The sequence below is a fragment of the Streptomyces sp. NPDC004542 genome (assembly GCF_040610035.1).
GTDB lineage: Bacteria > Actinomycetota > Actinomycetes > Streptomycetales > Streptomycetaceae > Streptomyces.
In genome coordinates, this window is sequence record NZ_JBEXLP010000016.1 from 1 (window position 1) to 55,771 (window position 55,771).

51 protein-coding genes and 6 pseudogenes (1 of these 57 cut by a window edge) are annotated in these 55,771 nt (G+C 72.8%); 31 read left to right on the top strand and 26 right to left on the bottom strand.

Translation table 11 applies throughout. The annotated features are described in order from the left end of the window. Positions 1 to 443: 443 nt before the first annotated feature. Positions 444 to 1,649 (bottom strand): hypothetical protein, encoded by a 1,206-nt coding sequence (locus tag ABZX30_RS12090; RefSeq protein ID WP_355932089.1) that lies wholly within the window; start codon positions 1,647 to 1,649, stop codon positions 444 to 446. A 676-nt stretch (positions 1,650 to 2,325) separates the two neighbouring features. Between ABZX30_RS12090 and ABZX30_RS12095 the strand changes: the two genes are divergently transcribed. The 5 genes from ABZX30_RS12095 to ABZX30_RS12115 all read left to right on the top strand — a co-directional run bounded on the left by ABZX30_RS12095 (position 2,326) and on the right by ABZX30_RS12115 (position 9,014). Then, positions 2,326 to 3,273 carry a zinc-binding dehydrogenase gene (locus tag ABZX30_RS12095; RefSeq protein WP_355932091.1) on the top strand — a complete coding sequence of 316 codons (948 nt, stop codon included), beginning with the start codon at positions 2,326 to 2,328 and terminating at the stop codon, positions 3,271 to 3,273. Between the two features lie 93 nt (positions 3,274 to 3,366). Then, positions 3,367 to 4,170 (top strand): IclR family transcriptional regulator C-terminal domain-containing protein, encoded by an 804-nt coding sequence (locus ABZX30_RS12100; RefSeq protein ID WP_355932094.1) that lies wholly within the window; start codon positions 3,367 to 3,369, stop codon positions 4,168 to 4,170. 46 nt (positions 4,171 to 4,216) lie between these two features. Then, positions 4,217 to 5,182: a D-2-hydroxyacid dehydrogenase family protein gene (locus ABZX30_RS12105; protein WP_355932097.1), complete on the top strand. Its 966-nt coding sequence runs from the start codon at positions 4,217 to 4,219 to the stop codon at positions 5,180 to 5,182. 118 nt (positions 5,183 to 5,300) lie between these two features. After that, a complete protein-coding gene (locus ABZX30_RS12110) occupies positions 5,301 to 6,353 on the top strand; it encodes an NAD(+)/NADH kinase (RefSeq protein WP_355932100.1) in 1,053 nt (350 codons plus the stop codon). A gap of 114 nt (positions 6,354 to 6,467) precedes the next feature. Further along, positions 6,468 to 9,014, top strand: a complete 2,547-nt coding sequence (locus ABZX30_RS12115) for a SpoIIE family protein phosphatase (protein WP_355932102.1) — start codon at positions 6,468 to 6,470, stop codon at positions 9,012 to 9,014. On the opposite strand, the pseudogene ABZX30_RS12120 reads toward ABZX30_RS12115, so the two are convergent. Next, a pseudogene (locus ABZX30_RS12120) lies at positions 8,981 to 9,686 on the bottom strand (SDR family NAD(P)-dependent oxidoreductase). The gene ABZX30_RS12115 and the pseudogene ABZX30_RS12120 sit on opposite strands and share 34 nt — an antisense overlap. Positions 9,687 to 9,766: 80 nt before the next feature. Then, entirely contained in the window at positions 9,767 to 10,426 is a 660-nt protein-coding gene (locus tag ABZX30_RS12125; RefSeq protein ID WP_355932104.1) for a YceI family protein, read from the bottom strand. Between the two features lie 417 nt (positions 10,427 to 10,843). Here ABZX30_RS12125 and bla point away from each other — a divergent pair, with 417 nt between their 5' ends. Next, a complete protein-coding gene (gene bla / locus ABZX30_RS12130) occupies positions 10,844 to 11,764 on the top strand; it encodes a class A beta-lactamase (RefSeq protein WP_355932106.1) in 921 nt (306 codons plus the stop codon). Positions 11,765 to 11,828: 64 nt separating this feature from the next. Here bla and ABZX30_RS12135 read toward each other — a convergent pair whose 3' ends face one another. Next, the gene (locus tag ABZX30_RS12135) at positions 11,829 to 12,020 is read right to left on the bottom strand and encodes a DUF2795 domain-containing protein (RefSeq protein WP_355932109.1); all 192 of its coding nucleotides are present in this window, start codon (positions 12,018 to 12,020) and stop codon (positions 11,829 to 11,831) included. Between the two features lie 187 nt (positions 12,021 to 12,207). Here ABZX30_RS12135 and ABZX30_RS12140 point away from each other — a divergent pair, with 187 nt between their 5' ends. The 4 genes from ABZX30_RS12140 to ABZX30_RS12155 all read left to right on the top strand — a co-directional run bounded on the left by ABZX30_RS12140 (position 12,208) and on the right by ABZX30_RS12155 (position 15,092). Beyond that, on the top strand, positions 12,208 to 12,753 hold the full coding sequence (locus ABZX30_RS12140) for a hypothetical protein (RefSeq protein WP_355932112.1): 546 nt from the start codon (positions 12,208 to 12,210) through the stop codon (positions 12,751 to 12,753). 129 nt (positions 12,754 to 12,882) lie between these two features. Beyond that, complete coding sequence (locus ABZX30_RS12145; RefSeq protein WP_355932115.1) at positions 12,883 to 13,359, top strand: SRPBCC family protein; 477 nt, start codon at positions 12,883 to 12,885, stop codon at positions 13,357 to 13,359. Positions 13,360 to 13,514: 155 nt separating this feature from the next. Continuing rightward, the gene (locus tag ABZX30_RS12150) at positions 13,515 to 14,483 is read left to right on the top strand and encodes a pyridoxal-phosphate dependent enzyme (protein WP_355932118.1); all 969 of its coding nucleotides are present in this window, start codon (positions 13,515 to 13,517) and stop codon (positions 14,481 to 14,483) included. Between the two features lie 201 nt (positions 14,484 to 14,684). Next, positions 14,685 to 15,092 carry an SseB family protein gene (locus ABZX30_RS12155; protein ID WP_355932120.1) on the top strand — a complete coding sequence of 136 codons (408 nt, stop codon included), beginning with the start codon at positions 14,685 to 14,687 and terminating at the stop codon, positions 15,090 to 15,092. Between the two features lie 123 nt (positions 15,093 to 15,215). On the opposite strand, the gene ABZX30_RS12160 is transcribed toward ABZX30_RS12155, so the two are convergent. The 7 genes from ABZX30_RS12160 to ABZX30_RS12190 all read right to left on the bottom strand — a co-directional run bounded on the left by ABZX30_RS12160 (position 15,216) and on the right by ABZX30_RS12190 (position 21,438). Continuing rightward, positions 15,216 to 15,614: a MarR family transcriptional regulator gene (locus ABZX30_RS12160; protein ID WP_355932123.1), complete on the bottom strand. Its 399-nt coding sequence runs from the start codon at positions 15,612 to 15,614 to the stop codon at positions 15,216 to 15,218. A gap of 73 nt (positions 15,615 to 15,687) precedes the next feature. After that, a complete protein-coding gene (locus tag ABZX30_RS12165) occupies positions 15,688 to 16,038 on the bottom strand; it encodes a VOC family protein (RefSeq protein ID WP_355932125.1) in 351 nt (116 codons plus the stop codon). Positions 16,039 to 16,152: 114 nt separating this feature from the next. After that, positions 16,153 to 17,172: an FtsX-like permease family protein gene (locus ABZX30_RS12170; RefSeq protein WP_355932128.1), complete on the bottom strand. Its 1,020-nt coding sequence runs from the start codon at positions 17,170 to 17,172 to the stop codon at positions 16,153 to 16,155. 96 nt (positions 17,173 to 17,268) lie between these two features. Beyond that, complete coding sequence (locus ABZX30_RS12175) at positions 17,269 to 18,303, bottom strand: LacI family DNA-binding transcriptional regulator (RefSeq protein WP_355932131.1); 1,035 nt, start codon at positions 18,301 to 18,303, stop codon at positions 17,269 to 17,271. Further along, positions 18,300 to 19,205, bottom strand: a complete 906-nt coding sequence (locus ABZX30_RS12180) for a carbohydrate ABC transporter permease (protein WP_355932134.1) — start codon at positions 19,203 to 19,205, stop codon at positions 18,300 to 18,302. The genes ABZX30_RS12175 and ABZX30_RS12180 overlap by 4 nt, the downstream gene beginning before the upstream one ends. After that, on the bottom strand, positions 19,202 to 20,125 hold the full coding sequence (locus tag ABZX30_RS12185) for a sugar ABC transporter permease (protein WP_355932137.1): 924 nt from the start codon (positions 20,123 to 20,125) through the stop codon (positions 19,202 to 19,204). Before ABZX30_RS12185 ends, ABZX30_RS12180 begins: the two co-directional genes overlap by 4 nt. Further along, positions 20,122 to 21,438, bottom strand: coding sequence for a sugar ABC transporter substrate-binding protein (locus tag ABZX30_RS12190; RefSeq protein ID WP_355932138.1), 1,317 nt, complete (start codon positions 21,436 to 21,438; stop codon positions 20,122 to 20,124). Before ABZX30_RS12190 ends, ABZX30_RS12185 begins: the two co-directional genes overlap by 4 nt. A gap of 230 nt (positions 21,439 to 21,668) precedes the next feature. On the opposite strand from ABZX30_RS12190, the gene ABZX30_RS12195 reads away from it, so the two are divergent. The 11 genes and pseudogenes from ABZX30_RS12195 (at position 21,669) to ABZX30_RS12245 (ending at position 33,970) form a co-directional block, all read left to right on the top strand. Then, entirely contained in the window at positions 21,669 to 23,696 is a 2,028-nt protein-coding gene (locus tag ABZX30_RS12195) for a beta-galactosidase (protein WP_355932141.1), read from the top strand. Positions 23,697 to 23,980: 284 nt separating this feature from the next. Then, on the top strand, positions 23,981 to 25,540 hold the full coding sequence (locus tag ABZX30_RS12200; RefSeq protein ID WP_355932144.1) for a glycosyl hydrolase 53 family protein: 1,560 nt from the start codon (positions 23,981 to 23,983) through the stop codon (positions 25,538 to 25,540). Between the two features lie 540 nt (positions 25,541 to 26,080). After that, the gene (locus ABZX30_RS12205; protein WP_355932147.1) at positions 26,081 to 26,917 is read left to right on the top strand and encodes an undecaprenyl-diphosphate phosphatase; all 837 of its coding nucleotides are present in this window, start codon (positions 26,081 to 26,083) and stop codon (positions 26,915 to 26,917) included. A gap of 115 nt (positions 26,918 to 27,032) precedes the next feature. After that, entirely contained in the window at positions 27,033 to 27,764 is a 732-nt protein-coding gene (locus ABZX30_RS12210) for a FadR/GntR family transcriptional regulator (protein WP_355932150.1), read from the top strand. Further along, positions 27,761 to 27,859, top strand: a pseudogene (locus ABZX30_RS12215) (hypothetical protein); the annotation flags it as partial. The gene ABZX30_RS12210 and the pseudogene ABZX30_RS12215, both read left to right, overlap by 4 nt. A gap of 63 nt (positions 27,860 to 27,922) precedes the next feature. Continuing rightward, positions 27,923 to 28,270, top strand: a pseudogene (locus ABZX30_RS12220) (L-asparagine permease); the annotation flags it as partial. 44 nt (positions 28,271 to 28,314) lie between these two features. Then, positions 28,315 to 29,331 (top strand): asparaginase, encoded by a 1,017-nt coding sequence (locus ABZX30_RS12225; protein ID WP_355932153.1) that lies wholly within the window; start codon positions 28,315 to 28,317, stop codon positions 29,329 to 29,331. Between the two features lie 90 nt (positions 29,332 to 29,421). After that, positions 29,422 to 30,096: pseudogene (locus tag ABZX30_RS12230) on the top strand (lyase family protein); the annotation flags it as partial. A 50-nt stretch (positions 30,097 to 30,146) separates the two neighbouring features. After that, on the top strand, positions 30,147 to 31,085 hold the full coding sequence (locus ABZX30_RS12235) for a glutaminase (RefSeq protein WP_355932325.1): 939 nt from the start codon (positions 30,147 to 30,149) through the stop codon (positions 31,083 to 31,085). Between the two features lie 126 nt (positions 31,086 to 31,211). Further along, positions 31,212 to 32,606 carry a polyprenol phosphomannose-dependent alpha 1,6 mannosyltransferase MptB gene (mptB, locus tag ABZX30_RS12240; RefSeq protein ID WP_355932328.1) on the top strand — a complete coding sequence of 465 codons (1,395 nt, stop codon included), beginning with the start codon at positions 31,212 to 31,214 and terminating at the stop codon, positions 32,604 to 32,606. Further along, the gene (locus tag ABZX30_RS12245) at positions 32,603 to 33,970 is read left to right on the top strand and encodes a glycosyltransferase 87 family protein (protein WP_355932156.1); all 1,368 of its coding nucleotides are present in this window, start codon (positions 32,603 to 32,605) and stop codon (positions 33,968 to 33,970) included. The genes mptB and ABZX30_RS12245 overlap by 4 nt, the downstream gene beginning before the upstream one ends. Positions 33,971 to 34,029: 59 nt before the next feature. Here the strand turns inward: ABZX30_RS12245 and ABZX30_RS12250 are convergent. Then, positions 34,030 to 34,848, bottom strand: a pseudogene (locus ABZX30_RS12250) (serine hydrolase); the annotation flags it as partial. Between the two features lie 85 nt (positions 34,849 to 34,933). Beyond that, entirely contained in the window at positions 34,934 to 36,094 is a 1,161-nt protein-coding gene (gene rho, locus ABZX30_RS12255) for a transcription termination factor Rho (RefSeq protein WP_355932159.1), read from the bottom strand. 337 nt (positions 36,095 to 36,431) lie between these two features. Here rho and ABZX30_RS12260 point away from each other — a divergent pair, with 337 nt between their 5' ends. Together ABZX30_RS12260 and ABZX30_RS12265 are read left to right on the top strand one after the other, a co-directional pair. Then, the gene (locus tag ABZX30_RS12260) at positions 36,432 to 37,124 is read left to right on the top strand and encodes a hypothetical protein (RefSeq protein ID WP_355932162.1); all 693 of its coding nucleotides are present in this window, start codon (positions 36,432 to 36,434) and stop codon (positions 37,122 to 37,124) included. Between the two features lie 5 nt (positions 37,125 to 37,129). Then, positions 37,130 to 37,873, top strand: a complete 744-nt coding sequence (locus tag ABZX30_RS12265) for a class I SAM-dependent methyltransferase (protein WP_355932165.1) — start codon at positions 37,130 to 37,132, stop codon at positions 37,871 to 37,873. A 120-nt stretch (positions 37,874 to 37,993) separates the two neighbouring features. Here ABZX30_RS12265 and ABZX30_RS12270 read toward each other — a convergent pair whose 3' ends face one another. From ABZX30_RS12270 to ABZX30_RS12290, 5 genes are all read right to left on the bottom strand, one after another. After that, positions 37,994 to 38,398 carry a nuclear transport factor 2 family protein gene (locus ABZX30_RS12270; RefSeq protein WP_355932168.1) on the bottom strand — a complete coding sequence of 135 codons (405 nt, stop codon included), beginning with the start codon at positions 38,396 to 38,398 and terminating at the stop codon, positions 37,994 to 37,996. 10 nt (positions 38,399 to 38,408) lie between these two features. Beyond that, a complete protein-coding gene (locus tag ABZX30_RS12275; protein ID WP_355932171.1) occupies positions 38,409 to 39,377 on the bottom strand; it encodes an acetylxylan esterase in 969 nt (322 codons plus the stop codon). A gap of 138 nt (positions 39,378 to 39,515) precedes the next feature. Then, the gene (locus ABZX30_RS12280) at positions 39,516 to 40,094 is read right to left on the bottom strand and encodes a hypothetical protein (RefSeq protein ID WP_355932173.1); all 579 of its coding nucleotides are present in this window, start codon (positions 40,092 to 40,094) and stop codon (positions 39,516 to 39,518) included. A 226-nt stretch (positions 40,095 to 40,320) separates the two neighbouring features. Next, positions 40,321 to 41,100, bottom strand: a complete 780-nt coding sequence (locus ABZX30_RS12285; RefSeq protein ID WP_355932331.1) for a ferredoxin reductase — start codon at positions 41,098 to 41,100, stop codon at positions 40,321 to 40,323. A gap of 1 nt (position 41,101) precedes the next feature. Continuing rightward, positions 41,102 to 41,707 (bottom strand): sulfite oxidase-like oxidoreductase, encoded by a 606-nt coding sequence (locus tag ABZX30_RS12290; RefSeq protein WP_355932176.1) that lies wholly within the window; start codon positions 41,705 to 41,707, stop codon positions 41,102 to 41,104. Between the two features lie 184 nt (positions 41,708 to 41,891). On the opposite strand from ABZX30_RS12290, the pseudogene ABZX30_RS12295 reads away from it, so the two are divergent. Further along, positions 41,892 to 41,984 (top strand): annotated as a pseudogene (locus tag ABZX30_RS12295) (NADP-dependent oxidoreductase); the annotation flags it as partial. A gap of 74 nt (positions 41,985 to 42,058) precedes the next feature. After that, on the top strand, positions 42,059 to 42,784 hold the full coding sequence (locus tag ABZX30_RS12300) for a GNAT family N-acetyltransferase (protein WP_355932179.1): 726 nt from the start codon (positions 42,059 to 42,061) through the stop codon (positions 42,782 to 42,784). Positions 42,785 to 42,797: 13 nt separating this feature from the next. Here ABZX30_RS12300 and ABZX30_RS12305 read toward each other — a convergent pair whose 3' ends face one another. Next, positions 42,798 to 43,199, bottom strand: coding sequence for a MarR family winged helix-turn-helix transcriptional regulator (locus tag ABZX30_RS12305; RefSeq protein WP_355932333.1), 402 nt, complete (start codon positions 43,197 to 43,199; stop codon positions 42,798 to 42,800). Between the two features lie 312 nt (positions 43,200 to 43,511). Between ABZX30_RS12305 and ABZX30_RS12310 the strand changes: the two genes are divergently transcribed. Further along, a complete protein-coding gene (locus tag ABZX30_RS12310; RefSeq protein ID WP_355932182.1) occupies positions 43,512 to 44,348 on the top strand; it encodes a putative protein N(5)-glutamine methyltransferase in 837 nt (278 codons plus the stop codon). On the opposite strand, the gene ABZX30_RS12315 is transcribed toward ABZX30_RS12310, so the two are convergent. Continuing rightward, positions 44,345 to 46,423 (bottom strand): SpoIIE family protein phosphatase, encoded by a 2,079-nt coding sequence (locus ABZX30_RS12315; RefSeq protein ID WP_355932185.1) that lies wholly within the window; start codon positions 46,421 to 46,423, stop codon positions 44,345 to 44,347. The genes ABZX30_RS12310 and ABZX30_RS12315 overlap by 4 nt on opposite strands. A 209-nt stretch (positions 46,424 to 46,632) precedes the next feature. Here ABZX30_RS12315 and ABZX30_RS12320 point away from each other — a divergent pair, with 209 nt between their 5' ends. From ABZX30_RS12320 to ABZX30_RS12335, 4 genes are all read left to right on the top strand, one after another. Beyond that, positions 46,633 to 47,514, top strand: a complete 882-nt coding sequence (locus ABZX30_RS12320; protein ID WP_355932336.1) for a hypothetical protein — start codon at positions 46,633 to 46,635, stop codon at positions 47,512 to 47,514. A 121-nt stretch (positions 47,515 to 47,635) separates the two neighbouring features. Beyond that, entirely contained in the window at positions 47,636 to 48,007 is a 372-nt protein-coding gene (locus ABZX30_RS12325; protein ID WP_355932187.1) for a hypothetical protein, read from the top strand. 222 nt (positions 48,008 to 48,229) lie between these two features. Continuing rightward, a complete protein-coding gene (locus ABZX30_RS12330) occupies positions 48,230 to 50,245 on the top strand; it encodes an NADPH-dependent 2,4-dienoyl-CoA reductase (protein ID WP_355932190.1) in 2,016 nt (671 codons plus the stop codon). Between the two features lie 31 nt (positions 50,246 to 50,276). Continuing rightward, on the top strand, positions 50,277 to 50,840 hold the full coding sequence (locus tag ABZX30_RS12335) for a PadR family transcriptional regulator (RefSeq protein ID WP_355932192.1): 564 nt from the start codon (positions 50,277 to 50,279) through the stop codon (positions 50,838 to 50,840). An 11-nt stretch (positions 50,841 to 50,851) separates the two neighbouring features. Here ABZX30_RS12335 and ABZX30_RS12340 read toward each other — a convergent pair whose 3' ends face one another. Continuing rightward, positions 50,852 to 51,391: a hypothetical protein gene (locus ABZX30_RS12340; RefSeq protein WP_355932194.1), complete on the bottom strand. Its 540-nt coding sequence runs from the start codon at positions 51,389 to 51,391 to the stop codon at positions 50,852 to 50,854. 80 nt (positions 51,392 to 51,471) lie between these two features. Continuing rightward, positions 51,472 to 51,912 carry a hypothetical protein gene (locus ABZX30_RS12345; RefSeq protein ID WP_355932197.1) on the bottom strand — a complete coding sequence of 147 codons (441 nt, stop codon included), beginning with the start codon at positions 51,910 to 51,912 and terminating at the stop codon, positions 51,472 to 51,474. A 364-nt stretch (positions 51,913 to 52,276) separates the two neighbouring features. Between ABZX30_RS12345 and ABZX30_RS12350 the strand changes: the two genes are divergently transcribed. Continuing rightward, positions 52,277 to 53,050, top strand: coding sequence for a glycoside hydrolase family 75 protein (locus tag ABZX30_RS12350; protein ID WP_355932338.1), 774 nt, complete (start codon positions 52,277 to 52,279; stop codon positions 53,048 to 53,050). 16 nt (positions 53,051 to 53,066) lie between these two features. On the opposite strand, the gene ABZX30_RS12355 is transcribed toward ABZX30_RS12350, so the two are convergent. From ABZX30_RS12355 to ABZX30_RS12370, 4 genes are all read right to left on the bottom strand, one after another. Further along, a complete protein-coding gene (locus tag ABZX30_RS12355) occupies positions 53,067 to 53,477 on the bottom strand; it encodes a PTS fructose transporter subunit IIA (protein ID WP_355932200.1) in 411 nt (136 codons plus the stop codon). Continuing rightward, positions 53,470 to 54,096, bottom strand: coding sequence for a dihydroxyacetone kinase subunit DhaL (gene dhaL / locus ABZX30_RS12360; RefSeq protein ID WP_355932202.1), 627 nt, complete (start codon positions 54,094 to 54,096; stop codon positions 53,470 to 53,472). Before dhaL ends, ABZX30_RS12355 begins: the two co-directional genes overlap by 8 nt. Positions 54,097 to 54,141: 45 nt before the next feature. Further along, positions 54,142 to 55,134 carry a dihydroxyacetone kinase subunit DhaK gene (dhaK, locus tag ABZX30_RS12365; protein WP_355932204.1) on the bottom strand — a complete coding sequence of 331 codons (993 nt, stop codon included), beginning with the start codon at positions 55,132 to 55,134 and terminating at the stop codon, positions 54,142 to 54,144. Between the two features lie 345 nt (positions 55,135 to 55,479). After that, positions 55,480 to 55,771 carry the 3' end of an SDR family oxidoreductase gene (locus ABZX30_RS12370; RefSeq protein ID WP_355932207.1) on the bottom strand. It continues 455 nt past the right edge of the window, so the window shows 292 of its 747 coding nt (coding positions 456-747); its start codon lies off the right edge, out of view; the stop codon is at positions 55,480 to 55,482.

A 55,771-nucleotide genomic window follows, 5' to 3' on the forward strand; every position in this document is an offset into this window, starting at 1 on the left:
GGGGGGGGGTGGGGGTGGGGTGGGCCGGGGGTTGGGGCCCCCCCCCCCCCCCCCGACTCGCCGCCGAGCGCGAGCACTCGCCGGGTGCCGTCACCCCAAGGTGAAGGATGACGGTGACGACGGCAACGAGGCCGACGAGACAGCCGAGGGCGCGGACCGGTAAGCCGAGGCCCGCACCTCGCCCGGGATCGTCGCGCCTGGCGCGGCCTGGCGCGGCCTGGCGCGGTCTGACCGGGCTACCGGGCACCGGCGGCACGTCACCGGACTGCCGCACGAAACGCACGGCCGCGGCATCTGCACGATCCGCGTGCGCGACTGCGGCCGAGACCCACCACCGGTCCACAACGCGGTGGAGGGGCGGCCCCCGTCCGGGGGCGCCCCTCCTTCCGCCGCCGCAGGGGAGCCGTCGACGAGGGCCTGGATCGAGACCTGCTTCGGTCCGATCAGCGCTCCATGGCCCGGATGATGCGATAGTCCGCCTCGACGGCTTCCGGATCGCCGCCGCTGAGCACGACCTCGGCGCTCCGGGCCGTACCGGTCACCGGGGAGTGTCCCCCGAGGCCGGTGCTCACCGCGGCCACCGTCGGCAGCCGGCCCAGGATCCGCCCGAGGTGCGGATCGACGGCGTGGCCGCTGCCTCGGCGCAGGTGCACCCGGACCACCCGGTGTCCGGCCGGGCCGGGGACGGACGGCACGGACGGGCCGGGCAGAGGCGGGCCCCAGGGGTCCAGTGCGTCCGTGAGGCGGTCGAGGCCGGTTGCCGTGCGCAGCGCCTCGTCGGCCGGCGAGACCCCGGGCACCGCCAGGGCCGAGACGAGCAGCGGACCTCGCCCCGGTGTGTAGGCGACGCGCGCCGTGACCGGACCGCGCATCACGCCCAGCGCGCCGAGCACGCGCGGCATGTACGCCGACACGGCTCGCGCCGAAGGCTGGTGGGGGAGCAACAGGTCGGTGCGGTCCAGTGACCGGTCGCCGGAGCGCGTCTCGGCCCACACGTCGGTGACGACATGCTCCGTCGGCCCGTCCGCACCGGGGCGACTGACGCTGTTCACGACGAACTGCGGTGCGGGCAGCCGCTCGGTGAGGACCAGATACGGGTCGTCGCAGTACCGGGCGACCGCGCGTTTCACGACGGGCCAGGCCTCACTGATCTGCCTCGCTCCGTCGCAGGCCACCGGCTCGACCGGTACCCCGGCCGCAGCGGGCGCCAGCAGGTAACCCGGCAGGCGGCGGGCCTCGGCCCAGGCCAGGGCCTCGGCCGGATCCGCGCTGCGGATGCCGCGTGGAGCCGGTATGCCGGCGCGCGCCAGGGCGACCGCCTGTACGCCACGGTCGTAGCGCAGTCGCGATGTCTCGGGGTCGCCTTGCGGCAGACCCAGATGCCAGCCGATCCGCTCCGCCAGCTCGATGCCCGCCGCACTGCCGGCGACGACGGCCGACACGCCCAGCCCTCGCAGGGCTTTGACCGTCTGCCGCAGGGATCCGCGATGCTCCACCGAGTCCGCGCAGCCGGCGACCCCGGCCATCCCGGCCGCTCCGCGCGCCGACGTCCGGCGGTGGGCGTCCAGTTCGACGGTCACGGTTCTCCGGCCCCGCCGCGCGAAGGTCTCCGCGAGGGCGGAGCCGCCGAAGGGGGCGACGATCGCCACAGTAGGGGCGACGGCTTCTAACCGGGGCGCCAAGACGGGTGCGGCGGAGGCGAAGACCATGGAAACGAGCTCCTGGACGAAGGAGACGAACGAGACGAAGAAACGAAGAGACGAAGGGGATGGAGGACGCGAAGGGGGTGCCAGGGTGATGGGCAGCCGCACGGCCGGGCGCCGGCCGACTACGAGGACCAGATGCGTGCGGCTCCCTGCCGGTCGGCCTCCGCCGGCACGGCTGCCCCCGGTGGCGGCGGGACGTCGAGCCCCGGGGACCGCCGGCACGCGGACGGCAGGGGAAAGGCGGCGGAGGTCGCCGTGGCGATCGACTGGCTGCGCGAGCGGCGACGGCGCGGAGAAGGAGGAGAAGAGGAGGTGGGGGGAAGGGGCACAGCAGCCTCCTGCCTGAGGCCGACGCCCCGTGCCGGCCTGGTCTGCGGGAAGTGTCTGGCAGAGCGAGGGGGCATCACTATGTCTCGCCGAAAGGGCGAATGCAACCCACGGATTCCTCCTTCTCATCTCGCGAGAAGTTCGACATTAAAGCTTCTCGTCGAGTGAGAAATGAACGGCCCTTTCTCACCTCGTGAGAAAGTTGTATGGGGCAAGATGCCCAGGTCGGAGCGGTTGGGCAGATGCCCTAGCCTGTCGTGGTACACAACCGTCCCGCGTCGATAGGAGCACTGTGCGCGCCATTGTCATGAGGGAATTCGGCGGACCCGAGGTTCTGCGACTGGAAGACGTTCCCGACCCCGCTCCCGCGCGCGGGCACATCCTGCTGGACGTGCGGCTGGCCGGTGTCAACTACGCGGACGTCCATGTTCGCGGAAACACCTACCTCGCACCGGTCGAACTGCCGTACATCCCCGGCAACGAGGTCGTCGGTACCACCGCGGACGGCAGACGCGTCGTGGCGCTGACGCAGGGCGGCGGCTACGCGGAGAAGGCCGCCGTTCACCGCAGGCTGCACTGGGAGATCCCCGACGAGGTCACCGACGAACAGGCGGTGTCGCTGGCCCTGCAGGGGAACAGCGCCTACCACCTCCTCTTCACCGTCGCCCAGATCGTCAAGGGGCAGACGGTCGTCATTCCCGCTGCGGCGGGCGGCGTCGGCTCGCTGGCCGTTCAGCTGGCACACCGGGCGGGCGCCCGGGTCATCGCTCTCGCCGGGACGGACGAGAAGCGCCGGCTGGCCCTCGAACTCGGGGCGGCGGCAGCCGTCGACTCCGCGGAGGACGGCCTGACGGAGCGGATCCTCGAGGCGGCGGGAGGCCCCGTCCACGCCGCGCTGGAGATGACCGGCGGCGAGACGCTGCGGCAGACCCTCCAGGCGGTCGGCCCGCGCGGCCGGCTCGTCGTGTACGGCTTCGCAGGCGGCCGGCTCGCCGACGTTCCCGTGCACCAGCTGCTCCAGAAGTCCGTCACCGTCGCCGGTTTCTGGCTCCCGCACCTCTACACCGACCGGACGCTCCCCCTCGCGGCGTCCATGAGGCAGCTGTTCGACGCCGTCGGCAACGGCACACTCAGGATCGTGACCGGCGGGACCTACCCGCTCGCCGACGCGGCCAAGGCGCACCATGTGCTCAACAGCCGTACGGGAACGGGCAAGTTCAGTCTCGATACCTCCGCGTAATACTCTTGCGCCATGCCCTGTGCGGTGCATCAGGGCCGTGTACCGCCGCGCTCCGGGCGGAGGGGCGCGGGCACGACGAAGGGGGTACGGCGGATGAGCGGCCAGCGCGGGACCGGGACCAGTTACGCCGAGCGCTTCATGCGGGTGCAGCAGGCGTTCATCACGCTGGGTCCCGGTGCCCACCGGCTGTCCGAGATCGCCAAGGCCGCGGACCTCGACGATTCCACCACCGGCCGCATGCTCACCGCCGGAACCTACAACAGCACCTTCGTCCGCATCGACCGAGGCCTGTACCAGCTCGGCAGCACGGTCGCCGACCTGGGGCTCCACGCACTCGCCGAGGACAAACTCTCCGGTGACGAGGCCACCCACTTCCTGCAAGGCCTGCGCAGGGCGACCGACAACGGCCTGGTCTTCCTCTACATGAGAGCCCCGTTCGGCATAGCGGGCAGACAGTGCCTGGACATGGCGGTGGGGGACTCCGATCTCGTCGAGCTCGGCATGACGCCGCGTGACGTCCTCTCGGTCACACGGTCGTTGCGCACCGGCGCCTCGGGCCGGACGATCCTCGCCTACCTGCCCGAACAGATCCAGCGGCGGGTAGCGGCCGATCCGGTCCCGGAGGAGGCCGGCCCCGGCGTCATCCGCGACGGGGACGAACTGCTCGCCTCCCTCGCCGACATCCGTGACCAGGGCTACGCCCTGGGGCACCAGGAGTGCATGGCGAAGTGGAACTCCGTCGCCGCCCCCGTCATCTGGGACGGCGCGATCTGGGGAGCGGTCCTGCTGCTCAAGCCCATGGACGTCATGCCGGAAGCGCCCCGGCACTACATCTACGCCACCATCACGGCCGCCGCCGGGCTCAGCCGGCTCGGCGGAGCCTGGCCGGCCGACTGACCACCCGTGCGGATCCCGCCTTCCGGCGGCCAGGCAGAATGACCGCATGACCCTCCACTGCGCTGTGCTGGACGACTACCAGGGCGCCGCCCTGACCCTGGCCGACTGGAGCCCCCTCGCCGGCCAGGCCGAGGTGCGCACGCTCCGCGAACACCTCGCCGGCCGGGACGAACTCGTGGCCGAGCTGGCCGACTGCGAGATCGTCGTGGCCATGCGGGAGCGGACCCCCTTCGACGCGGACCTCCTGCGCCGCCTTCCCCGGCTGCGCCTGCTGGTGACCACCGGCATGCGCAACGCCTCCATCGACCTCGCCGCGGCCGCCGCCCAGGGCGTGACGGTCTGCGGCACGGCGAGCAGTCCCACCCCGCCCGTCGAACTGACCTGGGCGCTCGTCCTCGGCCTGGCCCGGCAGGTGACCGCCGAGAACCGGGCCCTGCGCGAAGGCGGCCCCTGGCAGTCCACCGTCGGCCAGGACCTGAACGGGCGGACCCTCGGCCTGCTCGGGCTCGGCAAGATCGGCACCCGGGTCGCCCGGATCGCCACCGCCTTCGGGATGGAGGTCCTCGCCTGGAGCGAGAACCTCACCGCCGAACGAGCGGCCGCCGCCGGAGCCCGGCTCGCCGCCGGCAAGAAGGACCTGCTCAGCCGCAGCGACGTCGTCTCCGTCCACCTCGTCCTCTCCGACCGCACCCGCGGCCTGCTGGGCGAGGAGGAACTGCGTGCCATGCGCCCGCACGCCTACCTGGTCAACACCTCGCGCGCCGCCATCGTCGACCGCGGCGCACTCCTGCGTGCCCTGCGGGAGGGCTGGATCGCCGGGGCGGGACTCGATGTGTTCGAGACCGAGCCGCTCCCCGCCGACGACCCGCTGCGCTCCCTGCCGAACGTGCTCGCCACCCCGCACCTCGGCTACGTCACCGAGCAGAACTACCGCACCTTCTACACGGAGGCGGTGCAGGACATCACCGCCTTCCTGGCCGGTTCCCCCGTCCGGACGCTGACCGGCGGCTGAGAACCCCGGGCCGCACGGCCCGCAACCGAACGGGACCGCGCCGCCGGTGTGGCAGATGGCGGCGCCGGGTTACTCGGGGTGCAGTGGTGGCCGGTCGCGAGGGCATGCGGAGGCGGACGTGACGGTGAGTCGGCTCGGATTGGTCGTGCACGGTGGGCGCGCGGAAGCCGCGGAGGCCGCCCGTGCCGTACGGGAATGGTGTGCCGAGCACGCCGTGCCGTGCGCGGACATCGACGTGTGGCAGGACGGCGGGCGGCGCGGCGCGGGCGAGGAGGTGACGGCCGCCGGTGACCCCGACCTCATCGTCACGCTGGGCGGCGACGGCACCTTCCTGCGCGGCGCACGGCTGGCCGCCGAGCACGACGCCCTGGTCCTCGGCGTCGACCTGGGACGGGTGGGCTTCCTGACGGAGGTGCCCGTCGCCGAGGTGCGCGCGGCACTGGACGCCGTACGGAACGATCAAGTGGACGTGGAGCACCGCCTGCTGCTGACCATGCGTGCCTCGTGCCGGCTGCGGGTGCCGTCCGAGATGGAAGGGCTGCTGCGCTACGGCCGCGGGCCGCTCCTGCCGCCCCCCGGGGTGCGCGCCGACTGCGAGACCGACGACGAGTGGGGCGTCCCGCTGGACGTCTTCGCACTGAACGACATCGTCCTGGAGAAACTGTCCAGGGACCGCCAGGTGTCGGTCGGCGTCTACGTCGCGGGCCGGCTCCTGGCGTCCTACTCCGCCGACGCGCTGATGGTGGCCACCCCGACGGGCTCGACCGCCTACAGCTTCGCGGCCGGCGGCCCCGTCGTCTCGCCACGCGCCGAGGCACTGGTCTTCACGCCGGTCGCCCCGCACATGGCGTTCAACCGCTCGGTCGTGACCGCCCCGGACGAGCCCGTCGGGCTGCGCGTGCTCGAGCGGTCCGGTCGGGCCGCGGTCAGCGTCGACGGCCAGTTGCGCGGCGTGCTCGACCCGGGCGACTGGATCGGCGTGTACGCGGCGCCGCGCCGGCTGCGGGCGGTCCGGCTGGGGCCGATGGACTTCTACGGCCGTCTGCGCGAGCGGATGAACCTGACCGACGCCCCGGCGGCGGTGGCGGACGGCACCGCCGCCCCGCTGTGGTCGGTGACCACCCCGCCGCCCGGGGACCTCGCCCACCTCACGCTGCTCACAGGACCCTGACGGCCCCGTGACGCCGTTCCCCGTGCCGTGACCGCTCCGGGCTCGAGCGGGTCGGCCGGGGCGTGACGAACTACTGTTGATGGCAGCAGTCTCGGCACGGACCGGGGAGGCGATGTGACGGCCGGTACCGCCGGGCGCGGCAGCCGCGCCGAAGGACTGGATTCGGTACGCCTGCGCCTGCTGGAGACCGCGGCCGGGGACCAGCCGGACGCCGTCGCCCTCCCGCTCGCGCTCCAGCAGGCGACCGCCGCCCTGCACGGCCTGGGTGGCCTCCTGCACCGCCGCGACCCCCGCGGTACCGGCCCGCTGTGCCTCGTGGCGCTCAGCGGCCTGCCGCTCGGGACCGTCGAGGGATGGGCCCGGATCGGGCCGGACGCGGACGTGCCGCCCGCCCGGGCCGCGCGCGGCGGCGCGTACGTCTGGCTGGGCGAGGACGTCCTGGGCATCGGGGCCGCGGGCGTCGCCTCGGTTCCGCTGCCGGGCCGCGCCGGGGCGCTCACGGTGCTGACGGCGGAGCCCGGTGAGCCGGACCCGGCACGGCGCCTCCTCCTGCACGCGGTGGCCGCCTGGGTCTCCGGGCGCCTGGGCACCGGTCCCGCCCTCGGCGGCACCGGAGCCGGGCCGGAACCCGTCGCGCGCGCTCTCGACACGATGGCGGACGGCTTCCTCACCGTCGACGGCGACTGGCGGATCACCTTCCTCAACCGGGCGGCCGAGCGCCTCCTCGGCGTGGGCGCCGCGGCGCTGGGCAGCACCCTGTGGGACGTCCCGGCCTGCCGCGTCCCGGGCCTTGAGTGCCAGTTCCGCAGGGCGTACGCCGAGCGGACGCCGCTGACTGTCGATCTGCGCCGGGCCGGCCGGCGGGCGTGTCAGGTACGCCTGGTGCCGCTGCCGGAGAGCGGACTGGCGATCTGGATCGCCGAGGTGAGGGTGGAGCGGACCGGCATGGCCGGGGAGACGGCCGACGAAAGCGGCGCGGCGGAGCGCACCGCCCGGATGGGCGAGCTGACGGCCGCGCTCACCGAGGCCGTGACGTCCCGGGACGTGGTCCGTGCCGTCGCCGAACACGTCCTGCCGCCCTTCGGCGCCGACGGACTGGTGGTCGAAGCAGTGGAGGGCGGCCGGGTGCGCGTGGTCGACTCCGTCGGGTACGGACCGGACTTCCTCGGCCTGATCGACGGGGTTCCGCTGAGCGACAACACGGCGGTCACCGACGCGCTGCGCACCCGTACTCCCAGGTTCCTTGAGTCGAAGGCGCGGTTCTGCGGGAAGTACGGGGACCTGAGCGGCCTGGTCGCCGGCTCGGCCATGAACGCGTGGGCGTTCCTGCCGCTCATCGCGTCCGGCCGTCCGATCGGCTGCTGCGTCCTGTCCTTCGACCGCCCGCGCTCCTTCAGCCAGGAGGAGCGCACCCTGCTCACCGCGGTCAGCGGTCTGGTCGCCCAGGCGCTGGAACGCGCGCGCCTCTACGACAAGGAGCACACCCGGGCCCAGGGACTCCAGCGCGGCCTGCTGCCCAAGTCGCTGCCCTCCCGGCCCGCCGTCTCCGCCGCCGCCCGTTACCTGCCCGCGGGCCGGGGCGACGAGGTCGGCGGAGACTGGTACGACCTGATCCCGCTCTCCGCCGACCGTGTCGCCCTGGTGATCGGCGACGTCATGGGGCACGGCATCACCGAGGCCGCGACCATGGGCCGGCTGCGTACGGCGGTCCGCACGCTCGCCGACCTGGAACTGGAGCCGGTCGAACTGCTCGGCCACCTCAACGAGATCGTGGGCGAGCTGGGGGACGACTACTACGCCACTTTCTCGTTCGCCGTCTACGACCCGGTCGCCCGGACCTGTGCGCTCGCTCTGGCCGGGCATCCGCCCCCGGTCGTCGTCCACCCGGACGGCACGGTCCGCAGCCCCGACGTGCCCGTCAATCCACCGCTCGGGGCCGCCGAGCCGCCCTTCGACGTCCAGGAGCTGGACCTGCCGGAGGAGAGCCTGCTGGTGTTCTGCACCGACGGCCTCGTGGACTCGGCCGGCCGGGACGTCGACGAGGGCTTCGCCCTGCTCCGGCGGACCCTGGAGGAGGCCGTCACACGGACCTCGTACTTCCCGGACGACGGGTCGGACGAGCGCACGGACCGGCTGGACGCCCTGTGCGACCACCTTGTGGCGACCCTGCTGCCCGACCGCGGGCAGACCAGTGACGACGCGGCCCTGCTGGTCGCGCACACCCACGCCACACCTCCCGGCGACATCGCCTCGTGCCGCCTGCCCGAAGACCCCAGGGCGGCCGGACAGGCCCGCGAGTTCGTCCGCCACCGGCTGGCCACGTGGGGCCTCCAAGAGCTCGGGACGACCACCGAACTGCTGGTCAGCGAGCTGGTCGGCAACGTCGTCCGGCACGCCAGGGGACCCGTCCGGCTGCGTCTGCTGCGCAGCCGGTCACTGATCTGCGAGGTGTACGACGGCAGCCTCACCACCCCGCGCATCCGGCGCGCCGGCCACACGGACGAGGGCGGCCGGGGCCTGCACCTGGTCGCCGCCCTGTCACGGCGCTGGGGCACCCGCTTCCTCGGCGACGGCAAATGCATCTGGACCGAGCAGGACCTTCCGCCGGTGGACCGGGCCGGTACGGATCACCAGGGCAGGGTGCCTTCGGCGTCGAAGTAGCCCCCCGTGGGGCCGTCGGGACCCACCCGTGCCATGCGGACGATGATCTCGGCACCCTCCTCGACGGTCCGGACGCCGGTGTTGCCGTTCAGGCCGGTCTTGGTGAAGCCTGGCTCCACGGTGTTGATCCGCATGCCGGGGAACGCCTTCGCGTACTGCACCGTGATCATGTCGACGGCGGCCTTGGACGCCGGGTAGGCGACGCCCGGATAGGCGTACGCCGGGCTGCCGGCGGTGCTGACCGCGGTCAGGGAGGCCAGCCCGCTGCTGACGTTGACCACCACGGGGGCGGTCGAACGCCGCAGGAGCGGACGGAAGGCGTGCAGGACGCGCACCGTGCCGAAGACGTTCGTCTCGAACGTCTGTCGCATGACGCCGGCCATGACGTCCGCGGGGCCGATCAGGGCGTTCCCGGCGGCCCTCTCCTCGACGCCGGCGTTGTTGATCAGTGTCGAGCCCTCCGTCGGCCTCGACGGTCCGCACGGCGGCCGCCACGGACGCGTCGTCGGTGACGTCCAGCCGGACCGTCCCCGCGCCGAGCCGCTCGGCGGCCCGGCGGCCGCGTCCGGCGTCGCGGCTGCCGATGTACACGGTGTGGCCCGCGTCGACGAGGCGGCGGGCGGTCTCGAAACCGAGGCCCTTGTCCGCTCCGGTGATCAGTGTCGTGGTCATGCGTCCACCCTTGGACGGGGCGGTGCGGACAGCCGGTGCCCCCCGGTTCCTGGGAGTGCCGGGACCAGGAACCCCGTCGGTCAGCCCAGGGGCGCGGAGCGGATGGCGGCGATGTCGAACTGGAGGCGCACCTTCTCGCTCACCATGGCGCCGCCCTCGGCGAGCCGGGCGTCGTACGTCAGACCCCAATCGGAGCGGTTGATGGTGGTGGTTCCGTCGAATCCGACCCGCTCATAGCCGAAGGGATCGGTGACGTGGCCTATGTAGGTGAGTTCCAGGACGACGGGGCGGGTGGCGTTCTTGATGGTGAGGTCCCCGGTCATGCGGTAGACATCGGGGCTTGCGAGCTGCACGGCGGTACTGGTGAAACGCATTCGAGGATAAGCCGCGGAGTTCAGGAAGTCACGGCCGGTCAAGTGGGCGTCACGCTGTTCCACGCCGGTGTCCACGCTCGCGGTGGACAGGGTGATCTCCGCCTTCGAGCGAGCGGGATTGCGGCCGTCGAAGTAGAGCCGGCTCTGGAACTCGGTGAATGCCCCGCGCACGGTCGTCACCATGGCATGGCGGACGGAGAAGCCGATCCTGCTGTGCGCGGGGTCGATCATCCACTCGCCGGTCAGCGCCGCCAGGCCGGGATCCGGGAGGCCGCCGGCGGCCAGGGCCGGTGGTTCGGCGGCGAGTCGCGTGGTCGTGGGGGAGGCCGAGCGGCGGGGGGACGCACCGCGGTGGAACAGGTTCATGATTCACGTAGTTACTGCACGGCGGATTGAGCCGCAAGCCTTCCGCGTGAACAACGGTGGCGCGAATCAGTACCGACATGCGTATACGCGACCAGTTCACGCCCAGTGGTCACGGCATCCACACATGCTCACCACGGAATCGTCAACGAGTGGGCGGCGTGAAATTCCCGCATTCCATCGGTGACGCCTTTTCAGGTGCCTATGTCGCCTTCTGTGCGGCGAGAGCGAGTTTGCGCCGGGTGCGCACCGTCGTGGCGCGGGCCATGAAAGGGTGAACCTTTTTCACCACGCCCCAGCAGAGCCTCGACCGCCACGCGCCGGCCTTCGCCGCGCTGCGGAGGAGCACGGCGGCGGCACAGGGGGTCAGCGGCGCGGTGCCTGTTGGACGTGAGCGGGTACGGCTGATTCGCTGTGCGCATGACCTCAGCCATCCCTCTTCCGCGGCGCGGCCTGCTCAGGGCCAGCCTCGCCGTCCCGACCGCCGTACTGACCGCCGCCGCGCCGGCGCCGACCGCCTCGGCCACGCCGGATTCCCGGTCGGCAGGCACGGAAAGCGAGTTACGTGATCTCGAACAGCGGTACGCCGCACGCCTCGGTGTGTACGCCCGCAACCTCCGTACCGGGCAGGCCGTGTCCTACCGGGCGCGGGAGCGGTTCGCCCTGTGCTCGACGTTCAAGGCGTTCGCCGCGGCGGCGATCCTCCGCGATCACGGTGACTGCGCGCCGCTGGACAAGGTGATCCACTATCCGCCGGCGGACGTGGCGATCCCGAACTGCCCGATCACGAAGGCCCACGTCGACACCGGCATGACGGTGGGCGACCTGTGCGCGGCCGCGATCCAGTACAGCGACAACGCGGCGGCCAACCTCCTGCTGCGCCAGATCGGCGGGCCGGACGGGCTCACCCGGTTCTTCCGGTCGATCGGCGACCCGGTCAGCCGGCTCGACCGCTGGGAGACCGACCTGAACTCCGCCGTTCCCGGCGACCTCCGCGACACCACCACGCCGGAGGCGGTCGGCGCCGGCTTCGCGCGGCTCACCCTCGGCCGGCTGCTGGCCGATGCCGACCGCGAGCAGCTCGTCACCTGGCTGAAGGGCAACACCACCAGCGGGGAACGGTTCCGGCGCGGCCTGCCGCGGGACTGGGCCGTCGGTGACAAGACCGGTACCGGTGACTACGCGACCGCCAACGACATCGGCGTCGCCTGGACCAGCAGGGGGACACCCCTCGTGCTGGCCGTGCTGTCGTCGAAGACCACCCGGGACGCGGTGGTGGACAACGGACTGATCGCCGACACGGCGGCCGTACTCGCGCGCACCCTCGCCCCGGGGGAATGAGACCGCGGCGCGGCGCGGCGGCCGGGGCCCGAGGTCCCGGCCGCCGTGTCCGTCGCTGTCGTCACTACTCGTTGAACACGGCCTTGCTGACCTCGGCCGGGTTCTGGAACTCCTTCTTCCCGAGGTGGGAGATGCGGTCGGTGATCTCCTTCGGCGCGTGGTTCTTCTCCGCGACCTCCCGGAGCTGTTCCCGGTCGGCGGGGTACTCCGCGCCGGACAGGGCCTTCTGCAGATCGGTGGGCCTGACAGCCGCCATGGCTCCTCCCGGCGGTGAGGTGTTCCGGTGTTCCGCGTGACACCGGCGTCGGAAGCGGCGCCGGACTGCTCGTGTACCCCCGCCCCGGGGAGGCGATTCCGGCTTTCCGGACAGTCGGCATGATCCTCCCGGATGGGTACCCGGTGCCCCGGTGAACGCAGGGATCCCTTTCCACCAGGAGGCACCAGTGAGCACGAAGGACATCCTGAGCGGCGGAACGACCACCGCGCGACCCGTCGGCGCGCCGCGGCTGGACCTGCTCGGCATCTATCTCAACGACCACCTGGCGGGGGCCACCGTCGGCACCCGCCGCGCCGGGTACGTGGCGCGGGCACACCAGGGCACTCCGCTCGCAGACGTACTGGAACCGCTCGCGCGGGAGATCGCCGAGGACCGCGAGAGCCTGCTGGGCATCATGGAGCGGCTCGGGATCCCGGCGCGCCGGTACAAGGTCGTGGCGGCGGCCGCCGCGGAGTGCGCGGGGCGGCTCAAGCCCAACGGGCGCATCGTGGCCAGGTCGCCGCTCTCCTCGGTCCTGGAATTCGAGTTCCTCCGGCTCGGCGTGGAGGGAAAGGCGGCCGCCTGGCGGTCGCTGCGTCCGCTGGCCGAGGTGGACCGGCGGCTCGAGCCGGCGCAGCTGGACGAGCTGCTCGCCCGGGCCGAACGGCAGCTGCGCACACTGGAGCAACTTCGCTCGGGTGCGTCGCAGGAGGTGTTCCGCGGCCGCCGGTGATCCGGGCCGCTCGTCCGGTCGCCGCCCGGCGGGAAATGGCGATCTGACCGAATTGCTGTGACCTCGCCGGTAAGCGGGGTACCCGGCCGCCTGGCCGACGAGAGCAGACCGACGAAGGAGGAAGCATCCATGAGCACGGTCAAGGAAGCGGTTGAGGTCGAAGTCCCCCTGCACGCCGCCTACAACCAGTGGACGCAGTTCGAGCAGTTCCCGCAGTTCATGGAGGGCGTGGAGGAGGTCAGGCAGGTGGACGACCGCCACAACCACTGGACCACCAAGATCGGCGGGGTGAAGCGCGAGTTCGACACCGAGATCGTCGACCAGCTCCCCGACGAGCGGATCACGTGGCGCACCATCAGTGGAGACACCCATCAGAAGGGGTCGGTCCGCTTCCAGCGTCTGGACGACACGCACACGCGCGTGGAGCTCGTCATGGACATCGAGCCGGAAGGCATGGTGGAGAAGGGCGCCGACGCGCTGGGCGTGATCGACCGGCGGGTCAAGGGAGACATGCACCGCTTCAAGGACTACATCGAAAGCCGCGGCGGCGAGAGCGGTGCCTGGCGCGGGCGCATCAAGCCCGGCGACCCCGGTCAGACGCTCTGAGGCCGGCAGGCCACGGCTCCGGCTGAGCGCTGCCGTCCCTGGGGACGCCGGAGGGTCTGGACTTTCCGTCTAGATGCTGGACAATGATTCCAGCCCGGAACGGTCCGGACCCCGGCGACCGCAGTGGCCGGCAGCGCCCAGAACGGAGTGCGAACATGCCCGACACCCCGCCCGTCAGTCTCGACGACGTCCGGGAAGCCGCCGCACGCATCGAGGGCGTCGCCCTCCGGACGCCCGTGCTGCGCTCGCGGACCCTGGACGAGCTGGTGGGCGCCGAGGTCCACCTCAAGTGCGAGAACCTCCAGCGGGTCGGTGCCTTCAAGTTCCGCGGTGCCTACCACGCCGCGTCCCGGCTGTCCCCGGAGAACCTGGCCAAGGGCATCGCCGCCTACTCCTCCGGCAACCACGCCCAGGCCGTGGCGCTGGCCGCCCGCGAGCTGGGCACCACCGCCGTCATCGTCATGCCCGAGGACACGCCCCGCGCCAAGCTGGAGGCGACCGCCGGGTACGGCGCGGAGATCGTCACCTACGACCGCTACACCGGCGACCGGGTCGCGATCGGGGAGGCCCTGGCCGCCGACCGCGGGCTGGCGCTGATCCCTCCGTACGAGCACCCCCACGTCATCGCCGGCCAGGGAACGGCGGCCCTGGAACTGATCGAGGAGGCCGGCGACCTGGACGCCCTGGTGGTGCCGGTCGGCGGCGGCGGACTCATCGCCGGAAGCGCGACCGCCGCCAAGGGCCTCCTGCCGGACATCCGGGTGATCGGCGTGGAGCCGGAGGCCGGGGACGACACCAAGCGGTCCCTGGAGGCCGGCCGGCGCGTCTGCGTCCCCGTGCCCCGCACCATCGCCGACGGCCAGGCCGCGGACATCCCCGGCGAACTCACCTTCTCCGTCAACCGGCGGCTGCTGGACGGGATCGTCCTGGTCGACGACGACCAGATCCGCGAGGCGATGCGGTTCGCCTTCGAACGCCTGAAGACCGTCCTCGAACCGAGCGGCGCGAGCGCTCTGGCCGCCCTGCTGGCCCACCGGGTGGAGCCGCTGCCGCGCAGGATCGGCGTCATCCTCTCCGGCGGCAACATCGGCGCCCGGCGGTTCGCCGAACTCCTCGGCGCCTGAGGTCCGCGCCCACGCGGCGTCACCCTCCGACACCGGAGCACTCGCCGATGCCGATGCCGATGCCGATGCCGATGCCGATATCGGTGTCGATGCCGGTTCGGGCGGCATGCCCCGGAGCCGGCTGGGTACGCGCCCAGGACCGCGTCCGCGGCCGAGCGCCGCCGGGCGACCGTACGACCGCCGCCATCAGGGGAATCTGACATGGAGACACCCGCGTACGACGACACGCCGACGCCGGCCCAGCGGGCGCTGGACGCGCTGGCCGAGAACGCCGAGGACCCGGCCGCGCTGCACACCCTCGCCAGCAGCGAGGTCCTGCTCCCGGTACCGGACGACGCCGCCGACGAGGACGCCACCGACCCGTCCGCGGTGGCGCTGCCCGTCCTGGAGAGGCCGGGGGACGACCCGGTCGTGCCGGTGTTCACCTCGGAGCTGACGATGGCCGAGCTGCTGCCCTTCGTCTCCCGCTACCGTCTCGTGCCCCTGGGCGCGCTCGCCTCCCAGTGGCCGGCCGACGACCTCTCGCTCACCATCGACGGCAGCTCCGAGCACGGTCTGACCCTCACCTCCGAAGGGGTGCGCACCCTGCTGGCCGGCGCCACGGGCTGACCCCGGCCGCCCGGCCGGGGTCCATCCGTCAGGGCCTCTCGTTCGGATCATGCCGGGCTCGCGGGGTCCGCTGCCGTGCATCGGACCCCGCTCCCTGATCCGGCCTGATCCGAACAAAAGACCCTAGCCCGGCCGCTCCTCCAGCACGCGGGCCAGCGCCGCGCGTTGCAGGGGCAAGACCCGTGCGTGCAGTTCGCGGCCCTTGCCGGTCAGCGCGACCCAGACGCCACGCCGGTCCTCCGCGCAGACCGAGCGCTCCACCAGGCCGTCCTTCTCCAGCCTGCCGATGAGGCGGGAGAGCGCGCTCTGGCTGAGATGCACCCGGCCGACCAGGTTCTGCACCCGGCACTGGTCGCCTCGTTCGGGCGCCTGTGAGGCCAGCAGGTCCAGTACCTCGAAGTCGCTCGCGCCCAGCCCGTGCGGGTGGAGCACCCGGTCGATCTCGCACATCGTGCGCGCGTGGACCGACAGGATGTCCCGCCACCGTTCCTCGAGCCGTGCCTCGGCCGTCTTCGCTGCCATACCCGCACCGTAGCACCGATCCAGCCGATCGTTGAGTGTGCAACTACCGTAGGGGCGGGGAGCCGCGCGGGGTTCAGGCGGCCGGGTCCTGGAGGAGCCCCACCAGGTTGCCGTCGGGGTCCTTCACCGAGGCGATCAGCCGGCCGTTGCCGACGTCCCGCACGTCCTGGCGCAGTTCCGCACCCGCCTCGAGCAGGGCGGCGAGCCGCTCCTGGAGGTCGGTGACATGCCAGTACGGCACCGGTCCGGTCATGCCCTGCGCGTGCCCGTCCGGGTCGAGGCCGACGTCCTGCCCGGCGGCCTTGAACCCGACGTAGTAGGGCGCGTCGGCGTAGGGCTCCACGCCCAGCAGCGCGGTGAACAGGGGCTTGGCCTTCTCCAGGTCCTTGACGGGGTAGATGATCGTCTGCAGGCCGGCGGTCATGGGGCTCACTCCTCGGTGGTTGATCCGACGGGTCTTCGTCGGTGCTCCCACGCTAGGGCCGGGGAGCCCGCGCAGGCTTCTCCGTTCCTGACCGGTCGCGTGCTCCCGTCGGCACTACTCGTTGTGCAGCACCTCCGCGACGGTGAGGCGGGCAGCGCGGCGGGCCGGGACCAGAGCGCCCAGGACCGCGATCAGGACCCCCGCGAGGGCCGACAGCCCCAGGACCGGCGCATGCCAGACGTCCGTCATGTACGACGGCAGGGTGATGTCCACCCCCGCGGCCATGCGGGGCATCACGACCTCGTAGGCGGCGATGCCCAGAGGGATGCCGAGCAGGGATCCCAGCGCGCCGAGCACGGCCATCGAGGTCACCGTCATCGCCGTCACCTGGCGCGGGGTCATGCCGATCGACTTGAGCATGCCCAGGTCGCGGCGCCGGTCGTGGATGTTGAGGACGGCCGTGTTGAAGACGCCGAGGGAGGCGACCAGGGACAGCATCAGGGTGAGTCCGGTCGCCGAGCCGACGATGGTGCCGGTGACGCTGTTCGAGCCGCTCAGCTGGACGGACAGCCCCGGGTCGGCGGCCCGGACGGCGCGGGCGTACGCCTCCTGGGCCGTGCCCCCGCGCAGCCTGACGTGATAGGCGATGGGCTTCACGTCCGGTTTCAGGGCGGTGACCGTCGGCCAGCCGCCGATCACCAGCCGGTCGGAGGTGTCCATCGTCTCGCCGACGACGGTCACCACCTCCTCACGGCCGCCCTGCCGCAGCCGCAGGCGGTCCCCGAGGCGCACGCCGTGGCGGCGCAGGAACGGCGTCCCGGCCACGACCTCCCCGGTCCGGCGCATCCAGCGCCCCCGGACGAGGACGCTGTCCAGCGACAGGCCGCCGCGCCGGCCCTCCAACATGACCGCTTGTGTGCTGCCGGCGAGGAGGGCGTCGTCGTCCGACCGTGCCGTCACATGGGTCGCGCCCGGCAACGAGGCCAGCAACGACTGGAGTTCCCGGTCGCCGTGCACCGGCAGCACCTGCTTGCCGTGCCGGTAGCTGCCCACGTAGACGGTGACGTCATAGGTGGGGTGGCCGGCGTTCCCGAAGCTGTTCAGGGTCGCCGCCAGGCCGGTCGCGAACGTCACCGTCGTCCGCGCCCAGGCGGTCGTGCTCGCCTACGAGACGGGGCTGATCAGACCGGGGAAGCGGTGACGGCGGCCGCGGACGGCGGACGGGCCGGCTCAGGCGGAATCGCGGCGCACCAGCTCCGTCGGCAGGATCACCGCCGCCGGGTCCTCGCCGCCGATCTGGGCGAGGAGAACGCGGACCATCTCGGCGCTGATCCGGTCCCAGGGCTGGCGGATGGTGGTGAGGGCGGGGCGGGCGGCGGTCGCCGCGGGGGAGTCGTCGAAGCCGCCGACGGCGATGTCGTCGGGCACCCGCCTGCCCGCCCGCTGGAGCACGGTGAGCACGCCCTGCGCCATGAGGTCGGAGGCGACGAACACCGCATCCATGTCCGGGGCCTGTGCCAGCAGCCGCTCCGCCCCCGCCTCGCCGCTGGCCCGGCTGTAGTCGCCGGAGACGATGAGCTTGTCGTCGACGCCGACACCCGCCTCGTAGAGCACCTCCTTGTAGCCGGCGAGCCGCTCGACACCGCCGGGCGTGTCCAGCGGCCCGGTGACCACGCCGATCCGGCGGCGGCCCAGCGACAGCAGGTGCCGCACCATGTCCCGGGCCCCGTCGCGGTCGTCGGCGGCCACGTAACTGACCTTCGAGCCCAGCCCGAGGGGTTTGCCGCAGGCGACCAGCGGCACGCCCGCCTCCCGCAGTTCCTCGGCCACCGGGTCGCCGGAGTGGCTGGAGACCAGCAGCACCCCGTCGACGTGCCCGGCGGTGATGTACCGCGCTATGCGCCGCCGCTCGTCCCGCGTGCCGGCCAGCATCAGCAGCAGCGGCACGTCGTGCGCGGCCAGCGCCTGAGTGCACCCGCGCAGCAGGACGTTGAAGTTCGGGTCCTCGAAGAACCGCTCCTGCGGCTCGGTCAGCAGGAAACCGACCGAGTCCGAGCGCCCGGTGATCAGCGAACGCGCGTGCCGGTTCACGACGTACCCGGTCCTGCGGATGGCGGCGTTCACCGCTTCCTGCGCGGCCGGACTGACGTAGTGACCGCCGTTGAGCACACGCGAGACGGTGCCCCGCGAGACCCCCGCCTCGCGCGCCACGTCGTGGATCGTCGGCGCCCTGCGCCGGCCCCCCGTACTGCTGCTCATGGTCATGACTTTACGGCCCCGGACAGCAGATCCAGACTCCAGAACCGCTGGATGACCAGGAAGAGGACGATCAGCGGCAGCACGGCCAGGGCGGCCCCGGTGATCACCAGCGTGTACAGCGCCGGGGTGTTGGAGCCCTGCTCGAGGAGCGTGTACAGACCGAGCGGGATCGGGAACTTCTCGTCGTCGCTCAGCATGATGAACGGCAGCAGGAAGTTGTTCCACACCGCCACGAACTGGAACAGGAACACCGTCACCAGGCCGGGCACCATCATCGGCAGCGAGATCCGGGCGAAGATGCGCCACTCGCCCGCCCCGTCCATCCGGCCGGCCTCGACCACGTCACCGGGCACGGCGGCGGCCGCGTAGATCCGCGAGAGGTAGACGCCGTACGGGGACAGGATCTGCGGGAGCAGCACGGACAGGTAGGAGTCCGTGAGGTCCGCCTTCGCCAGCAGCAGGTACTGCGGGACGGCGAGGATCACCGGTGGCATCAGCACGCCCATGAGCAGCACGTTGAACATCGCCTCGCGGCCCCGGAAACGGTAGGTCGCCAGCGCGTACCCGCTGCACGCCGACACGGCCGTCGACAGCAGGGCGCCGAGACCGGCGTAGAGGGCGGAGTTGCCCAGCCACTTCCAGTAGATGCCGTCGCGGTAGGCGCTGAGGTCCTCGAGGTTGCCGGCGAGGCCGGTGCCCGGCAGGAAGGTGAACGTGGAGAACAGCTCGTGCCCCGACTTGGTGGACGCGATCACCACCCAGGCGACCGGCAGCAGGGTGTAGACCGCGCCGAGCAGCAGGGTGAGCGTCGGGACCAGCGCGATCCGGCGGCGCGGCGGCGGGCCCTCGGCGGTGCCGGGGATGGTTCCCGCGGCCGGGGCGGACTCGCTCACGGCAAGAGAACTCATCGTGCTTCCTCCTGTTTGCCGCGGCGGTTCGCGGCCCTGAGGAACCCGAACGACAGGACCAGCGTGACCAGGGCGATCAGCGTCGCCTCGGCGGCGGCCGCGTAGATGTCGTTGCGGTGGAAGGCGTCCTGGTACACCTTCATCAGCGGGCTCCAGCTGGTGTTGACGGAGTTGGTGAGCGGGTGGAGGGTGGTCGGCTCGTTGAACACCTGGAGCGTCGCGATGATCGAGAAGAAGAAGGTCAGCACCAGCGAGGGCGCCACCATCGGGATCTTGATCCGCAGTGCGACCTGCCACGGGGTGGCGCCGTCCAGCTTCGCCGCCTCGTACACCTCGGCCGGGATGGCCCGCAGCGAGGTGTAGATGACGATCATGTTGAAGCCGGTGCCGCCCCACACCGCGATGTTCGACAGGGCGAGGTAGAGCGGACCGCCGTCCAGCAGGTCCGGCTGCGGCAGGCCGAACGTGTCGAGCAGGTAGGAGAAGGGGCTGACGTCCGGCAGGTACAGGAATCCCCACAGCAGCGCGGCCACCACGCCCGGGATGGCGTACGGCAGGAAGATCGCGAGCCGGGTGAACGGGGCGAACCGCACCTTCTCGGAGTCGAGCATCAGCGCGAACAGCAGGGCGAGGCCGAGCATCACCGGGACGACGATGCAGCCGTAGCCGAGCACGCGCAGCGCGCCGTCGAGGAGTTCGCTGTCACCGAGGGCGTCGGTGTAGTTCTCCAGGCCGGCCCAGACCTCCTTCCGCGCGCCCGATCCCAGGCCGAGGCCGGAGACATGCACCTTGCGGAAGCTGAGCCAGACCGCGTACCCGATGGGCAGGGCGAAGAACAGGGCGAAGAGGAGCGTGGCGGGGAGGAGGAAGGCGTACGGGGCCCCCTTGACCCCGTACGCCTTCCGGCTTGTGCTGGTCACTGAGAAACCTCGAAGCCCTGCTTCTTCAGGTCGGCGACCGTGGCGTCCTGCATCTTGGCCAGGGCGGCGGCGAAGTCCGACTTGTCCTTGGCGGCGGCGCCGAACGCGTCGTTGAAGGTCGCGTAGGCGACGTTGACGTTCGGGCCCCAGGCGGACGGCGCGGTGGTGTTCGCGATCTTGGCGGCCTGCGGGTAGAAGTCCGCCTGGTGGGAGAAGTACGCCGGCGGGTTGCTGAAGGCGCCGCTGAGCTGGGCGGAGGTGGAGGCCGGGTAGATTCCGCTGTCCTTCGCCAGTGCGTTGAGCGCGTCGTGGTCGGTGTTCAGCCAGGCGGCGAACTTGGCCGCGGCGGCCTGGTGCTGGGAGTCGGTGGTGACGGCGGTCGAGGAGCCGCCCCAGCTGCCGGTGACGTTCTCGCTCGCGGACCACTGGGGGAGCGGGGCCATGGCCCACTTGCCCTTGGTGTCGGGTGCGGCGGTGGTGAGCGTGCCCGGTGCCCACACGGCGCTGACCCAGGCGATCTGCTTGCCGGTGTTGAGCGCCTTGTTCCAGGACGGGGTGTACATCGGCTGGTTGTCGATGACGCCCTCCTTGACCAGGCCGCCCCAGAACTCGGCGACCTTCTGGGTGGCCGCGTCGTTGATCGCGACCTTCCACTTGTCGCCGGAGGTGGTCCACCACTTGGCGCCGGCCTGCTGGGCGAGGCCCGCGAAGAGACCGGAGTCGTTGGCCGAGAAGGTGGTCAGGTCCTTGTCGGGAGCGGTCTTCTTCAGCGCGCGGGCGGTCTCGGCGAACTGGTCCCAGGTCGTGGGGACCTTCAGCTTGTACTTCTTGAACAGGTCCTCGCGGTAGTAGAACATCATCGGCCCGATGTCCTGCGGGACCGCGTAGACCGCGTCCGTCCCGAGCGTGGTCTGCTGCCAGACGCCGTCGGCGAACCTGCCCTTGATGTCGCCGACCTCCTTGGATATGTCCGCCAGCGCGTCATTGCTGACCAGCGTCGGCAGCGCCTGGTACTCGGCCTGCACCAGGTCCGGTGCCTTCTTCGCCTTGTGCGCGGTGAGGATCTTGGTGACCAGCGTGTCGCCGGACGCCTGCTTCTTCACCGTGACGGTGATCTTGTCCTTCTTGCCCGGCCCCTTGTTCCACAGGTCGACGACCTTGTCCATACCGGGCGTCCAGGTCCAGTACGTCAGCGAGACCGGGCCCGACTCGGCCTTACTGCCGTCCTCGGAGCCGCAGGCGGCGAGGGCGGTGGCGCCGAGCGAGACGGCGACGGCGGTTGTCACGAGGCGGCGGCGCTTCGTGTGCGGCATGGATCTCTCCCCTGACCTGGGTCCCCGCCCGCTGCGGGAACCTGCCCTGCAGAAACCGGCTGATCTGGGCCCTCGCCCGTCGCGAGGCCCTGCCCTGCTTCTGTGAGCGTTCACAGTAGAGAAACATCCCAGACACTTGTCAATGGTTGTTGCTGTGCGGTTATGTTGGGCTCGCACGGCCGTTCATGTGTGTGCACGTTCCCAAATGATCGATAACCCGGGAGAGATCCATGCCGGAGACCACCCCCAGGGGCCTCACCAGGCTCGCCTTCGGTGGGGACTACAACCCCGAGCAGTGGCCGGAAAGCGCCTGGCTCCAGGACGTCCGGCTGATGCGGGAGGCCGGCGTCACGATGGTGAGCGCCGGGATCTTCTCCTGGGCGCTGCTGGAGCCCTCGCCCGGGGAGTACGACTTCGGCTGGCTGGACCGGATCCTGGACCTGCTGCACGAGGGCGGCATCCGCGTCGGCCTCGGCACGCCCACCGTGGTGCCGCCCGCCTGGTTCTACCGGGCGCACCCCGAGGCCCTGCCGGTCACCGCCGAGGGCGTGCGCCAGGAGTTCGGCTCACGCGGCGCGATCTGCCACAGCGACGCCGACTACCGCGCCGCCGCGGCGGACATCACCACGAAGCTCGCCGAGCGCTACGGCGACCACCCGGCCCTGGCGATGTGGCACGTCCACAACGAGTACGGCGTCCCCGTCTCCGCCTGCTACTGCGACTCCTGCGCCGCCCACTTCCGCCGCTGGCTCGCGGACACCTACGGCGGCGTCGACGCAGTCAACGAGGCCTGGGGCACCGCCTTCTGGGGCCAGCACTACACGAGCCTCGACCAGATCAACCCGCCCCGCGCGACCCCCACGGTCGGCAACCCGGGCCAGGCACTGGACTACAAGCGGTTCGCCGACGCCACCATCCGGGAGAACTTCCGCATGGAGCGGGACATCCTGCACCGCCTCTCGCCCGGCGTCCCCGTCACCACCAACTTCATGACCGCGCTCAGCCAGTGCGACTCCATGGACTACTGGGCCTGGGGCCGCGAGGTCGACCTCGTCACCAACGACCACTACCTGATCACCGACGGCCGCCGCACCCACGTCAACCTCGCGATGGCCGCCGACCTCACCCGCTCGGTCGCCGGGGGAGCCCCCTGGCTGCTCCTGGAGCACTCCACCTCGGGCGTCAACTGGCAGCCCCGCAACCCCGCCAAGGCCCCCGGCCAGATGGCCCGCAACTCCCTCGCGCACGTCGCACGCGGCTCCGAGGGCGCCATGTTCTTCCAGTGGCGGCAGTCCCGGCGCGGCGCCGAGAAGTTCCACTCGGCGATGCTGCCGCACGGCGGCACCGAGACCCGGGTCTGGCGGGAGGTCGTCGAACTCGGCGCGAGCATCGACTCGCTGAGCCAGATCCGCGGCACCCGTACCCGGGCCGACGTGGCCGTCGTGTGGGACTGGCAGTCCTGGTGGGCGCAGAACCTCCAGTGGCGCCCGAGCGAGGACCACGACCCCCGCGAGCGCGCCGACTCCTTCTACGCCGCCCTCTACGACCGCCACCTCACCGTCGACTTCGCCCACCCCGAAGCCGACTTGTCGAGTTATCCCCTTGTCGTCGTACCGGCGCTGTACCTGATGACGGAGGCCGCCGGGAACAACATCAAGGAGTACGTGGAGAATGGCGGCACCCTCGTGGTGTCGTACTTCTCCGGCATCGTCGACGAGCACGACGCCGTGCACGACGGTCCCTACCCGGGGCCGCTGCGGGACGTCCTCGGCCTGACCGTGGAGGAGTTCTCGCCCCTGCTGGAGAACCAGCGGGTGCGCGTCACCGGCCCCGACGCCTCCGAGCTCACCGGGGACGTGTGGACGGAGTTCGTGGTGCCGCGCGGCGCCGAGACCGTCTGGACGTACGCCGACGGCCTCACCGCCGGCCGGCCCGCCGTCACCCGGCACCGGCTCGGCCGGGGCACCGCCTGGTACGTCTCGACCCGCCTCGACACCCACGGCCTCGACGAGGTGCTCGCCCGGGCCGCGGCGGACGCCCGTATCGCGCCGCGCGCCGACCTGCCCCGGGACGTCGAAGTGGTGTGCCGCACCGACGAGTCGGGCACCCGCACCTTCCTGTTCGCGATCAACCACACCGCCACCGACGCCAAGGTGCCGCTGGACACGCCCGGCACCGAACTGCTGACGGGCGAACGCGCCGCGGGCCGCCTCGCGGTCCCCGCGGGAGCCGTCCGGGTCGTACGACTCGACGGCTAGGGTCTTTCGTTTGGATCAGGCCGGATCAGGGAGCGGGGTCTGGTGCCGTGCATCGCAAGGCGGAGGAGGGCGCCATGGCAACCGACGACAACGCGGCGAGGCATGGTGCCAGACCCCGCGAGCCCGGCGTGATCCGAACGACAGGCCCTAGGGACGACCGACAGGGCCCTCCACCTGCTCCCCTCCGCCCGCGCGAGCCGTACGAGCCGCGGGCGGAGGGGCTCTCCTCCCGCCCCCACGGAGGACACCCCAATCCCATCACGTCGAAGGGACGACGGACGACGATGTTCCATCCCAGACGCACCCTCAGAGCCCTGCTGCTGCCGCTCGTGGCCGGACTCGCCCTCACCGCCCTGCCCGCCCAGACCGCCCAGGCGGCGAGCACCCTCACCAACGGCGGCTTCGAGTCCGACGGCACGGGCGCGGCCACGCCCAGCGGCTGGTCGGAGTACGGCGACACCGGCGCCTCGTACACCGAGTCCGGCGGCCACGGCGGGAGTTACCGGCTCAGCCACTGGTCGGCCTCCGCCTACAAGGTGGAGACGTACCAGTACCTGTCCGGGCTGACCAACGGCACCTACACCCTCACCGCCTGGGTCCGCTCCAGTGGCGGGCAGAACTCCGCCTCCATGTCCCTCAAGAACTGCGGGAGTTCGGAGCAGCGCACCGACCTGCCGGTGTCCACCAGCAGCTGGGTCCGCATAGTCACCTCCGTCGCGGTGACCAACAACCAGTGCACGATCAGCATCTCCTCCGACGCCAACGCGGGCAACTGGATCAACGTCGACGACCTGAGCTTCACCTCGGGCACAACCGGTCTCGCCGTCAAGGGTGCCGACATCTCCTCCCTCGCCAAGAGCGAGGCCAAGGGCGGTGTGTACAGGACGAGTTCCGGTACCACCGGCGACGCGGTCACCATCCTGAAGAACGCCGGTATGAACTACGCCCGCCTGAAGGTCTGGGTCGACCCCGCCGACGGCTACAACAACAAGACGCGCGTACTGGCCATGGCCAAGCGCGTCAAGGCCGCCGGCATGAAGCTGCTGGTCGACTTCCACTACTCGGACACCTGGGCCGACCCGGGCAAGCAGACCAAGCCCGCGGCCTGGGCCTCGCACTCCTACAGCCAGCTGAAGACCGACGTCTACAACCACACGTACGACGTCCTGAACGCGCTGAAGGCGCAGGGCACCACGGCCGACATGGTGCAGATCGGCAACGAGATCAACGGCGGCATGCTGTGGTCCGAGGGCTCCACGAGCAACTGGTCGCAGCTGGCCGGCCTGATCAACTCCGGCTACAGCGCCACGAAGGCGGTGTCGGCCGGCACGCAGGTCGCGCTGCACCTGGCCAACGCCGGTGACGACGCCACCGTCCGCCGGTGGTTCGACAACGCCAAGACCTACGGCATCGACTACGACGTGATCGGCCTGTCGTACTACGGCTACTGGCACGGCTCACTGGCCGCCGCGCAGACCACCCTGGACGACGCGGCCTCCCGCTACGGCAAGCCGGTCTTCATCGCCGAGACGGCCTACCCCTTCCGCCTCGACAGCGACGACTCGCTCACCAACCAGATCGACACCACCGGCGAGCTCGTCACCGGCTACCCGGCGACGGTGGCCGGCCAGACCCGGTGGATGAACGACGTGGCCAGCATCGTGGAGGCCGTCCCCAACGGCCGCGGCCTCGGCGTCTTCTACTGGGAGGCCACCTGGACCGCGGTCACCGGCAACGGCTGGGACCCCGCCGACGCGGCCTCCGGCAACGGCTGGGAGAACCAGGCCCTGTTCGGTTACGACGACAAGGCGCTGTCCTCCATGACGTGGTTCGGCCACCGCTGAACCACACCGACGGGCCCGGCCATGTACGGGCGGCCGGGCCCGTCGGGCCTCCCCAGCGGGGCCGATCCCCAACGGGGTGGCGGTCTGCGAGGCGCCCGCCGCGACGTGTATCCCCGGTCCGCCGGGCGGTACCCCGGCGGGCCGATTGAAGCTGACATACTCCGCAGAACGGACGAGAAGGGTAAGAAGTCGTTGTGAACGGGCCGCCCGCTTCCCTCGGGGCCACGGCGGGCGCTCCGCTACGCTGGCCGACCGGGCGCGCGGCGGGGTCCGGCGTGACCCGGGACCACTCCGGGGTGCGTTCACGGTGAACGTCCGTGATGTGCTCGGTCTTCCCCTGGGGGACCCTCGGGCCGACCGGACCGGTGCGGGGCTCTACGCTGCCGCCAGCGCCGTCGCGAGCGTGGCGGCGGGCCTTGGTGCCGCCATCACCGGTGGCCGCTCGCCCGGGCCGCGCGGGCGTAGGCACGGACCGCGCGACCGGGCATAGTAGGACTGTCTACAGCACTGTCGACCAACTTCTCAGCAGAACTGGATCCCATGAGCGCCATCTCCGTCGGTCAAGCCGTCGTCCTCGGAGTCGTCGAGGGGGTGACCGAATTCCTCCCCGTGTCCTCGACCGGTCACCTCAAGATCACCGAAGGGCTCATGAACATCCCCGTCGACGACAAGTCCGTCGTCGGCTTCTCGGCGGTCATCCAGGTCGGCGCCATCGCCGCCGTGCTGGTGTACTTCTTCAAGGACATCGTGCGGATCGTCTCCGCGTGGGGGCGCGGCATCCGCAACAAGGAGGAGCGCTACCACCACGACTACAAGTTCGCGTGGTGGGTGATCTACGCCACCATTCCGATCGTCGCGGTGGGGCTGGCCGCCAAGCCGCTGATCGAGGGCCCGCTCGCCTCGCTCTGGGTGGTCGCCGGCTCGCTGATCGTCGGGTCCGGGGTGATGTGGGCCGCGGACCAGATGGGGCGGCACAAGCGCGGCGAGGACGACACCTCCTTCAAGGACGCGATGCTGGTCGGCTGCTCCCAGATCCTCGCCCTGCTCTTCCCCGGCTTCTCCCGCTCCGGCGCCACCATGTCCACCGCGCTCATCCTCGACCTGGACCGCGTCGCCGCCACCCGGCTCTCCTTCTTCCTCGGCATCCCGGCCCTGACCGGCGCCGGCCTGTACGAGCTGAAGGACGCCCTCGGGGCCGGCGTGGGCGCCGCCCCGCTGGCGGTCGGCACGATCGTCTCCTTCGTGGTCGCCTACGCCTCCATCGCCTGGCTGCTGAAGTTCGTCGCCAAGCACTCCTTCAACGCCTTCGTGCTGTACCGGATCGTCATCGGTGTGGCGCTCTTCGGCCTGCTGGGTGCCGGGGTCATCGACAGCTGACCGGCGTCCGTGATCTCCCACGGGGTGTGATGCAGAGATTCATGCATCGCACCCCGTGAATGTTTACTTTCCAGGTGTCTTGACACCGCCGTCCGCACCCCGCAGGATCGAGCCCGTGAACCTGTCAGACAGCCAGACAGGTGGCCCGGTTCCGCGGCGCGTCAGCGCCATGGAAGCCGTACTCGGCCACCTCCGCGGTGCCATCGAACGCGGTGAGTACGCGATCGGCGACAAGCTCCCCTCCGAGGCCGAGCTCTGCCGCACGCTCGAGGTGTCCCGGCCCGTGCTCCGCGAGGCGCTGCGGGCCCTGCAGACGATGGGCCTGACGGTCTCCCGGACCGGCAAGGGCACCTTCGTGGTGGCGAACGCCGTCGAGGACCCCACCTTCGGCGACTACGCGGCCAGCGACCTGCTGGAGGTGCGCCGGCACATCGAGATCCCGGTCGCCGGATACGCGGCGCTGCGCCGCACCCCCGAGAACCTCGACCACCTCGCCCACCTGCTCGACCGCATGGAGCGGGAGACGGACACCACCGCATGGGTCGCGATGGACACCCTCTTCCACCTCGCCGTGGCCGAGGCCGCCCAGAACCCGGTCTTCCGCCGGGTCATCGAGGAGATCCGCGACGCACTGGCGCGTCAGTCGGCCTTCCTCAACGAGCTGGGCGGCCGCCGCGAGCAGTCCAACCGCGAGCACCGGGCGATCGTCGAAGCGCTGGCCGACGGCTGTGAGCACGACGCGGTGGAGGCCATGAGCCACCACCTCGACCGCGTCGAGACGACCCTGACCGACATCGTGCGCCCCCCGCGCACGGACATCCCCACGGACGGCGGACCCGCGGTGTGAGCGAGCACCTCAAAGAAGAGACGCGCCCCGCCATCGGCGGCGCCATCGGCACCGGCCTCTTCCTCGGCGACGGCGGCCGCCTCGCCGACGCCGGCCCCTCCCTGTTCGTCGCGTACGCGGTCTGCGGCGTCTTCGCCTTCCTCGTCGTCCGCGCCCGCGTCGGCCTCAACTTCGTCGTCCCCGCGGACGCCTTCGAGATCGTGCTCAACTTCGCGGCGATCGGTATCCTCGCCACCTGGGGCATGATCATGATCTGTCACCTGTTCTTCTGGCGGAAGACCCAGAAGGGCGAACTGACCCGGCCCGGCTACCGGCTGCCGGGTTCCCCCTGGACCGAACTCGTGACGCTGGCGTTCCTCGCCTCCGTCCTGGTCCTGATGTACGCCGACGACGGCGTCGGACGCACCGCCGTGCTGTGCCTGCCGCTGGTCGTCGCAGCGCTGGTCGCCGGCTGGTACGCCGTCCGCGGCCGTATGGCGCGCCCGTCCACCGGGACCGACGTGTGAACCGCGCGCCGGTCCACCCCACCCCACCAGTGATACAGGCAGTGATGCACAGCAGTTCCCCCGCGGAGGCACCCCCCGTCCGCGAGCCGCTCCACGCTCCCGTCGCCCACCTGATACGCGGCGGGATCGTCGAGGGCGTCCACTACGGCTCCGTCGCCGTCCTCGACGGCGACGGCCAGGTCCGGCTCCAACTCGGCGACATCGAGGCCGCCTTCTACCCCCGCTCCGCCCTCAAGCCCGTCCAGGCCGTGGCCATGGTGCGGCTCGGGCTGCCGCTCGACGGCGCCCTGCTGTCCCTGGCCGCGGCGAGCCACTCCGGCGACGAGTACCACCTCGCCGGCACCCGGCGGATCCTCGAACTCGCCGGGCTCACCGAGGACGACCTGGGCAACGTGCCCGACATGCCGTTCGACCCGGTCGTCCGGGACGCCTGGGTCCGGGAGGGCCGACTGCCCTCCCGGCTCGCCCAGAACTGCTCCGGCAAGCACGCGGCGATGCTGTGGACCGCCAAGCTCAACGGCTGGTCCCTGAAGGACTACCTGGACCCGGCGCACCCCCTCCAGCAGGCCATCGCGGAAACCGTCGAGGACCTCACCGGCCAGCGCGTCGCCCGGGTGACCGTCGACGGCTGCGGCGCCCCGCTCTTCTCCGTCTCCCTGCACGGCCTCGCCCGGGCCGCCGCCCGGATCACCACCGCGGCGCCCAGCACAGCGGAGGCCCAGGTGGCCGACGCCGTGCGCGAGCACGCCGAGATGGCGTCCGGCTCCGGCCGTGACGTGGCCGCCCTGATGCGGGCGGTGCCCGGCCTGCTGGCGAAGGACGGCTTCGAGGGCGTCCAGGTGGCGGCCCTCCCGGACGGCCGTGCGATCGCCGTCAAGATCGCCGACGGCGCCGACCGGGCCCGCGTCCCGGTCGCCGCCGCGGCCCTCGCCCGTGCGGGCGTCGACCCCGCCCTCCTCACCGAGTTCGCGGGCGAGCCGCTGCTCGGCGGCGGAGAGCCCGTGGGCCGCGTGCGCGCGGTCAGCGCCCTGGGTCCGGTCCCGCTGACGGCCCGCGCGTAGCCGCGCCGCCCGGTTTCGACGGGAGCTTGCCGGTGCGGTGGTCCGCGGCGCGGGGACGGTCGGCCCCGTGGGCGGTGTCCGTGACGCCCCGAGTCCGCGCGCCGCCATCTCGCCGCGATCACCGGACTGCCCCTGGTCACCGCCGCCAACCTGGTCGAGGCCACCCAGGACTGCGGGGCGTTCGTGCAGATGTCCGGCGTGCTCAAGCGCGTCGCGGTCAAGCTCTCCAAGAGCTGCAACGACCTGCGCCTGCTGTCCTCCGGGCCGCGCGCGGGCCTCGGTGAGATCAACCTGCCGCCGGTGCAGGCCGGTTCGAGCATCATGCCGGGCAAGGTGAACCCGGTGATCCCCGAGGTCGTCAACCAGGTCGCCTTCGAGGTGATCGGCAACGACGTCGCCGTCACCATGGCCGCCGAAGCCGGACAGCTCCAGCTCAACGCCTTCGAGCCGATCATCCTGCACTCCCTCTCGGAGAGCATCACGCACCTGCGGAGCGCCTGCCGCACGCTCGCCGAGCGCTGTGTGGACGGCATCACCGCCCACACCGAGGCGCTGCGCGCCACCGTCGGGAACTCCATCGGTCTGGTCACCGCCCTCAACCCGCAGATCGGGTACACGGCCGCCACCGACATCGCCGAGGAGGCCCTCGTCACCGGTCGCGGTGTGGCCGAACTGGTGCTGGAGAAGGGCTTGTTGCCCGCCGAGAGGCTCGCCGGCCTGCTGCGCCCGGAGATCGTCGCGGGCAGCGCGGCACCCACCGCCTGACCTGCGCCGACGCGAGAACGATGTCCGTACCGGGACCGGCCGGAGGCACAATACCGATCATGACACCGACGTCGTCCCCCGCCTTCCTGCCGGTCCTGGAGCGCATCGCCGAGGAGATCGAGCGGACGCCCGGCCGCGGGCGTCCCGCCGACTACATCCCGGCGCTCGCGGCCTGCGACCCGCGCCGCTTCGGCATGGCCGTCGCCGAGCTGGACGGCACGGTCTACGGGGTGGGGGACTGGCGGCAGCCGTTCTCGGCGCAGTCCATCACCAAGGTCTTCACCCTCGCCCTGGACCTGGCCCGCGAGGGCGACGCGCTCTGGGAGCACGTGGGCCGCGAGCCCTCCGGCAACCCGTTCAACTCCCTGGTGCAGCTGGAGTACGAGAACGGCATCCCGCGGAATCCGTTCATCAACGCGGGCGCCCTGGTCGTCACCGACCGCCTCCAGACCCGGACCGGTGACGCGGCCGGCGAACTGCTGGCCTTCCTGCGCGCCGAGAGCGGCAACGCGGCCCTGGACTTCGACAGGGACGTCGCCGCCTCCGAGAACGCGCACGGCGACCGCAACGCCGCCCTCGCCCATTTCATGGCGTCCTACCGCAACATCGACAACCCGGTGCCGGTTCTGCTCGACCAGTACTTCCGGCAGTGCTCCGTCGCCGCCTCCTGTGCCGACCTCGCCCTCGCCGCCTCCTTCCTCGCCCGGCACGGCATCCGCGCCGACGGCACCCGCCTGCTCACCCGCAGCCAGGCCAAGCAGGTCAACGCCGTGATGCTGACCTGCGGGACGTACGACGCGGCCGGGGAGTTCGCCTACCGGGTCGGCCTGCCCGGCAAGAGCGGGGTCGGCGGCGGGATCATCGCGGTCGTACCCGGTCGCTGCACGCTGTGCGTGTGGAGCCCGGGACTCGACGAGCGCGGAAACTCCGTGGCGGGTGTGGCGGCCCTCGACCGGTTCACGACCCTGACCGGGCTGTCGGTGTTCTGACCCGCCACAATTCCGGACACCGCCGCTGAGGTCCGCTCACGTTCCGGTCACCCGCGGGCCGTCCTCCGGAAGGGGCCAGGTCGCCTTCCGGCCATCCGGTGTCGACACGCTGACCCCGTGCTGGCCATGGCCTTCCCCGTCGACCTCCGCCGCTGCCAGGTACTGGGCCTGGCCGGTACCGCCTGCCTCGCGCTGGGAGGTGAGACGGCCGGGGCCCTGCCCGTGCGGGAACTGCTCGCCCCGGCCTCCGTCCGTGCCGCCCTCGGCCTGGTCGGCGTGTACTTCGGCGTCGTCCTGCTGATCGCGGCCTGGCTGCTGCTGGGGCGCCTGGTGCGCGGCGACCGGCCGCCGACCCCGCGGGCCCTGCTCCTGGTCCTCGCCGTGTGGGCGGCCCCGCTGCTGCTGGCGCCGCCCCTGTTCAGCCGGGACGTGTACAGCTACCTCGCGCAGGGCGCCATGGTCGATGCCCACATGGACGTGTACGCGCACGGCCCGGCCCGGCTCGGTGGTCCGCTCGCCGACGAGGTCGCCCCGGTGTGGCGGAACACCGGCGCCCCCTATGGCCCGGCCTTCCTCGCGATCGCCTCCGCCCTGGCCGGGCTGACCCGGGGCGAGCTGCCCGCCGGGCTGTTCGGGATGCGGCTGCTCGCGCTGTCCGGCGTGGCCCTGATGGCCGCCGCGCTGCCCCGGCTGGCCCGGCACAGCGGTGCCGACCCGGCCGCCGCCCTGTGGCTGGGCGCCCTGAACCCGCTGGTGCTGCTGCATCTGGTGGCCGGGGCCCACAACGACGCCATCATGCTGGGCCTGCTCGGTCTCGGCCTGGTGGCGGCGCTGGGCCGGTGGCCCGTCCTGGGTGCCGTCCTCGTGACGCTCGCGGCCCTGGTGAAGGCGCCGGCCGCGCTCGGCCTGCTGGCGGTCGCCGTCGTCCAGGTCCGGGCCGGGTCCGGGCCGGCGCGGGCCGTCCTGACGACCTCGCTGGCGGCCGCCGCGACCACCGCCGCCGCGACCGCCGTCGCCGGCACCGGGTACGGCTGGATCACCGCGCTGGACACGCCGGTCTCCCCGCACAACTGGGCGCTCACCAGCCTGCTCGGCCGCGCCACCGCCGCCCTGCTCGAGCGCCTCGGCAGCGGTCTGGCCCCGCTGGCCGTCCCGGCGTGGCACGTGCTCGGCCTCGCGGTCACCGCGGCCGCGCTCCTCCTCATCTGGACGCGGCTGCGACCCGCCCCGGTCTACGCACTCGGCCTGAGCCTCGCGGCGGTGGCCGCCTTCGGCCCGGCGATCCGCCCCTGGTACGCCCTGTGGGGTCTGTTCCTGATCGCGGCCGCCGCGCCCAGCACCCCGGTACGGCGGCGGGTGGCCGCGGTCACGGGGGTACTCGCGCTGGCGGTGCTGCCCAGCGGCGGCCCCGCGGACACCGGTCAGCTGGTGCTCGCCGTCTCGGGGGGTGTCCTCGCCGTCGTCGTCCTGGCGCAGGCCCACCAGGCGTCCCGGACACCGGCTCTGGGGCGTACGGCGTGAGGGTGCCGGGCACCGACCGGGGGCGGCTGCTCCTCCTCCTCGTCCTCGGCGCCGCCGTGACCGTCTTCACCGCGACCGTGCCGCTGCTGCGCGGCTTCTTCGACCTGCGTGTCTACTACGGGGCCGTGAGCGGCTGGGTCCACGCCGGCCGGATCTACGACTACCGGGTGCCGGGGACGCCGTACGGCTTCACCTACCCGCCGTTCGCCGCCCTGGTCATGCTGCCCATGGCCCTCGTGCGCCTGCGCACGGCGATCGCCGCGTCCCTGTTGCTGAACCTGGCGGCGCTGGCGGTGATGCTGCGCATCCTGGCCGGGCCCGCCCGGCGGCGGTACGGCTGGTACGGCTGGTCCCTGGCCGCCTGTCTGCTCGCGCTGTTCGAGCCGTTGCGCGACACCTTCAGCTTCGGCCAGGTGAACCTGCTGCTGCTGGCCCTGGTGCTGGCCGACGGCCGGCTGCTCGCGGCCGGGCGGGACCGCTGGGCGGGCGCCGGCATCGGACTGGCCGCCGCGGTCAAACTCACCCCGGCCGTCTTCATCGGTCTGCTGCTGCTCGCCCGCCGGTGGCGGGCCGCCGCACTGGCGACGGCGGTCGCCGCCGGGGCGACCGCGCTCGCGGCCCGGGCGGATCCCGGTGCCTCCCGGTTCTACTGGACCGAGGCGCTGTGGGACACCGGCAGGGTCGGCCGGCTGGACTACGTCTCGAACCAGTCGCTCCAGGGTGTGCTGGCCCGGCTCGGCGAACCGGGCCGTCCGGTGTGGGCGACGGCCGTGCTGCTGGTGCTGTGCGTGTGGGCCCGGCGGGCGCGCGCGGCGGTCGCGGCCGGTGACTGGCCGGGCGCGTTCGCCCTCACCGGCCTCACCGCCTGCCTGGTCAGCCCGGTCACCTGGGTGCACCACCTGGTGTGGCTGCTGCCGTCCTTCGCCGTGCTGCTCCGTGCCGGTCACGCCCGTCTGGCGGGCGTCCTGTACGCGGTGCTGTGCACCAGTGTGGTGTGGCTCTGGTACGACGACGCGTCCGGCGTCGACGGGTTCCTGGGCAGCAACGCCTACGCGTGGATCACCCTCGGCCTGCTGCTGGGGCTGCCGTGCGGTCAGCCGTCCGCCTTCCGGCCGCCCCTGGCGCGCAAGGCGAGTGCCACGGCCGCGGTGCCGAGACAGACGACGCCCGCGACGACACCGGCGTCCGGCCAGCCGGACCCGGTGCCGGCGGGGGGCGGCGGCGCGGCCGCCGCGGACGGGCGGGGCGGGTGGGGGACCAGGGCGTCCAGCGAACCCACCGGATCGACGCGCCCGGACGCGGTGAAGCCCCAGTCCAGCAGCGCGCGCGCCTCCTCGTACACGGCCAAGCCGCCGCCTTCCTGAGGGTTCATCACGGTCACCACGAGCGTGTGCCCGGCCCGGTGGGCGGCGGCGACGAGCGTGTTGCCCGCGTTGCTGGTGTAGCCGTTCTTGATGCCGATCAGACCGGGATACGGCCGCACGCCGTCCTCGCCGGTCAGCAGCCGGTTGGTGTTCTCGATGCCGAACGACCCCCCGTCGTCGCCGGGGAACCGGGCCTCGGCGGTGGAGCAGTACCGGGCGAAGTCGTGGTTGCGCAGTCCGGCCCGGCCGAACACCGCCAGGTCGTACGCCGAGGACACCTGGCCGGGCATGTCGTAGCCGTCCGGCGAGACGACCTTGGTGTCCAGTGCGCCCAGGGCACGTGCTCTGACCTGCATCCGGTCCGCGGTGGCCTGCCAGCCGCCGGCGAGGGAGGCCAGGACGTGCACGGCGTCGTTGCCCGAGCTGAGGAAGACCCCCCGCCACAGGTCGGCGACCCGGTAGGTGTGGCCCTCGACCACGCCGACCAGGCTGCTGCCCTCGCCGACGTCCGCGAGCTCCCTGGTGTCGACGGTGTGCCGGAAGCCGCCGGGCAGGGTGGGCAGCACGGTCAGGGCGAACAGGGTCTTGAGGGTGCTGGCGGGCGGCAGCTTGCGGTGCGCGTCGGACGAGGCGAGCACCTCGCCGCTGCCGGCGTCCGCCACGAGCCACGACAGGGCGGAGACGGCCGGGACCTCGGGCACCCCGGGGTGCGGACGGACCTGGGTGCCGGAACGGTAGAGGAGCGACGGCTGCGGGACCGCCGCCCTCGGCCGTCCGGGCGGGGCGGGGTCGGCCGCCGCCGGGGCGAGCGCGAGCACCCCCGCGACGCACAGGGCGCAGGTCGAGGCAGCCACCCGGGAAGAGAGTCCGATCATCATATGAATCAACGTAGGAACGGACACGCCGGGGACGGCGTTGCCCGGGCCGGAGGGCACCGGGAGGCACCCGGATGCCGCACGCGGATCAGTCCGTCGGAAGCGTCGGCTGGACCCGTCGCAGGAACGTCGCGTTGTCGGGGGTCTCGCGCATCCGCCGCAGCAGCGTCTCCAGGTTCGCCGGGCCGCCGTCCCGCGACCGCAGCGCGCGCCGCAGACCCCGCGCGGCGGTCAACTCCGCGGGAGGCAGCAGGAGTTCTTCGCGACGGGTGCCGGACGCGTCCAGGTCGACGGCCGGGAACAACCGGTGCGAGGCCAGTTCCCGGTCCAGGCGGAGCTCCATGTTGCCGGTGCTCTTCAGCTCCTCGAAGAACAGGCCGTCGGCGCGGGAGCCGGTGTCCACCAGGGCGGTGGCCAGGATGGTGAGCGAACCGCCCTCCTCGGCGTGCCGCGCCGCGCCGAAGAACCGCTTGGGGCCGAGCAGGGCGCCCGCGTCGACGCCGCCGCTGAGGGTGCGGCCGCCGGCCGAGGCCGCGTTGTTGTGGGCCCGGCACAGCCGGGTCAGGGAGTCGAGCAGGACGACGACGTCCTCGCCGTCCTCGACGAGCCGCTTGGCGCGTTCCCCGACGAGTTCCGCGAGCGCGATGTGGTCCGTGGCCGGCCGGTCGAAGGTCGAGGCGTACACCTCGCCGCGGACCGAGCGCCGCATGTCGGTGACCTCCTCGGGGCGCTCGTCGAGCAGCAGCACCATCAGCCGGCACTCGGGGTGGTTGCCCGCGACGGCGGCGGCGATCTGCTGGAGGAGCACGGTCTTGCCGGTCTTCGGCGGGGCCACGACGAGCCCGCGCTGGCCCTTGCCGACGGGGGTGAACAGGTCGGCGACGCGTCCGGCGAGCCCGGACGCCGGGTGTTCGAGGCGGATCCGCTCGCGCGGGTGCAGCGGAGTCAGGTCACGGAAGTGGCGGCGTCCGCGGAGTGCCTCGGGCGTGCGTCCGCCCACGCGTGCCACGTCGGCCAGGGTGCGCCGCTCTCCGCGGACGCCCTCGACGAGGTCGCCGCGGCGCAGGCCGTGCCGCCGGATCAGTGCGGGGGAGACCTGGAGGTCGGCGGGCGAGGACAGGCAGCTCTCGGCGCGCAGGTGCCCCTTCCCGTGCGCGTCGACGTCGAGGACACCGGTGACGAGCTGGTCGGCCGGGCGCTGCTGCCGGGCGGGAGGGTGTTCGAGCGTGGTGGTCGTGGTCATGGTCATGGGGGATGGGGGTCCTTTCCGGACAGTGCGAACAAGGCAGGGGAGGGGGAGATCCGGCCGCGAGGGGAGACGTGGTGAGCCACGTCCGCGGCGGCACGAGCAGCACCTCGGTGATCACGGACACGACGCGTCCGCGGTGGACACGTCCTGTTCACGAGGTGGTGCGGAGAAGCCGGTGCGCCGGTCGGGAAGCGACGGGCGGAGCGGCTGAACGAAGAGGAACGGGCATCGGCGCCCGGAACGGGGCGCACTTCGACGCTGATCGCACTCTACCAGCGGTCCCGCATCCGTCAACATGGCGACGGTCCGGTCCATTCCCGCCAGGCAGGAGATCCCGTTGGAGACCTCGTCCCCCACACCTCCCCACCGTATGGACCCCGCCGACGGCTGCCCGCACGCCGACAACGCCCGGCTGCTCGCACGGGGCGCGGTGGCGTCGGTCGTGCTGCCCGGCGGGATCGAGGGGATGGTGGTGCTCGGGCACGAGGCACTGAGGGAGTTCCTCCAACACCCGGAAGTCGCCAAGGACGCACGGCACTTCACCGCGCTCCGCGAGGGGCGGATCGAGCCGGGATGGCCACTGATGACCTTCGCGACCGTCGAGGGGATGACCACCGCCGACGGGGCGGACCACCGTCGGCTGCGCTCGCTGATCAGCCGGGCCTTCACACCCCGGCGGGTCGAGGAACTCAGGCCGCGCGTCGAGGAGCTCGCCGCCGCGCCGCCCCGCCGGCCCACCGCCCTGCGCGACGAACTCCTCATCAGGATCCAGGCGATGGACGGCGTGGAGCCGGCCGTCACCCGTGAGCTGATCGAGGAGCGCATGAGCTGGGCGCGCGGCAAGCTCGACCGCTACCTGCGCACCCGCGACCGCCTTCTCGACGGCCGTACCGAGGAGGAGTACCTGAGCGGGGCCGACCGCATCGGCCCGTATCTGACCCTGTTGGGCGGGATCGCCTTCGAGCAGGAGAACCTGCGCTGGTGCGAGCGGGTCCTGGCGGTCCTGGAGCAGCGTGTTGCCCTAGGGTGATCCGGATGTTCGGTCCCGAAGGCCCCACCCTGCGCGAACTCGCCGTGCAGGCGCTGTCGTCCGTCGAGCACGGCTACGACCTGCTCGCCACGAAGTTCGACCACACGCCCTTCCGGACGCCGGACGCGGTGCTGGAACCGGTGGCGGCCGTGCTCGCCCGGCTCGGTCCCGTCGCGGACGGACTCGACCTGTGCTGCGGCACCGGCGCCGGTACGGAAGTGCTGGTCCGGGTGTGCCGGACGAGCGTCACGGGGGTCGACTTCAGCGCCGGCATGCTCGCCGTCGCCCGGGAACGGGTCCGTCCCGCCGGGCCGCGTGTGGCCTGGGTGCGGGGTGACGCCCGCGCACTGCCGTTCGCCGCGGCCTTCGACCTGGTGGTCAGCTTCGGCGCGTTCGGCCACTTCCTCCCCCGTGAGCTGCCCGGACTGTTCGCCCGGGTGCACTCGGTGCTCCGCCCGGGCGGCCGGTTCGTCTTCCCCGTGGCAACCCCGCCGAGGCCGGCGACTCGGGCGTACTGGGCGCAGCTCGGCTTCGACGCGGTGATGCGGGTGCGCAACGCCGTGTGGCGGCCGCCGTTCGTCATGTACTACCGCGCCGTCCGGCTCGGGCACGTGCTGCGGGAGCTGGAGCGTGCCGGGTTCGCCGTGGAACTGCACGCCCTGCCCGGCCTCGCGCGGCGCGCGGACGGCAGCCCCCGTGCCCGGCTGGTGGTGGCGCGCACCGGCGTGACCCCGCCGCCGGCACCGTGACCTCGTGGACCGGCGCGTCCTGCGGGGCGTCGGCCACGAGATCCGGGTGGTGCGGGGTCAGGCCCGCCTCGCGCATCCCGGTCGCAGGCCCGCCGCGGCCGCGCTCAGGGACGAGCGTCGTCAGTGGAAGAACAGCCTCCCGGTGGGCTCCCGGTGACCGTCCGCCGTGTGCCAGTAGTCCCGGGTCTCCACCGCGCGACCCTCGTCGTCGAACCGCGCGAAGACGCAGCCCGCGAGCGTGGACGGCACGCCGTCCTCCTCAGCCGTGACCAGGAACTCCGCCACCGCGACGCCGTCCGGGGCGACGACCGGCGCCGAGAACCGCACGCCGGTCACCCGCTCCCCGACGAACGACCGGCGCAGATACCTGCCGAGCGCCTCCAGCCCGCGGTGCGGCTCCCGGAACGGCATCGACCGGTGCACGCAGTCCTCGGCGTACAGCTCCAGCAGCGCCGCCACGTCGTGCGTGGCCCAGGCCCGCTCCCAGACCCGGACGAACCGCTCCGCGGCCTGCCGTGTGTCCATCCCCGGCACCTCAGGCGTACGACCGCAGCCAGCGCAGCTTCGCCGCCTCCTGGTACGGTCCGCCGCCCTCGTGACCGTTGAAGTCGTACACCTCGATCTGCTTGTCGTCGTGTGCCCAGGCGTTGAACGCCCCGAACACCGTCGAGGGCGGGCAGGTCTGGTCCTCCAGGGCCGTCGAGAACAGGGCCGGCGCCCGGCCGCGGGCCGCGAAGTGCACGCCGTCGAAGTAGGACAGCGTGCGCAGGACCTCCTCGGTGCGCCCGCGGTGCGTCCTGAGGTACATGCCTATCTCCCGGTACGGGTGACTGTCCGTGAGGGTCGCCGCGCGCGGGAAGTCGCACAGGAACGGCACGTCCGGGGCGACCGCCACCAGGTCCGGGACCAGCCCGCCCACCGCGAGGGTGATGCCGCCGCCCTGGCTCCCGCCGGTCACCGCGGTCCGCGCCGCGTCGGTGAGCGGATGCGAACGGGCCGCCTCGACGGCGCGCACCGCGTCCGTGAACACCCGGCGGTAGTAGTAGTTCTCGGGCGCGTCGACACCCCGTGTCATGAAGCCGGGATAGGCGGGGGAGCCGCCCACCGGGTCGGCGGTGCCGCCCCCGCCGCCCCAGGCGCTGCCCTGGCCGCGCGTGTCCATCACGAAGTGCGCCCGGCCCGTGGACGCCCACAGCAGGTGCTCGTGCGGGAGCCCGCGCCCGCCGCCGTAGCCCACGAACTCCACCACCAGCGGCAGCGGCTCCCCGGCGTCGGCGGGCAGGGTCAGCCAGCCCTTCACCGGGTGGCCGCCGAACCCGGCGAACGTCACGTCGTACACCGACACCGTGGACAGCCCGGTGTCCACCGGTTCGAAGCGGACGTCCAGGTCGTGCTCGCGGGCCTCCTGGAGCGTCTTGGACCAGAAGGCGTCGAAGTCCTCGGGCTCGGCGGACTCACTGCGGTACGCGTGGAGCTCGTCGAGGGGAAGATCGAACAGGGCCATCAACAACCGCCTTTGAGGTGGGAGCGTGCGGATGATCACACCGTACGTGGACGGCCGGAGGACTCGCCAGGCCCTGGCCGGGCTCCGGGGACCCGAACCCGGAACCCGAAGCCGTCTTCTTCTTCCACGCCGGCCCCGTCAGGCCCTGCGCCGGGTCCAGTCCGGCCCGGTGCGGGCCCACTCCCGCTCCCACTCGTCCAGCCGGTGCCGCAGCGCGACATGGCGGGCGATGCCGTGGCCGAGGAGGAGGACGGCCGCCGCGCCGCCCGCCACGCACACGCCGATGCTCACGGTGTGCTGCCACACCGCGACACCGTCCGGCGGCGGGGTGACGCTGCGCCCCCGCGCGTCGAACCACACGTCCACCACGTCGCCCCGACCTGCTCCCGCCGGGACCCGGGCCGACGCCGTGCGCGTGCCCCCGCCCGGCTCCGTCCAGCGCACCGTCGTCCGGTAGGCCTGCCGGTCGCCCACCGAGGGCAGCCGCTCGGGCACTTCGCCGATCACCTCGGCACGGACGCGGTGGCGCTCCGCCCGTTGAACGATGGCCGCCTTCAGCGCCTCGTCGTGGGCCCACAGGCCCGCCAGCGCCCCGGCCAGGGGCGCGCCCACCAACAGCAGGACGGCCACGGCCAGCGCCGTCCACGCCTCCACGACGTCCGACCGGCGTCGTAGCGGATTGCGCCGCCAGCGCCATCCGCGCACCCGGGTCCGCATCCCGACCTCCTCGCCGTCACCCGAGCCGGAGGGCCGGCCTGCCCCTCCCCGCCCAGGCCGCCCGCCCCCGGGCACGTCGCACGCATGCGAGCGTCCACACCGGTCTCGTACCCCGTACGGAGCGGCTCGCTCACCCCGCGAGCCCGCCACCTCGCGGCGGAAGCGAGCATGGCGAAGGCCGCCGGAGCGCCGCTGGACGCCCGCTGGCGCGCCTTCGGCCCGCCGGTCAGCCGAAGCGCTCGATGCGGATCCGGTCGACGGGCTGCCCCGCCGCGACGAGCAGCCGGGAGGCGTGCTCCGCGAAGCCGTTGGAACCGCACACATAGGCCTCCCACCCACCGGGAGGCCGCTCGGCCAGGAGCGGCGCCACATGCGCGGCCGATACCCGTCCCACCGGCGCCCCCTGTGGCGCCCGGCGCGTGAACACGGCGGTCGTCTCCGCGCCCAGCTCGCGCGCGAAGATCAGCTCCTCGGGGGTCCGCGCGGACACCACCATCCGCAGCGGCACCGACAGCCCCCGCGCCCGGTGGTACCGCACCATCGACATCAGCGGTACGACCCCCGAGCCGGCGCCGACCAGCAGTGCGGGCCGGTCGCCCGGCCAGGCGAAGAAGCCGCTCAGCGGGCCGCGCACCTCGACGGTGTCACCAGGCCTGGCCACCGTGTGGAACCAGCCGGAGACCTCGCCGCCCTCGACGTGGTCCAGGGTCAGCTCGATGTGTCCGGAGCCGTCCGGCGCGGACGCGATGGAGTAGTGGCGCTGCGCCGTGTAACCGTCCTCGGCGGTGAGCCGCAGCATCAGGTGCTGCCCGGGCAGGTGTCCCGCCCAGGCCGGCACGGCGAGCCGGAAGGTGGCGGCACGGGGCGTCTCCCGCCGGATCCCGGTGAGCGTGGCCGTCTGCCACACCGCCGCGGCCCGGTCGCCGACCTCGATGCGCCCGGGCACGGCGAAGCGGGTGGGGGGAACGAAGGACCCGGCGGTCACGGCCTCGGGCACGTCGGTCATGTCAGTCACCGGAGTACCGCTGCTCCTCCCAGAGGTTGCCCCGCGCGTGGTAGCCGTTGCGCTCCCAGAAACCCGGCTCGTCGTGGTCGAGCAGCGTGATGCCGGCGATCCACTTGGCGCTCTTCCAGAAGTACAGGTGCGGCACCAGCAGCCGGGCCGGCCCGCCGTGCTCGGGCGCGAGCGGCTCACCGTCGTACTCCCACGCGATCCAGGCGCGTGAGCCGGTGAGGTCGGCCAGCGGCAGGTTCGCGGTGTAGCCGGTGTGCGCGTAGGCCACGGCATGGGTGGCGGACGCGTGGGGCCGGACCGCGTCGAGGAAGACGTCCAGTGACACGCCCCCGAAGCGAACCCCGAACTTCGACCAGCTCGTCACGCAGTGGATGTCACCCTCGTACGCGGACCCGGGCAGCGCGTGCGCCTCGTCCCAGTCCCAGGTACGCGGCTCGCTCACCAGCCCGTCGATCCGGAACGTCCAGTCGGCGGGCGCGAGGTCGGGGGTGACCTCGGCGGACAGGACGGGCCAGTCGTCGCCGGCGTCGTACTGGCCGGGCGGCAGGCCCGCACGGCCGGCGCGCGGACGCCCGGTGAAGCCTCGGGTGACGTTCATGCTTCAACCGTACGCTGTCCCGGCTCGTGCTCCGTCCCTGGTCAGCGGCGCTCGCCGGGGCCCGGTCATTGCGATCGTGTGAACTCCGGGCCGGTCCGGGAATAGCCCTCGCGCGTTCCTCCTTGCCGCTGAGTGCCGTCGTCGGCACCCTGGCGGCGGCAGCGCAAGGAGAGCGAGGAAACAGATGCCCAAGGCGTACGTCTTCACGCGGTACGGGGGACCGGAGACCGAGGCCCTCGTGGACGTGGGGCGTCCGAGCCCCGGCCCCGGTCGGCTGGAGCGCGCCGGGGAGGCCCTGCGGGCCGTCGAGGACGGGCATGCCCGCGGCAAGACCGTGATCGAGGTCGCCCGATGACCACCGCGGCCCGGCACGTCCTCGACAACCCGGCCCGCGCCGCACTGACCGGGCCGCACGCGCGCTTCGCCGAGCGGCACGGCCGGATCCTGCGCTACCCGGTCGACGTGTCCCCGTGGCTCGCCCTGCCCGACGAGCCCGACGCCGACGACTGGGCGGACCTCGCGGAACTGGCCGGACCGGGTGCCGAGGTGCCGCTGCTCGGCTTCCGGGGGTGTGTCCCGGACGACTGGGAGATCACCTTCCACATCGAGGGCGTCCAGCTCGTGGACGACGGCCTGGCCACCGCCCCGGACCCGGAAGCGGTCCGCCTCGGCCCCGCCGACGTACCCGAGATGACCGACCTGGTCCGACGCACCAGGCCCGGCCCCTTCGAGGCCCGCACCATCGAGCTCGGCACCTACCTCGGCATCCGGCGCGAGGGCGCCCTGGTCGCGATGGCGGGCGAGCGGCTGCACCCGCCGGGCTGGACCGAGATCAGCGCCGTCTGCACCGACCCCGCCTTCCGCGGCGAGGGCCTGGCGACCCGGCTGGTCCTCGCCGTCGCGCACGGCATCCGGGAACGCGGCGAGACGCCGTTCCTGCACACCGGCGCGGACAACACGGGCGCCATCCGGCTGTACGAGTCGCTGGGCTTCCGGCTCCGCCGCCGCACCGCGTTCCTGGCGGCCCGGGTCCCCGAGCGGCTGGCCGACGGCCGGGAGGCCGTGCAGGTGGCGTGATCCGGCGGTCCGCTCACTGCGCCCCGGTGACGTCCGGCGGCTCGGCGTTGTACCGCTCCAGGTACGCCGCGAACCGCGTCAGGTCCTCCTCCGGCCAGTCGGCGAGCCGCTCGCGGAAAGCCGCCCGGCGGCGCCGGGTGACCTGGGCGAGGATCTCCTGGCCGGTCCCGGTCAGGTGCAGCAGCTGGACCCGGTGGTCCGCCGGGTCCAGCCGGCGTTCGACGAGCCGGGCCCGCTCGAGCGCGGCCACCTGGCGGCTGACCGTGGACTTGTCCAGGGCGTAGTGCGCCGCGAGGTCGGTGGCCCGGCAGCCGCCGACCTCCTCCAGATGGCCGAGCAGTGTGTACGAGACCAGCGACAGCTCCGGGTGCATGCGTCCCGCCGAGGCCCGGGCGCGCCGGGCGAAGATCGTCATTTCGCGCTGGATGGCCTCGATGGCCGTCTGGGCTGCTGTCACGGGTCCGCCTCCTCCGCCCTTCCGGTTGCAGAATACAACTAGTCGCCGGGGTGCCGCAGGGGCGAACTCCGGCCGCCAGGCGGCCGGTCGGGGCTGGGGTAAGGTGGCCTGCGGCCGCGGAGGATCCCGGCCGCAGGCTGCCGAGGAGGTGAGACCCATTACCGCTGTGTCAGTCGGGGTGCTCTCTCCTCGCGACGGAACGGATCACCGGCACCGGTGACCGCGAGAGTGCCCTTCGGCCCCAGGCTCGTCGAAAGGCTCTCGGCTTCCATGCCCCCTCTCCACCCCCTCTCGCCCACCGCCGTGGTGACAGCGCTGCGCGCCGCCGGCTGCGTCTTCGCGGAGGACGAGGCGGAATTGCTCCTCACCACCGCCCGCACCCCGGACGAACTCGCCACGATGGTGGACCGGCGCGTCGCCGGACTGCCCCTGGAGCACGTGCTCGGCTGGGCCCGCTTCCACGAGCTGCGCGTCGCGGTGGAGCTCGGTGTCTTCGTACCCCGGCGCCGCACCGAGTTCCTCGTCGACCAGGCCCTCGCCCAGGCGCCGGACGCCACCGTCGTGGTCGACCTGTGCTGCGGCTCCGGCGCGGTCGGCGCGGCGCTGGCCGCCGCCCTCGGCCGGGTCGAGCTGTACGCCGCCGACATCGACCCCGCCGCGGTGCGCTGCGCCCGCCGCAACGTCGCCCCGTACGGCGGCCGGGTCCACGCGGGCGACCTGTTCGCGGCGCTGCCCGCAGGGCTGCGGGGGCGCGTGGGCATCCTCGCGGCCAACGTGCCGTACGTCCCCAGCGGCGAAGTGGGGCTGCTGCCCGCGGAGGCCCGCGAGCACGAACCGCTCGTCGCCCTCGACGGCGGCCCCGACGGCCTCGACGTCCTGCGGCGCGTCGCCGCCGAAGCCCCCGGCTGGCTCGCCCCCGGCGGCTGTCTGCTGGCCGAGACGAGCGAACGCCAGGCCCCGGCGGCCGTCGACGCCTTCACCCGCGCCGGCCTGACCACCCGTCTGGCGGCGTCGGAGGAGTTGTACGCCCATGTGGTGGTCGGCGTCCGGCCCGAGAGGTCCCAGGACGGCCCAGGCTGGCCCGGGACAGGACTGGGGCAGGGCTAGGTCAGCTCCTGAGCCCGTGCGATGAGGAGTGCCACGTCGTCGTGGTTGTCGGGGTGGTGCAGCGTCCGCAACAGGAGGTCGCAGACCTCCTCCAGTGGACGGGCCGGGTCGTCGAGGAGGAAGAGCAGGGCGTCCAGGCGTTCGTCGAGCGCGTGCCGGCGCGTCTCCACCAGACCGTCGGTGTAGAACACCAGCTCGTCGCCCGGGGCGAAGTCGACGGTCACGGTGGAGAATTCCACGCCCCCCACGCCCAGCGGGACCCCGGTGGGCAGGTCGAGCAGCCGCGCCGGGCGTCCGGGACGCACGTGCACCGGGGGCAGGTGCCCTGCGTTGGCGATCCGGCACTGGCGCAGATGGGGGTCGTGGACGGCGTACACACAGGTCGCGATGGAGTGGTCGAGCCCCGAGGTGGTCTTGTCCAGGTGTTCCAGGAGCGCCGCGGGATCCAGACCGAGCGCGGCCAGCGTGGCCGTCGCGGTCCGTAGCCGGCCCATCGTCGCGGCCGCGCTGATGCCGCTGCCCATCACGTCGCCCACGACCAGTGCCGTCCTGCCGTCCTCCAGGGGGATGACGTCGAACCAGTCGCCGCCGACCTCGCTGGTGGCCCCGGCCGGCTGGTAACGGGAGGCCACCTCCAGGCCGGTGGTCACCGGCGGATGGCCGGGTAGCAGGCTGCGCTGCAGGGTGAGGGCGGTGTCGCGGGCGTTCTGGTACCAGCGGGCGTTGTCGATCTGCACGGCCGCGCGGGCGGCCAGTTCGCGGGCGAGCAGCAGGTCGTCCTCGCCGAAGGGCTCCGGGTTCCGGGTGCGCTTGAGGTCGAGGGCGCCGAGCACCTCTCCGCGCGCGATGAGCGGTACCGCCAGATACGAGTGGATGCCCGCTCGGGCCAGCAGGACGGCCGCCTCGGGGGAGCGGGCGATGCGCGGGAGGTCCTCGTCCTTCACCCGCGCCACCAGGACCGGGCTGCCGCTCCGCACGCACTCGGTGACCAGCCGGTCCGGGGCGTACCGGGCGATCTGCCCGGGCCGGTCGGCGGCCCGCAGGGCGTCCGCCCCGCCCTCCGCGCGGACGGCGAGGGCACGGATCACCGCCGGCTCGGACGGCCCGAGGGTGCTGCGGCGGCCCTCGACGACCGCGTCCAGCAGGTCCACGGCCGCCACGTCGGCGAGTTCCGGCACGGCGACGTCGGCCAGCTCGTGGGCGGTGCGGTCCAGGTCCAGCGTGGTGCCGATCCGTGCCGAGGCGTCGGCGATCAGGGCGAGGCGGCGCCGCGCGGTCTCCGCCTCGACGCCGGCCCGGTACTGCTCGGTGGTGTCGATCATCGACGCCGCTACGCCGAGCACCGTGCCCGTGGCGTCCTCCAGCCGGTACAGCGACACCGACCAGGCGTGGTCCTCGTCCGGGTCGGCCGGGGTGCGGCCGACGGTGGACCGGTCGACGACCGGCGTGCCCGTCTCCAGAACCCGGCGGGCCGCGGACTCCAGCGCGTCGGCGTCCAGCAGCGGCACCACCTCGCGCGGGGTCCGCCCGACGTGGTCCTCGGCGGCCACGCCGTTGATCTTCTCCAGCGCCGGGTTGACCGAGACGTACCGCAGCCGTGTGTCCAGGACGGCCAGTCCGATCGGCGACTGCTGCACCATCCGCCCCGACAGCGCCAGGTCCTGCTCCATCCGGCGGACCGTCGACTGGTCCGCGGCCAGCCCCAGCGCGTACACGTCCCCCCGGTCGTCCAGCAGCCGCATGTTGCGGAACTCCACCAGGCGCGTGCCGCCGTCCTTGTGCCGGACGGGGAAGCCCCCGGCCCAGCCCTGCCCGGTCCGCAGCACGTCGGCGAAGAGCTCGCCGACCAGCGGGATGTGCTGCTCGTGCACCATCAGCCGGGCCGCGTACTGCCCCAGTGCCTCCTGCGCCGACCAGCCGAACAGCTCCTCCGCCTGGGGGCTCCACAGCACGATGCGCCCTTCGGAGTCCAGCACGACCGAGGCCACGCCCAGCACGTCGAGGAGTCCGCTCGGGCGCACCGGTCCGCGCAGGGGCTCGCCGGCCTCGCCCACCGGAGCCCCGGCTGCACTCATGCCACGCACCGCCTCTTGCCGTCCGCCTCTCTTTGTTCTACCGCGCCCGCGCCGGAGTCTCCGGCCCGGCCGCCGATTTTCTCCTCCGCGACACCACAGAGTTCACGCCGCCTTCGCGTCATTGGTATGTACATGACTATCGGGTCGGTCCAGACTGTCGGCCGACCGGTCACCACCCCCCGTCCGAGGAGTCGGCCATGCCCGCGCCCCTGCCCGCATCCGTCCGGCAACGCTGTCACGCGGCCCTCAGCGCACTCGTCGTCGCCACCGCCGCCGCCCTGTCGTTGACGGTGTCCGCCGCGCCCGCCTCCGCCGCCGACACCTGGACCGAGACCGGTTCCGACCGCGCGGATCCGCTCACCGAGAGCCAGGGCCTGACCTCGGTCGAGGTCCCGGCCGGCAGCCCCAACCGGTACACCGGCATCGGTACCATCCCTTCCGACGTGAGAAGCCGCGGCTGGAACCACGTCGGCGACCCCGACGCCTCGTACGGCGGCTACTACATCGAGCCGTACCAGCGCGACTCCGGCAACTCGAAGATGTTCCGGGTGCAGGCGCCCGGCGGCGCATGGTCGGAGTACGTCCACACGCTGGGCCAGGGGGAGGCGCTGAACAACTCCTGGGTCGCGATCTCCCCGGACGGCCAGTGGATGCTGGCCGGCGAGTACGGCACCATGACACGCTTCCTGGTCTTCCCGACCCCCGGCGTGAACGCCTCCACCTCGCCCTCGGCGGACCTGCCGCAGGTCTCCACCGTCGACCTCGACCATGCCGTGCGCGACGTCCAGGGCTGTGACTTCTCCGGCCCGACGACGCTGCTGTGCTCCTCCGACGACCCCGCGGGCACGCTCTTCGGCATCACCAAGCCGCTCCTTCAGGTCGATCTGTCGGGCGCGCCGAACGGCACGGCGGACGTCTCCGGCCACGTCACGGCCCTGCGCCAACTGCCGCTGCGCAGCGGCTGCTCCGGCACCTTCGAGGCCGAGGGCATCGACTACGACCGGCGTACCGGCATCCTGCGCGTGATCGTGGTGTCCCCGAGCCTGTGCGTGCTCATCGACAGCAAGACGTACACGTTCACGCGGGGCTGAGGCGGGGCCCCGGCCGCCCCCGCAGCGGTAGTGCGCGGGCAGCAGTGGTGCTTTGCTGAGGATGGAAGCGGTTCGGCGGGGTACCCCGTTCCACCGCAGCGCGGCCACGAAAGGAGCGATCATGAGGACCGTGGAACGGTCGCATCCGGAAACCGTCTCGGTGGAGATCAGCGGTTCCAAGGAGGACGCCCGGGCGGTGTTCGACGCTCTGAGTCACTGCTTCTCCTCCGACCGGGGTGACGACGAGGTGCCGCAGCAGTTGCACGAGACACGCCCGATGGTGTGGCTCGGCAGCTACGACGTGGCGGACGCCCGGGAGGGGGCGTGCCCACCGGTCCGGCTGGAAGCGTCCGTCACCGCGGACGTCCAGGGCGGCTACTGGGCCGTCGACCGGTTCCGGTCCACGCTGGACTCGATGTTCACCGTGCACGAGACCTGTGCGGCCTCCGGCGACCAGGAGAGGGACCTCCACCTCCGCCTCGAGAGCCGCTGACCGGACGCCCGGCGACGCCCACGCCCCGGCCGCCTCACCGGCGGCCGGGGCGTACTGCGACTCCGGCGTGCGCCCATGCCGAGCCGGCGGTCGCACGCTGACCGTACCTACCAGTAGGTACAAAGTGGTGGGGCTCACCCCGCTCCCTTTATGCAACTAGTTGCACTAAGGCTCGTCGCTGCTCTAGAACAGAGTCCAGGACACCGCGCACGGAGGGCCCCGATGAGCCGTTACCCCCACTTGCTGAACCCCCTCGACCTGGGCTTCACCACGCTGCCCAACCGGGTGCTCATGGGCTCCATGCACGTGGGCCTGGAAGAGGCCGAGCGCGGGTTCGAACGGATGGCGGAGTTCTACGCGGCCCGCGCGCGCGGGGGAGTGGGGCTCATCGTCACCGGCGGCATCGCTCCGAACGAAGAGGGACGCCCGTACGAGGGCGGCGCCAAGCTCACCACCGAGGCGGAGGCCGAGCGGCACGCCACCGTCACCGCCGCCGTGCACCGCGAGGGCGGCAGGATCGCGATGCAGATCCTGCACTTCGGGCGGTACGCCTACCACCGGGACCTGGTCGCCCCGAGCCCGGTCCAGGCGCCGATCAGTCCCTTCCCGCCCCGCGCGCTCACCGACGCCGAGGTCGAGCGGACGATCGACGACTACGCCCGCGCCGCCCGCCTGGCCCGGCAGGCAGGCTACGACGGCGTCGAGATCATGGGCTCCGAGGGCTATCTCGTCAACGAGTTCATCGCCGCGCAGACCAACCACCGCACCGACCGCTGGGGCGGCTCGTACGAGAACCGCATGCGCTTCCCGGTCGAGATCATCCGCCGGGTGCGGGCCGCGGTCGGCGAGGACTTCATCATCGTCTACCGGCTGTCCATGCTGGACCTGGTCCCGGGCGGCTCCTCCCTCGAGGAGGTCGTCGCGCTGGCCAAGGCCGTCGAGGCCGCAGGGGCGACGATCATCAACACCGGCATCGGCTGGCACGAGGCGCGCATCCCCACCATCGCCACCTCGGTTCCGCGCGGCGCCTACACCTGGGTCACCCGGAAGCTGATGGGCGAGGTGTCCGTCCCGCTGGTGACCACCAACCGCATCAACACCCCGGAACTCGCCGAGCGGCTGCTCGCCGACGGCTGCGCCGACATGGTCTCCGTGGCCCGCCCGATGCTCGCCGACCCCGACTTCGTGGCCAAGGCCGCCGCCGGGAGGCCCGAGGCCATCAACACCTGCATCGGCTGCAACCAGGCCTGCCTGGACCACACCTTCAGCGGGCAGATCACCTCCTGCCTGGTCAACCCGCGCGCCTGCCACGAGACCGAGCTGATCCTCTCGCCGACCCGGCTGGTCAAGCGCGTCGCCGTCGTGGGCGCCGGCCCCGCCGGCCTCGCCTGCGCCGTCAGCGCCGCCGAACGCGGTCACCGGGTCACCCTCTTCGAAGCCGCGAGCGAGATCGGCGGTCAGCTCAACGTGGCCCGCAAGGTCCCCGGCAAGCAGGAGTTCGACGAGACCCTGCGCTACTTCCGCCACCAGCTCGACGCGCACGGCGTGGAGGTACGGCTGAGCACCCCGGCCGGGGCCGGCGACCTGACCGGCTACGACGAGGTCGTCGTCGCCACCGGCGTCACTCCGCGCACCCCCGACATCCCCGGCGTCGACCACCCCCGCGTCCTGGGCTACCTGGACGTGCTGCGCGACGGCGCCCCCGTCGGCGACCGGGTCGCGATCCTCGGCGCGGGCGGCATCGGCTTCGACGTCGCGGAGTTCCTCACCGACGGCGGGGACAAGGAGAGCGAGGACCCGGCGACGTACTTCCGCCACTGGGGCGTGGACATGGACTACCGCGCCCCCGGCGGCCTCGCAGCCCCCGAGCGGCCCGCGCCGCCGCGCACCGTCCACCTGCTCCAGCGCAAGCCCACCAAGGTCGGCGCGGGGCTCGGCAAGACCACCGGCTGGATCCACCGCACCGAGCTCAAGCACCGCGGGGTCACCATGGTCCCGGGCGTGCGCTACGACCGGATCGACGACGCCGGGCTGCACATCACCGTCGGCGAGGAGAGCACGGTCCTCGAGGTCGACACGATCGTGCTGTGCACCGGCCAGGACCCGCGCCGCGGCCTGTACGAGGAACTGCTCGCCGCCGGGCGTCCCGCGCACCTCATCGGCGGCGCCGACATCGCCGCCGAACTGGACGCCAAGTGTGCCATCAAGCAGGGCACGGAGCTGGCGGCGGCCCTCTGAAGGGGGCCGGGCGCGTCCCTAGGATGAGGCCATGTCACTCCCGCACGCGATCCTCACCGCCCTCCTCGAGAAGCCGTCGTCGGGGCTGGAGCTGACCCGCCGGTTCGACAGGTCGATCGGCTACTTCTGGTCGGCGACGCACCAGCAGATCTATCGCGAGCTGGGCAGGCTGGAGGCCGAGGGGCACATCCGTACCCTGCCGGCCGAGCAGCCGGCCCGCGGGCAGAAGAAGAGCTACGAGGTCCTGCCCGCGGGCCGCGCCGAACTGGCCCGCTGGACCGCCACGTCCCAGGACCCCAAGCCGCACCGCGACGCCCTGCTGCTGCGGCTGCGCGCGGCGGCGGTGGTCGGCACGGCGGGCCTGGAGAGCGACATCCGCCGCCATCTCGAGCTGCACAGGCGGCAGTTGGCGGAGTACGAGGAGATCGAGCGGCGTGACTTCCCGCCGGACCGGGACAGCGCGCAGGACCGGCTGCGCCATCTGGTGCTGCGGGCGGGCATCGACCTGGAGACCTTCTGGACCCGGTGGCTCTCGGACGCCCTGGCCGAGTTCGGCGAACTGCCCCGGGACGCGGCCACCGGCGAGGGCGCCTGACGGGACCCGGTTCAGAACCGGTACGGCTTCGAGCGGCGGCGCAGCAACCAGCCGGTGGCGATGAGACCGATGCCCACCAGCGCCCCGCCCACGCCGAGGGTGACCGGGCCGTAGTCGTGGGCGGCGCCGCCCACGCCGCCCAGCACGCCGCGCGACGGCGAGGGTGCGGACGTGGCGGAGATCGTCGGTTTGGAAGGAGGCGCGACGACGACCGCCTGGGTGCCGGCGGTGATGCCGTTGGAGCAGACGACGATGACGGTGTAGGTTCCGGGGCTCACTCCCGACCAGGCGGCGGACTGGCTGATGGTCGTGCCCGCCAGGGCCACCTGACGCCCCTGGGCGAAGTTCGCCTGGCTGCTCGCGAGCAGGGAGGCGTTGCCCCAGCTGCCGTTGTTCTGCGTGCAGGCGCTGGTCGTGACCGACACCGTGGACCCGGTGGTGCTGACGGAGATCCCCGAGACGGCGCCGGCCGGCCCGGTGAGTCCGATCGGGAGCGCGGCGGCGGCCGCCGCGGTGAGGCCGGAGCGGAGGAGAAGTCGAGTAGTGCGCATTGGGCTGCCCTCCGGCGGCACGGTTGGCGGAACGTCCCATGCGCCGCCGGGGGTCGGGAAACGTCCGTGCTGCCTCAGGGTCAGCAAACGTGCGCCCGGGCCGTCCCGCAGGCGGACCGCACCCGTCCGGGTGAGGGACTGCCGCACCCGGGTGAGATCCGCGGCTGCGCCCGGCCCGCTCGGCCGGTCCCGCCGGTCGTCGCGGTCCGTGCCGCCGAGTACCCGCCCCCGGTGCCGTCAGGCAGCCGGGTCCGGATCCGCACCCGGTGGACCATGCCCGCGTCCCGGCCCGCGCAATAGCTGGAGGCCGCCCTGGTGCGCGGCTGGCTCCCGTCCCGCACCAGGGAGGTGGCGGGGCGTCCCTCGAGCCGGATCCGATACTCCGTGACCACGCCGTCGGTGCGCGGCGGCACCCAGGACAGGCCGCTGGAGTACGCGCCGCCCGCGCGGTGGGCCGTCACCCGGAACCCGGCCGGGGCGGTGCCCCTGCCGTCGTCGGTGCCCGGTGGGGTCAGCCGCACGGGGGCGCCGTCGGGCGAGAGGCTGTCGGCCGCATCATGGCGTCAGCGCAATGGTCCGGACCCATATGACCCGTATGGCGTGATCGTCTCAAGAGGTCGTGGGTGTGATGGTCCTCTTTGGCGACCGATGGGGTGCGTTACGTATGCTGAGTCTCCTCGCGGCTGAACTGCACCAGGAGGCAGGGCAGTTCACGCCCGGGGCGCGGAACGCTGTCGTCGCTGATCCCGCGCCCGCACGGGCGGCCGGGGTGACCCGATCCGACACGGACTCGGGTCCCCGGCCACTCGCCCACTCATGAGGCGTCCGTTATGTCAGATTTGGCCGGGTTGTCGTCCATGTCCCCCCATGAGAGGGTCCTCCATCGTGCGTGCCCAGGCACTGACGCTGGCCGCGGCCGGCGCGGCCGCTCTGTTCGTCCCGGCGACACTGACCGAGCCGGCCGCCGCCGTACGGCCCGGCGCCGCCCTACCGCCCGCCGCCGTACCGCCCGCCGCCGTAGCGCGCGGCGCCGCACGGCCCGGCGCGGCGGCCGTGTCCCGGAGCGAGGGCCGGGTCCCGGCCGCCGACCTGCTGGCCAGGTTGCACCACTGTGCCCCCGTCTCCCACGGCCGCTACCGCACCGACTCCTCGGGCTCGGGCTCGGCGAAGGTCCGGATCTGCGGCACCGACGAGGCGGTGTTCTGGACGGCCGACATGGACATCGACTGCGACGGGCGCCCCACCGCCCGCTGCAACCGCCGCACCGACCCGCTCTTCTCCGCCGCGACGGCCTTCCACCAGTCCGACGGCCGCCATCTGAGCGCCGAGCACCTGCCCTACATCGTGGTGCCGGCCCGCAGCCACATCTGGAACCCGCACGCGAACGGCGTCCGCGGCGGCTCGGTGGCCGCGGTCGTCTACCGGGACACGGTGCGGTACGCGGTCGTCGGCGACACCGGCCCCCGCGACATCATCGGCGAGGCCTCGTACGCGACCGCCCGCGGCCTCGGGATCCCCGCCGACCCGCGCACCGGCGGGGCGGCCTCCGGTGTCACGTACATCGTGTTCAAGGACTCGCCGGTGGCGCCCATCGAGGACCACGCGGAGGCGGTGGCGACCGGGGAGCGGCTGGCCCGGCGGTTCGTCCGGGGCGGCTGAACGGGCGGCCGTCCGGTCACACCTTCCGGTACGTGTACGCCTCCATGGCCGCCGCCTCCACCGCGTCGAGGTCGGCGCCCGTCGCCGCCGTGACGACCGCGGCCACCGCGCCCTCCAGGAACGGGGCGTCCACCAGGCGGGAGTCCGGTGGAAGTTCGTCCCCCTCCGCGAGCAGCGCCTTCACGGTGAGCACCGCGCTGCCCAGGTCGGTGAGCAGGGCGACCCCGGCACCCCGGTCCACGGCCGCGGCCGCGGCCGCGACCAGTTCGGCGCTGGTCCCGATCCCGCCGCCGTCGGTGCCGCCCGCCGAGGCGACCGGTACCGCCGTACCGCCGGCGGTCAGGCTCCTGGCCAGCTCGGCGACGGAGGCGGCCACCTCGGCACTGTGCGACACCAGTACGATCCCGACCAGTTTGGCGTCACTCACCGGCCGCCTCCGCGGGCGCCGCGGCCGCAGCGGCCTCCTCGAGTGCCGCGATCAGCAGCGCCGACGAGGTCGCCCCCGGGTCCTGGTGGCCGATGCTGCGCTCCCCGAGATAGCTCGCCCTGCCTTTGCGGGCCTGGAGCGGGATCGTCGCCACGGCACCCTCCTCGGCGGCGGCCCGGGCCGCGGCGAAGCCGTCACCGAGCGCGTCGACGGCCGGCACCAGGGCGTCGATCATGGTCTTGTCCCCGGGGGCGGCGCCGCCGAGCGCCATCACCCCGTCCACGCCGGCCCGCAGTGCTCCGGCGAACTGCTCCGCGCTCACCTCTTCGGCGTCCCCGAGCGCCTTGCCCGTACGGCGCAGCAGCGTGCCGTAGAGCGGCCCGGACGCGCCGCCGACCGTCGAGATCAGCTGGCGCCCGGCCAGGGTCAGAACGGCACCCGGTGTCTGCGGCGCCTCCTTCTCCAGCGCCGCCCGCACGGCCGTGAACCCGCGCTGCAGATTGCTGCCGTGGTCGGCGTCCCCGATGGGCGAGTCGAGGGCGGTGAGCCGTTCCGCCTCGCGGTCCACGGATGCGGCGGTCGCCGTCATCCAACGGCGGAAGAAGTCGGCGTCGAGCACTGGATCTCCTCGCGTGGTAGATGGGTCGGTCGTCGCGGCGCCGGGTCACATGCCCCAGCGCAGGGCCGGCGTCCGCACCGGCGCGTCCCACAGCCTGAGCAGTTCCTCGTCGACCTGGCACAGGGTGACCGAGGCACCCGCCATGTCCAGGGAGGTGACGTAGTTGCCGACGAGGGTGCGGGCCACGGCGACACCGCGCTCGCCGAGCACCCGCTGCACCTCGGCGTTGAAGCCGTACAGCTCCAGCAGCGGGGTGGCGCCCATGCCGTTGACCAGCACGAGCACGGGATTGCGCGGGGTGAGGTCCTCCAGGACCGCGTGCACCGCGAAGTCGGCGATCTCGCCGGAGGTCATCATCGCCCGCCGCTCCCGGCCCGGCTCGCCGTGGATGCCGATGCCGAGCTCCAGCTCACCGGGCGGCAGGTCGAAGGTGGGGCTGCCCTTGGCGGGGGTGGTGCAGGCGCTGAGCGCCACGCCGAAGCTGCGGGAGTTGTCGTTGACCTGGCGTGCGATGGACTCCACCCGCTCCAGCGGCTGCCCCTCGGCCGCCGCGGCGCCCGCGATCTTCTCCACGAACAGCGTCGCGCCGGTACCGCGCCGGCCGGCCGTGTAGAGGCTGTCGGTGACCGCCACGTCGTCGTTGACCAGTACCTTCGCCACCTGGATGCCCTCGTCCTCGGCGAGCTCGGCCGCCATGTCGAAGTTGAGCACGTCACCGGTGTAGTTCTTCACCACGAACAGCACCCCCGCGCCGCTGTCCACGGCGGCCGCCGCCCGCGCCATCTGGTCCGGCACCGGCGAGGTGAACACCTCGCCCGGACAGGCCGCCGACAGCATGCCGTGGCCCACGAACCCGCCGTGCAGCGGCTCGTGCCCCGACCCACCGCCCGAGACCAGCGCCACCTGGCCGGCCACGGGGGCGTCCCGCCGTACGATCACCCGGTTCTCGACATCGACGGTCAGCTCGGGATGAGCGGCCGCCATTCCCCGCAGAGCGTCCGCGACCACGGTCTCCGGGACGTTGATCAGCATCCTCATGGGTGTCTCCTCCGAGGCCAGTTCTCGATCTTGTCGGTTCGTTGTGGTCCCAGGCGGGTCGTGACGGGTCCGCCGCCGGCCCGAGGCCGGCTTCGGTGACGGGACGTCAGGGCCGGCGGCCGCCCGGTGGAGGCGGCCGCCCGTCCCGTCTACTGGAAGTATCGGCCTTGGGCCGGCGAAGGTCACCTGCGACCGCCCTTCGGCACGTCGCGTGGTGGCACTTCGCTCAACGTACGTGCGCCCCCCGCGGGTCCGGCAGAGGGGCCCGCGGGCAAGGCAGTGATCGTCCGGCGGTTCACCTCACCACTCGGTCGTTCCCCGCGTTCTCACCGAGGTCACCGTGGTTCACCGTTGCCGGGCGAGCCAGTCGGCGAACGTGACCTCGCCGATGGCCGCGTCCGGGCCCGGCAGGAGCGTGTCCTGCCGCAACTCGGCGCCCCAGTACCGCGCCTGCGGGTCCGTGACGAGCTTGCGGGGGTCGTTCCCGGCGGCGAGTCCCCTCCGGATGAACTCCTCGAGCTGGAACACCTCGGGGCCGGCGGTCTCCACCACGCCGTTCACCGGAGCGCCGACCGAGGTGCGGCCGACCGCCGCGGCCACGTCGTCGGAGACCATGGGCTGGATCCTGGCGTCGGGC

Bases quoted from the DNA above. Each gene is read 5' to 3' on its own strand.
- ABZX30_RS12290 (WP_355932176.1), bottom strand. From the start codon at position 41,707: ATGAACGTCACCCGAGGCTTCACCGGGCGTCCGCGCGCCGGCCGTGCG.
- ABZX30_RS12205 (WP_355932147.1), top strand. From the start codon at position 26,081: ATGAGCGCCATCTCCGTCGGTCAAGCCGTCGTCCTCGGAGTCGTCGAG.
- dhaK (WP_355932204.1), bottom strand. From the start codon at position 55,134: ATGAGGATGCTGATCAACGTCCCGGAGACCGTGGTCGCGGACGCTCTG.
- ABZX30_RS12315 (WP_355932185.1), bottom strand. From the start codon at position 46,423: ATGAGTGCAGCCGGGGCTCCGGTGGGCGAGGCCGGCGAGCCCCTGCGC.
- ABZX30_RS12190 (WP_355932138.1), bottom strand. From the start codon at position 21,438: ATGCCGCACACGAAGCGCCGCCGCCTCGTGACAACCGCCGTCGCCGTC.
- ABZX30_RS12165 (WP_355932125.1), bottom strand. From the start codon at position 16,038: ATGACCGCCGGCCTGCAGACGATCATCTACCCCGTCAAGGACCTGGAG.
- ABZX30_RS12270 (WP_355932168.1), bottom strand. From the start codon at position 38,398: ATGGACACACGGCAGGCCGCGGAGCGGTTCGTCCGGGTCTGGGAGCGG.
- ABZX30_RS12305 (WP_355932333.1), bottom strand. From the start codon at position 43,199: ATGACGATCTTCGCCCGGCGCGCCCGGGCCTCGGCGGGACGCATGCAC.
- ABZX30_RS12100 (WP_355932094.1), top strand. From the start codon at position 3,367: ATGAGCGGCCAGCGCGGGACCGGGACCAGTTACGCCGAGCGCTTCATG.
- ABZX30_RS12105 (WP_355932097.1), top strand. From the start codon at position 4,217: ATGACCCTCCACTGCGCTGTGCTGGACGACTACCAGGGCGCCGCCCTG.
- ABZX30_RS12195 (WP_355932141.1), top strand. From the start codon at position 21,669: ATGCCGGAGACCACCCCCAGGGGCCTCACCAGGCTCGCCTTCGGTGGG.
- ABZX30_RS12325 (WP_355932187.1), top strand. From the start codon at position 47,636: ATGAGGACCGTGGAACGGTCGCATCCGGAAACCGTCTCGGTGGAGATC.
- bla (WP_355932106.1), top strand. From the start codon at position 10,844: ATGACCTCAGCCATCCCTCTTCCGCGGCGCGGCCTGCTCAGGGCCAGC.
- ABZX30_RS12155 (WP_355932120.1), top strand. From the start codon at position 14,685: ATGGAGACACCCGCGTACGACGACACGCCGACGCCGGCCCAGCGGGCG.
- ABZX30_RS12280 (WP_355932173.1), bottom strand. From the start codon at position 40,094: ATGCGGACCCGGGTGCGCGGATGGCGCTGGCGGCGCAATCCGCTACGA.
- rho (WP_355932159.1), bottom strand. From the start codon at position 36,094: ATGACCATGACCACGACCACCACGCTCGAACACCCTCCCGCCCGGCAG.
- ABZX30_RS12160 (WP_355932123.1), bottom strand. From the start codon at position 15,614: ATGGCAGCGAAGACGGCCGAGGCACGGCTCGAGGAACGGTGGCGGGAC.
- ABZX30_RS12225 (WP_355932153.1), top strand. From the start codon at position 28,315: ATGCACAGCAGTTCCCCCGCGGAGGCACCCCCCGTCCGCGAGCCGCTC.
- ABZX30_RS12265 (WP_355932165.1), top strand. From the start codon at position 37,130: ATGTTCGGTCCCGAAGGCCCCACCCTGCGCGAACTCGCCGTGCAGGCG.
- ABZX30_RS12175 (WP_355932131.1), bottom strand. From the start codon at position 18,303: ATGACCATGAGCAGCAGTACGGGGGGCCGGCGCAGGGCGCCGACGATC.
- ABZX30_RS12150 (WP_355932118.1), top strand. From the start codon at position 13,515: ATGCCCGACACCCCGCCCGTCAGTCTCGACGACGTCCGGGAAGCCGCC.
- ABZX30_RS12285 (WP_355932331.1), bottom strand. From the start codon at position 41,100: ATGACCGACGTGCCCGAGGCCGTGACCGCCGGGTCCTTCGTTCCCCCC.
- ABZX30_RS12180 (WP_355932134.1), bottom strand. From the start codon at position 19,205: ATGAGTTCTCTTGCCGTGAGCGAGTCCGCCCCGGCCGCGGGAACCATC.
- mptB (WP_355932328.1), top strand. From the start codon at position 31,212: ATGGCCTTCCCCGTCGACCTCCGCCGCTGCCAGGTACTGGGCCTGGCC.
- ABZX30_RS12310 (WP_355932182.1), top strand. From the start codon at position 43,512: ATGCCCCCTCTCCACCCCCTCTCGCCCACCGCCGTGGTGACAGCGCTG.
- ABZX30_RS12335 (WP_355932192.1), top strand. From the start codon at position 50,277: ATGTCACTCCCGCACGCGATCCTCACCGCCCTCCTCGAGAAGCCGTCG.
- ABZX30_RS12125 (WP_355932104.1), bottom strand. From the start codon at position 10,426: ATGAACCTGTTCCACCGCGGTGCGTCCCCCCGCCGCTCGGCCTCCCCC.
- ABZX30_RS12330 (WP_355932190.1), top strand. From the start codon at position 48,230: ATGAGCCGTTACCCCCACTTGCTGAACCCCCTCGACCTGGGCTTCACC.
- ABZX30_RS12135 (WP_355932109.1), bottom strand. From the start codon at position 12,020: ATGGCGGCTGTCAGGCCCACCGATCTGCAGAAGGCCCTGTCCGGCGCG.
- ABZX30_RS12340 (WP_355932194.1), bottom strand. From the start codon at position 51,391: ATGCGCACTACTCGACTTCTCCTCCGCTCCGGCCTCACCGCGGCGGCC.
- ABZX30_RS12300 (WP_355932179.1), top strand. From the start codon at position 42,059: ATGACCACCGCGGCCCGGCACGTCCTCGACAACCCGGCCCGCGCCGCA.
- ABZX30_RS12275 (WP_355932171.1), bottom strand. From the start codon at position 39,377: ATGGCCCTGTTCGATCTTCCCCTCGACGAGCTCCACGCGTACCGCAGT.
- ABZX30_RS12145 (WP_355932115.1), top strand. From the start codon at position 12,883: ATGAGCACGGTCAAGGAAGCGGTTGAGGTCGAAGTCCCCCTGCACGCC.
- ABZX30_RS12200 (WP_355932144.1), top strand. From the start codon at position 23,981: ATGTTCCATCCCAGACGCACCCTCAGAGCCCTGCTGCTGCCGCTCGTG.